We start from the raw sequence: 57671 nt of genomic DNA, 5'->3' as shown, positions 1-57671 counted from the left end.
GGGCAGTTGCACCATCATTTCCCTTCAGTCTGTATGTACCGAATCCAATGACTGGGATGCGGTTGCCATCATTTAATGCAATCTCTGGAATTTCGATATTCATTCTTTATCACTCCTTCTAATTGTATTTTTATGGATATTCAGTGATTATGCTTAGATTGTGGCTTGGGTTATTTAGGAACAGTTATTGACTAAATCGGTTAGCAGCTTAAAAGGGGTAATGAATTATGAGTAAGAAAAATATAGTGATCATGATATCTGTACTAATATCGGTTTTACTGTCTTCTTATTTTATCTTTCATTCAAAAAAGTTATATGGAAATGATAAGGTTTCAATCGTTCAGGTGATTAAGTCAATTGATGGCTATAACGATAAAGAAATTTAAATATTGGAAATCAATGATTTTGATGATGCTAGGCTCGTAGGCTTTCTATCTGGTAATAACCCCTCATATATAGAGTTCAACAAAAACGAAAAAGGGAATTATGTATGGAAGCATATTGAAACACACCAAGATGAATCATTTAGTATATTCTTAACCATTATGAGGAATTCAAAGTTAATGTTCGTGACCAATTCAGATAACGAAATCGCAAAAATGCAGGTAGATATAAATGGGACAACAATTGAGCAGAGTTTTACACCTTATCAAGCAACTGTTAGTTATGTTGATCTGCCTCAAACCAAAAGTAATAGTTACGATTATCGGAATTACAAATTTTTCGATATTAATGGCGAACTAATAAGAGACGAGTAGGGTCAAGGGGGAAATGATTCATGAAAAATCTGCTGACAATTGTAATTATAAGTTTTACGATGGTAGCTTGTTCGAACCAAACTAATTATGAGTTACCTCTTGATGAATATCCGCAGAACTTTTTTAACCAGGTAAGTGAGTTGCCTCAGGAAATTCAGGAAAAAATGATAGTTCCTACCGCGTTTCCTTTCGAAATAGAGGAACCAAGCTATCATAAGGATGAAACTTCAGATGGAGAGATAATCCTTACAGCCATAGATTTTGTATCTGCCGCTGAAGAAAAAACTGATAAAATTGTCGTGCATTTTACAACTTCCTATTTGGAAGGTCTTAATAAGATTGATGAGGAAGGAGCAGGAACTCTTAAATTAGATAATGGCATCGAAGCGAAGATAAGGAAAGATAATGAAGAGGACAAAACAATTATTTGGACAAATGATAATGAGACATTCCACACGTTGTCTATATTATCAAGAGGAGAGAAAATTACATTAGAACAACTAGCGATTATTGCTAACTCAATGACTCCTGTATCTTCTTCAAACGATTATTAATGGTTCTTTTTACTTAAGAAAAAGGAGCTTTTAAGGAAGACCTTTATAGCAGGTACCCACATATATTGAAAGACAAAAAGACTCGTCTTTTTCTTTTATATAGTTACCAGTTTGGATGTCATTTTCTAATTGTAAGCAATAAGAAAGGCATAACCCCAGCTCCCTGCAAGGAAAATTAAACTAGAGATAAAATACAAACTCATGCCCGAAGTACTCGCAGCCTTATATTCATGCTTATAAGCGTTGTTGGTGACGAACTTGGCGATAGTTCCCTGTCTGTTGATGCTGGCGTTATTCGTGATATTCGTGACCCATCCCAAACCGAAAAAGCAAAGGCTGGAAATAAAAAACGTATCGATTAGACTCCAGCTTCCCAGAACACTAAACGCATACGACCCGCCTGTCATCAATAGGAGTAGAAGAAAGATGACCGTAACATTCAGATATTTGGGGCTTATTCGTTTTTGAAGATATGTAGAAATGAAGTCGACTGCAAAAGCCGCGGCCGTCAGCCCAATAAGAAGCAGAATGGTAAATAGGATATTTAAGATAAACATGTATGTACCCCCTTTCATTTGTATACGGTTCATTTTGGAAAAAGTTTCAAAAAAAAGCAGCGGGGGACTGTCCCCCACTGCTTTAAAGTGGTAAAGGGGTTTTGGACTTGGCAATCCATGAGTTAGCTATTAATGATGTCTATGATTTTTTGCTGGGCATCTTTTGCTTCGGGGATCGGCATGACGACAAAGACGTGATTCATTTTTGGGTAGACATATGTTTTGTGTTCAATCCCATCTTTGGTCAGTTTTTTTTCAAATTTAATGGCGTCCGGATACAAACCTTCATGGGTTCCTACGAAATGAGTGATTTTAGCAAGGCCTCTCAAGTCTCCATGGATAGGACTGATGATCGGGTCATCCAACTCCTTATCAGCTGCCCATTTTTTCGTGATGACTTCCATTCCCTTAGCAGACAACATGGGGTCTACTTTTTCATAGTTAGGAATTTCCGGGTTATCAAGACGCATATCCACACACGCGGATAATAGAATGATATCTTTTGGTTGATGCAAATCATTCTCCTTCAGCAGCTGGGCAAGCCCCAACGCAATATTGCCTCCTGCGGAATCTCCCATTAATGTGACTTGTTGCGGACGATCTACATAATTAAGGGTTTCCGTGTATAACTTCACAAGTGCTGGATATGTATGCTGGTAGTTGAAGTGAGGGACTTTAGGGTAGATTGGGGCAATGATTTTGGCATTTATTGACTGGGCCATCTTCTCCATGAACTTCCAATGAAAGATTAATGGCTGGTTCACCCATGCACCGCCGTGAATATAGAGAATCACCTTCTGTTTAGAAGATTGATGATCATTTAGTGTGAAGACCTTCATACCTTCAAACATCTCTTCCTTGACTGAGACGGAAAGCTTGATTCGCCCCATACTATAGGGTTTACTGTTTTCGGTTCCAACTTGTTTGACCAGCTTTGTGGTGTTTTCAATCGAGGAAAACCCTTTTTTTATATTACCCATTGCGATATATTTTTCGAAAAGATAGCTTTGGATAGAACGTTTTTTTTCATAAGTCAGCAGACTCATAGTTTAATCTCCTTTCCATCTTTAGGATTATGAAAATATTAGTCTTTTGAATGTACCACTATACAAGGGAGTTTGATTTATAATGGTAGGATTCTTTAGGAAACGTACCACTACATAAAAAAGTTTCGTTTTTAACGGTACGATTCTACAGGAAACGTGCCACTACACAAGAGAGTAGCGTTTATAATGGTACGATTCTTCATGTAACCTACCACTGTTATAAGGGCACGTTTCTCAAGATATCGAGCACTACAAGTATTCTTCAGTACGCGGGACTAGTTGTTTTACCAGTTGGTTAGTAAACGTTTCAATGACACCTGACAACTCTTCATTCTTACGGGTGATTCTCCAAAGGAAGTTGGGGATGCTGCTTATCTCATTGATCGAGATGGTGTGGATTTCATCTTTAATATGGGGTGGCAATGATTCAACGATATATTCTGTTGCGATGGTAATGGCATTTCCTTTGGTCACCATTTGGTAGATGGCCTCAACATTATTTGTGATCAAGGCAACGCGGTTGGATCCGTCTTTTAAAAATAAGTTTTCGGCCACCGTCTTTATTAAGGGGTCATTGTACAGAACGAATGTCTCGTTCTTGATTTCCTCTTTGGTGATATTCTGGTAAAACCGTAAGGACGAATGATGATTGACAATCAGTCTTGCCTCATCCTTCATGACGGTTTTCCAAGTAAGGGAGGAATCCCGGCTGCCGGTTCCTGCAGATAAGAAACCTATATCAGCAAGTCCTTTTTTTACTTGATCAACAACGATACTTGATGGGGCTTCAGCCATCTGAACATTGACGTAGGGGTAATTCTTTTGAAATTCAAGGGTGGTATCAATGATTTTCGGTACCATTCCCGGGATGGTTGCAATGGTTATATTTCCGTGGAGGAGATCTCTCGTTAGAGAAATATCATCTTTCATTTTCTCAACTCTTTTTAATATCGAGACGGCATGTTGGATTACTCTTTTTCCTTCAATCGTAGGGGTGACACCTTTTCTTGAACGGGAAAAAAGCAGAACACCTAATTCGGTTTCCAGGTGGCTGATCGAAATACTGATGGCGGGAACGGTCATATGATTCTTTTTTGCAGCATCGGTAAAAGAGCCGAGCTCTGCGACATCAATCAAATATTGAAACTGGGCAATATTCATATCTGCACACCTTTATAAAATATTTTTTGGGAATGGATATATGATTCCATTTTAACAAAAATTTACTGTTGAGCAGGTAAAAAGTTTGAAAATTTAAACACTTATCATCTTTTATAGAGTTCAAGTTTAAATTTTTTTAAAGGGAGTTAAAAATTTTTAAATATATATTTCAGAATATTCATAATAAAATAAAGAGAAGTACTCGTCCGCTTGTAGATAAAGTAAAAGATTGATTGAAAGCGTTTTCTTTAAAAAAGTCCTATTCGAAGGAAAGGAGAGGGGGAACGTGGACCCTAAAGATAGCCAGAGCGAAGTGTATACAAGAGCAAGAATTGTCATCATCGGTACGGGTTTTGCCGGCATTGCCGCAGCTGTAAGACTGAAGCAGGAAGGGGAACGGGACATCATTCTGCTTGAACGCAAGGGCGATGTCGGAGGTGTATGGCGGGACAACCGTTATCCCGGCTGTGCCTGTGATGTGGAATCCCATCTCTATTCACTTTCATTTGCGCCTAATCCCCATTGGAGCAGGGTCTTTTCACCTCAAGCGGAGATTTACAAATACCTGCAGGATTGTGCAGAGAAGTTTGATTTGATGAAGCATATCCGCTTTCAGCATGAAGTTATAAGGATGGATTGGCTTGATAAGGATGGAGAATGGAAGATTCAAACCAATCAGGGAACCTTCATAGCTCAAATTGTCGTTGGGGCATTCGGTGCACTCAGCAACCCTTCCATCCCCAAACTGAAAGGAATGGAGAATTTCAAAGGCGAGGTATTTCATTCAGCCACATGGCCGGAGGAATTCAATCCAAAAGGAAAGAGGATTGCCGTTGTGGGAACTGGTGCATCGGCCATCCAATTCATCCCTGAAATCCAGCCTGAAGTTGAAACCCTCCATGTTTTTCAACGCACACCGCCATGGGTGGTTCCGCGGCTGGACGGACCAATCAGTGAGGACCAGCAGCTGGCCTACAGCCGTTCGCCTCTTCGTCAAAAAATGGAACGTTTGAAGATCTATGCACAGAGGGAAGCAAGGCTGATTGCTTTCAGGAATCCCAAATGGATGAAAACAATGCAGAGTATAGCCTTACACCACATGCATAAAGCGGTAAAAGACCCTGATTTGAGGGAGAAACTGACTCCGAATTACCGAATCGGATGCAAGCGGATCCTGATTTCGAACAATTATTATCCAGCCATTGCACAGCCGAATGTAGGAGTGAATACCTCCGGAATAGAGGAAGTAACGGAAGAGGCAGTGATTGACTCCACAGGGAGAAAGATACAGGTCGATACCATCATTTTCGGTACAGGCTTCCAGGTGACAGAGTTTCCTTTCGCCAAAGATGTATATGGACGTGAAGGACATACATTGAAGGAAGAATGGAGAGGCAGCCCCAAAGCCTATATGGGTACAACGGTGGCAGGATTTCCAAACTTATTCCTTCTTCAAGGGCCCAACACTGGCCTTGGCCATACCTCAGTCATCATCATGATAGAGGCACAGGTCGAGCACATGCTTAAAACCGTGAAACACATGAGAAAAAATAACTTGAAAACAATTGAACCAAGCGAAGACGCACAGGACCGATTCATTCATGACACTGAAAAGTTAACGGAAGGAACAGTGTGGACGGCTGGGGGCTGTAACAGCTGGTACCTTGATGAAACAGGCAGAAATTCGACACTATGGCCTGGCTATACATTTTCCTTCCGCAGAAAAGCAGCAAAACTAAAACGGAAAGATTATGTTGGCCGCTGGAAAAAAGGGGCCCCGGCTACGAATACAGGATTAGTTAGTACCAAGTAATGATTTAGAAGCTAAAAGAATAATAGATTCAAATCAAATGGAGGGAACGACATGGCTGAATTAAATCCGAAGATGAAATATTTTTTAGAAAACCTGGTACCTGCATATCCAGATGGGTATACACCGACACTGGAAGACATCCGTTCCAGGGCGAGTGTAAGTTTTGGGGAGGTGGAGCTGGTCCACAAAGTCGAAGACCGGACAATCCAGGGACCGGAAAGCCTTCTTCCTATCAGAATCTATACCCCGGAAGGTGATGGGCCATTTCCAGTTCTCGTTTATTTTCATGGAGGGGGCTTTGTGTATGGTGATTTAGAAAGTCATGACGCTGTTTGCAGAGCGATCGTGAATGCGTCACAACAAATCGTCGTAGCGGTCGATTATCGCCTGGCACCTGAGAACCCTTTCCCAGCCGCCGTTCATGATTGTTACGCAGCGGCAAAATGGGTATTTGAAAATGCAGAAGAGCTCAATGGAGATCCAGGAAAGTTCTCAGTAGCAGGGGACAGCGCGGGAGGCAATTTAGCAACGGTCGTTTGTTTACTGGCTAAAGAAAAAGGCGGTTTTTCCATTTCAAAGCAGGTCCTCCTATATCCTGTTACGGATTCATTCAATCCTGAAAAATATGATTCCTACAGGGAAAATGGTAGCGGCTATTTTCTGACACTCGAGAACATTGGGCTGTTCAGTAAACTCTATGTCCAGAATGAAGAATATGCATTTCATCCGCATGCTGCCCCGATGAATGCAGAAGATCTAAGCGGCCTGCCGCCAGCGCTGATCATTACGGCAGAATATGATCCCCTTCGTGACGAAGGTGAATTGTATGCGGAAAAACTTAAAGATGCTGGGGTACCCGTCACCGTTAGAAGAGAAGAGGGGCAAATCCATGGATTCTTTAACTTCTTCAGCATGATGGATTCCAAGGGTGATATAGAAGAAGTATATGAAACGATTGGTTCGTTCCTCAATGAAAAGGAAGTTAGTAAAAGTTGAATAGCAATATGCGCCGGACAAAAGGGACAGGTATTCTGTCTCTTTTTTTTATAAACAAATCGAACAGGAGACATAGTGGAAAAGAGATTAATTAGTATTACAACAAGGGTGTTGGACAGGCAATGCATAAAGGTACATATCCTTCTGTCTATGTGTGCATTCTTTCACTTTTTTCTGCAGTGCTGTGAATAAGAATTGATTAGATGAAGGGAATCTGAAATAATCGTTATAACTTAAAGGAAGTAATAGAGAATATAAAATGCACTAAATCTATAGGAGTTCCAACATGAATAATATTTTGATTGTTGATGATGATATCAATATTTTAAATTTAATAGAAGTACATTTGTCTGAAGCTGGATATAAGGTTTTTCAAGCTGTCGATGGTGTGGCAGCAATGAAGGTTTTAAAGGCCAACCCCTGTGAATTAGCAGTTGTGGATGTAATGATGCCTTATATGGATGGATACTCTTTAACAAAAGAGATACGAAATTCGTACGACATCCCTGTTATTCTTTTAACAGCCAAGAATCAAATAGAAGATAAGGAACTCGGCTTTCAATCCGGGACCGATGATTATCTTGTTAAACCTTTTGAAACCAAGGAATTATTATTCCGGATCAAGGCACTTCTGAGGCGTTATAACAAGCAGCCGGACGATTCAATTATCCGTATGAAAAGTATTATTGTAAACAAAAAAAGCTATGAGATCCAAATCGGAGACCGTACAATCATTCTGCCTTTAAAGGAATTTGAATTATTGAGCTTTCTGATGTCAAATCCTTCACAAGTGTTCACGCGGGATCATCTTATTGAACAAATTTGGGGTGTGGATTATGAAGGGGATGAGCGGACAGTAGATGTTCATGTAAAAAGATTAAGAGAGCGCTTTTCTAAGCTAACAGATGAGATGCAAATCAAGACAGTTCGCGGAGTTGGATATATGTTGGAGGCGAAAAGGGCATGAGGTCGCTTTATGTTAAATTTGTTGTGATGACAATAGCCATCATGATTGTAAGCGGCATTCTCTCTTTCTTACTATCCAATGCCTATTATCAGGAAAAATTAAAACCTTATAACGATGAAAAAATCACTAAAATCGCTCTCGAGGCAGCTGAATTTGCCGAAGAGCATCCTAATCTCGGATTGGAAGATTACCTTGAAAACCTTTCGGCAATCGGATATCAGCTATACATGGTTAATGATACGGGAGAAGAGGCATATTATGGCGCGCCGTTCAGGAATAAAGAGCTTTCGAGTAATATAAAGAATGATGTATTGAACGGTAAGATTTATCATGGAATTCTTCATTTTCCCCAGCAATCATTTGTGACTGGATTTTTTGCAAATGAACTAGTAAACACGGTGGGTGTTCCACTTCAAATTAGTGGCAATGACTATGCTCTATTTATCAGACCCGATATAAATCTTCTCTTTAATGAAATGCATATTTTGTTTGGATGGCTTCTGGCTCTGACGATTTTATTAAGCATTGTATTGGTATTGGTGAGTACGAAGTATCTAGTTAAGCCTATCTCCAAATTATCCGCGGCCACTAAATCATTATCAAAGGGCAACTTCAATGTTGAACTTGATACCCGCAGAAAGGATGAGTTGGGAGAATTGTCAAGCAGCTTCTTGCATATGTCAGGTAAGTTGGAGCAGGTAGATGAAATGAGGAAAGAATTTATATCCAATATATCACATGATATTCAATCGCCGCTTTCCAATATAAAAGGCTACACAAATCTTTTGCAGAATGCATCATTGGGTTCTGAAGAAAAAGCGCAATATATTTCTGTAATAAATGGTGAAATCACCAGGCTTTCAACATTAACAAAACAGCTGCTGCTTCTGGCGTCATTAGACAGGGATGAAGATATAGTAAAGAGAAAAACATTCAATATCTCTCATCAAATGAAAGAACTCGTTCAAAATTATCAATGGATGATAAATGAGAAAAATATCATGCTCAGCTATTCCTTACCGGATCTGGAAATTTCAGGTGACCCTTCTCTTCTCAATACCGTTTGGGATAATCTTCTCTCTAATGCTATTAAGTATAATAAGCCTTTTGGGAGCATTGATATATCGATTGTAAAAGATAAAGAAGCAGTCAACGTCACTTTTGAGGATACAGGGATAGGAATCAAGTCAGACGAATCAGATCGGATTTTTGAGCGATTCTACCGGGCAGATGTGGCACGTTCAAGAACGGTAGAAGGGACAGGACTCGGATTATCAATCGCTGCAAAAATTGTAAAACTTCATGGGGGTCAGATTCAGGTTAATAGTAACGAAAATGAGGGGGCTGTTTTTACAGTAAGATTGCCTTCTCACTAAAGGTGTCAGCTCTGCAGAGGAGCTGGCACTTTTTTTGTAAACTTCTATTCATCTTCCGTTCATAATCCGGATGTATATTGAATTCAACGGAAAATGAACAATGTTATACATCACAGGAGGTAGTATTTATGAATAAAAGCAGCCAACTTTTCTTGCTATGTTTGGCCTGGACGAGTGTAAGTGGAATGTTCAGAGAAAATTACAACTTATCAAAATGGGGGAATTGAAATGAACATTGCTTGGAAAGAAATTAAAAAGAGTAAATCTAGATTTATAATACTAGGCTCGATTGTTTTTCTTGTCAGTTTTTTAACGTTCATCATAACCGGACTGGCCAACGGGTTATCACAAGATAATGCTGGTTTGATTAAGGATTTGCCAAAAGGGAATTTTTATATGAGCGAAGATGCAGAGGAAATGTATAACCTATCGAGAATCGAAACTGATTTGCAGGATCAGCTGCTACGAAAAGAACAAGATGCAGTTGCCCTTTCCATCCAATTGGGTTTTCTGAATGAAGAACAGGGCAAACAGCATAGCGTTGCTTTTGTTGCTTCTACTGATTCAATGTTATTTGAAAGTGTAAATCCAGGGGAAGTGGTATTGGACAGTTCTTTAGAGGAAGAAGGTTTCAAGGTCGGCGATACCCTTACGAATAATCAGTATAGAGGACATTTTATTATTAAAGGATTTGTGAATAATAAGAAATTCAGTCATGCACCTGTTGCTTATATAAATTTGGATGACTACAAAGAAATGAATGGAAGAGAAGAAACGCAGTTGATTTTTATCCCAGGGGAAGGGACGAGCCGCGAACTTGCAGGCTTACAATCCTTTTCTACAAAGGAATTTCTTAAAACCATTCCAAGTTACACCGCAGAGCAAACTTCTTTAAATATGATTGTGTGGTTTTTAGTGGTGATCAGCGGTATGCTTTTTGCGATCTTTTTCTATATGATGAACGTCCAGAAAGTAGGTCTATACGGTATTTTGAAAGCAATTGGTGTAAAAACCAGTACTCTGTTTAGAGTGATGTGGATACAAATGCTGTTAGTGACGTTAACGGCACTTGTTATATCTGTTGCTCTCAGCCAGATTTTTAATATTCTTGCTCCAAATGAGATGCCTTTTACTTTGAACACAACGGCCACATTACAATTATCGGGTGTCTTTCTGGTGATTGGATTTATCGGTGCGACACTTTCAGGCATGCAAATTAGAAGAATTGAGCCGTTAAAAGCGATTCAACAAGGAGAGGTGTAAAGATGGCATTAATGCAGATGAAAGGAATCAGAAAAACATTTACAAATGGTGAAGTGAAGGAAGATATACTAAAAGGGATAAATCTGGTGCTTAGGGAGGGAGAAGTCACTGCTCTAGTAGGAGCATCCGGTTCAGGTAAGAGTACACTTCTTACCATAGCAGCAGGTCTTCAAAGAGCATCATGCGGGCGAGTAGAATTCGAGGGAGAAGATTTGTTGAGTTTGAAAGAAGGGGAAGTCCGAAACATCAGGGCAAGCCATTTCGGCTTTATCTTTCAATCTTCACATCTAGTCCCATTCTTGTCGGTAGAAGAACAATTGCTTCTAATGCTGAAAGTCTCTGAATCCAAACTTACGAAGTCTGTGCAAATAAAAGAAGTTTACAAAATTTTGAAATTAGTAGGCATGGAACATCGGAAAAATGCTTATCCAGCTTCCTTATCCGGCGGTGAAAAACAAAGGGTGGCAATCGCCAGAGCCATTATTCATAAACCTAAAGTTCTCTTTGCAGATGAACCTACAGCAAGCTTGGATTCTAAAAGGTCAAAAGAAGTGATGACATTAATTCAAGAGATCACCAAAACCTTGAATGTGACTACTTTAATGGTGACCCACGATGAAGAAATGCTATCATTTTCCGATCGTGTAATAAAAATGAGCGATGGCCGGGTACTATGATTGGTTTAATCATCCAAACGATGAATATAAAATCAGAAACGCTTGTATTACAGGCGTTTTTTTATTATTTCTAGATAGCACTTCCTTCAATATTTTGGTAATATAATAAGTGGAATTTTCGAAACTTTTAAAATAACTTTAGCCACGGAGTGAAAAACATGAACAGACCGAACCTTTTTGCCTATGCCACGAGCGAACTCTCACAGGATGCCTTTCTATGCTGGCTCCTTGAGTGGGGTGATCCCGCGTATAAGAGTGCTAACATGGAACTGAACAAGGCAGGAACTCAATTCATCGAACACATCTTCAGATTGCACAACCTTCCCATACCAGATATTCATACGATCATCATCAATAGACAAGTGGATGGCCTTGACATATTGGCCATAGTAAATGACGAGTTTGCGATATTAATAGAGGACAAGACCTGGACCGAAGACCACTCAAACCAATTGAAAAGATACCGTGAAAAAATTGAAAAGAAAGGGTACACAAAGCAGCTTCCAATCTTTTATAAAACCGGCAATCAAGGAAATTACCGCAGCATAGAGGCCGCGGGCTACAAGCATTTCAGCCGGAAAAACATGCTGGACCTGATGGAAAAAGGAATTCAAGCCGGCATCGGGGATACGATTTTCACAGATTACTATCATCATCTTCTAAAAATAGAAGCATCTCACAACCGCTATTTGAAGAGTGAAGTGACCAACTGGAAAGGGTTGGCCTGGCATGGATTCTATACCGAATTGCAGGCAAGAGGCATCCAGGGAGACTGGGGCTATGTCGCCAACGCTCGCGGCGGGTTCACAGGTTTCTGGTGGCACTGGAAAAGAGACCATGAATGCCAGCAGTATTTCCAGCTCGAAGAAAACAAACTCTGCTTTAAGATCAGAGTGGAGGATAAGTCCAAGAGAAGGTTTCTCCGCAATAAATGGAATAAAGCCATGGTGGCAGCAGGACAAGAATACGGGCTGGATTTCAAGAGACCCGAGCGGTTTGGCAGCGGTAATTTTATGACAGTGGCAGTATTGGAGGATTACCGGGTAACAGATGTAAATGGGTTGATTGATATGGAAGGAACAGTGGAGAAGCTAAGAAAAGCAGAGGCCGTTTTAGATGCGATTGTCTCTACTGGAGCAGCTTCTGCTTGATCCTGCAATTGTATGAAAAAGGATGAAGGGACTGTTGTTAATTTTGCTTTATAGGGAATGAAGTCCCTCCTGTCATCGAGCCATTATCAAGTACTAAATCCCAGCTGGATGAATATGATTAAAACAAACTCGAAACAGGAGAAGGGATCCCAATGAGATATAGCTTGTTTGGCGGTTTCATCAAGATTCCAATTGGTCCGGCATCAAAACGAAAGATTTTGAAAGCTGTCGTTGAAGTCCATATGGAAGCCTTCCTGGACCATGGAATCTTTCCAAGCTGGGAGAACTACGAAGCATTTCCGAAACATCGTGAAAACATAGAAAAATTCTCTTTGACAAAAAAGGATATTGAAATGTTGAAAGGGTATTGGATTGACCGCCAGATCAATGAGATGGAGAAAGCCAGCAGGTGGCTGCATTCGTTTGAACGGTCATCAGATGAAAATGATGATGTCCACAAATTGATCGAGCTCTGGGTGGAAGATCAAGGGAGAGGGGAATTCCTTAAGAGGGCCCATGATTTGTATAAGCACTATTATAAAGGTTAGACATGTTGAAGGGACAGGGGTCTGTCTCTTTTTTTGGTTTCAGGACTCTATGCCGACATCAAAAGAGAAGTGGGTGAAAATGATGCCCTCAAAGCGGGTCTATGACGTCATCAAAAGTGAAGCGAGTGGAAAATGATGCCCTCAAAGCGGGTCTATGCCGTCATCCAAACAGGAGTGGGTGGAAAATGATGTCCTCAAAGAGGGTCTATGCCGTCATCAAAAGAGGAGCGGGAGGAAAATGATGCCCTCAAAGAGGGTCTATGCCGACATCAAAACAGAAGTGGGAGGAAAATGATGCCCTCAAAGAGGGTCTATGCCGACATCAAAAGAGAAGCGGGAGGAAAATGATGTCCTCAAAGAGGGTCTATGCCATCATCAAAAGTGAGGTGGCTGGAAAATGATGCCCTCAAAGAGGGTCTATGCCGTCATCAAAAGAGAAGCGGGTGAAAATGATGCTAGTTTCAACATTTTTTCTTCCATTTTTTCACCTCCCGCTTAAGTATACAAAATTTTTTGACAAGTGAGGAAAGAAAGAGATTGTAAAAAATTGGTTGAAAGAGGGAGACCTCCGGGAGACACGATTCCATCCCAATGAATGTTCAATGGGCGGTAAGGCGTTTCAAGTTATTGAAGTAAGGGAAAACTTAGTCTAATACTTCAATCAGGAGGAAAGCTCATGAATATCAACGGAATGGTCAGAAGCTATATGATCCAGATCATGGAAGATGAAGACTTCCTAAAGCATGTAGCGGAATTAATTGAAAGACAGCTTCATGAGTGGTATTTGAACTATGAAATTTTCATTATGAAGTTCAAGGATTATGAATTGGTTGTCAAGAATGGCGACCAATATTATGAAGTTACACTGACCCAGCAGGAGCTTGAAATCATGCGCTTTAAGGGATTATACGAACTGGATCACAGATTATGGACAGCTTTAATGGACCAGGGGCTTGTCGTTATGAAAGGTGACGGAAACTACTTGGAGACCGTTTTACCAGAGATATATAAGTCATAAGCAGATGAGGATATTTTCTTAAAGGATATTTATTGCTTTTTGAAAAAAAGCTTTAGCAGACCTATGTATTGGCATAGGTCTGTTTCTTTTGATATTAAGGAATTTATTGCAGTAAATATACAGCTCGTTTTTAAACAAAAATATTTTTGTTGTTGATTAAAAAACCCTGCTTAACTTAAGTCATATTCATTATTGAAGATACGTCTTATCACAGACATTGTAAATCTAACTAACAAGAATGAAAAGGACAGAGAAAAAAATGTAGCTGTCCAATTCCATCCATTTTTATATTTAACAAGCCGTGTATTTTTTTCCAACCATAATTCAATAAGAGTCATCGGAATACTGAAGTACAGAACTTTTAAAAGGCACTGAATGAAACGAGAATCTTTGGATATTTGATTATAAAAGACACAAGAAATAGGGAAAAGTATGTAATCAAACAACAAGCTTGTATTCATTTGTTTTGGTAATCGAGTGGGATATTGAACATATCCTCGATTTACAACCAGTTGATCGACCAGTGATGCATAATAACTTTTTATAAAGAAAACAAGGAGCCAGTCCTTGGCGAGTGGTTTTTTAATTAAGTATACGAAAGAACTAATACCAAAAAAATATAGAAATTTTATAAGGTTTTTTTCGAATTTTTTACCCAATGTTTTGCACCTCCTAAAAGATAGGGTATCTCTGATGCAGGAGTTTATACAAAGTACAACCCCCATAAGTAAGAAGTGAATTTACAAGGCTCTATTTCGTAAAAGTAAATTTCTGGAACGATCCCTTCATAGGTGAATACCCTGATTTATGGGAGGTGGTTCATGTGAAGGATGAAATCAGGAGAATCGCTCAACAGTTTATCGCTGCACACTATCCCGGATCGGATATCGCCTGGATAGGCGGGAGTGCTGTCCAAGGAAATCTCACAAAAGAATCGGATATTGACTTAGTCATCATCGATGAAGCAGAAACACCAAGACTTCAGTGTTACCAATTTCATGGCTGGAAAATTGAAGCCTTCATTTATACAGCATCATCTTTGGAGTTTCAGTTTCAGACAGCGAGATATAGAGGGATACCGACCATCATCAAAATGTGCGCGGAAGGTATGCTGATAAAAGATAAGCAAGGTGCGGGAAAAGAATTTCAACAAGCGGCAAAATCACTTTATGAACAGGGTCCTGAGCGGTGGGATGAAGAGAGTGTAAAGGAAGCACGGTATCAAATAACCGATTTCCTGTCGGATTTTAGAAGTTCAGAAGACTTTGCAGAAAGTTTATTTATTTTAAATAAGGTAATCGATAAGCTGGCAGAACTATCCCTAAGGGCAGAGGGCAAATGGATTGGAGAAGGTAAATGGTTTGCCAGAAACCTGAAAGCACACAATAAAGAGTTATGTGAGAATCTGGCCGGCTGCACAAAAGAATACATGAAATCAGAGGATAAAACGGACATCACTTCTTTCATAGAATCCATACTTAACCAATATGGCGGGGAATTGTTTGCTGGGTATAAAGGATACTTGTTGTAAAAAAATGACCGCTGCATCCCAAGCATAAGTAGTTTACTTCATACGTACAAAACGTAAAAAGCCAATTAGCATACGAATCCGTACCATTATTCGTATGCTATTTTTTATTGGGAATACAGCAAATCATCTACTTCAAGTGTCATTTCGCGTTTGATTCCGCACACGTATCCATAACACTAAAAATATAGGCGAAACGGTAAAAAAGTTTGTTCAATAAATGGTCTCACCCAGCCTTCAGAGAGCGGGATTAATTGGACACAAGAGAATCAACAGCATGAGCTTATGAAAATAAGGGGAGAAACTTCCCTTATTTAGAAAAAATCCCTAAAAATAGTATAAATAAGGGTAATATTTCCCTCTATTCCTATAAAAATCATGAAAAATAGGGGCTGGACCAGGAATAAGGGGAAAAACTTCCCTTATTTATCGCTCAATCAGCCGGTTTTGCAGTTTAAGGGGAAAATCTCCCCTTATCTTACGGATCTGTGCCCCCTCACTTTAGGATAGTATTTCCTAGCTTGTTTTTACATTCAAAACTGAACTATTTAACTTCTGCTTTCGCCGGAAGTCTTATTGCCCGGTGCGAACCAACCGAGCAAGGCAATCCCAACGAGGACCCCATAAAAGATCAAAGTCCACAACGTACTATGAGGGAAGTGGTGATCCAATACACCGATATCCTCATGGGCAAGGGTGATGACGGCCAGTTTGACACCGACCCATGCGACGATGGCATAAGCGGTCGTTTCCAAGGCAGGCCGCTTTTCAAGCAGCTGCACAAACCAGGTGGCTGCATACTTGATGAGGATAAGTCCGGCAATTCCACCAAGCACAACGACGATGAATTGTCCGCCATCCATGCCTCCGAAATCTCCTAAAGGGGAATCAGGAAGGCCGAGTGCCAGGGCAACCGCGGCAAGGATGGAATCGATGGCAAACGCAAGGTCGGCCAGGGCGATTTTACCGACTGTCGGCCAAAATCCTTTTCCTTTCGCATCTTCCTCCGTATCCTTATGGATGTTTTCATTCTTCTTGCCGAATTTGGCCTTGATGACGTGCTTCAATCCGAGGTAAAGCAGATAGGCAGCACCGACCGCCTGTATCTGCCAGACGTTGGCGATGAAAGAAATGGCAAAGAGGGCAACAAATCTGAAACCAAACGCCATAAAGATTCCGTATTTAATCGCCTTATTCTTCTCATCTTCAGGCAAGTGTTTGGCTATGACGGCAAGTACGAGTGCATTATCAGCGGATAATAATCCTTCAAGCCCGATTAAGATCAATAAAGTCCATCCGTATTCCAGCCAAATGGATTCCAAGAATCATTCTCCTTTCTTACACAAGATTGTTTCGTTCCTCGAGAAATTCTGCATCCATTCCTATAAATATGTGTACCTTCCTCTAACTGACAAAACTTTGGTGTAATGCCTATTATCTTATGTTTCCTCCTTTAGAAAAAATCATTCTTTATTTCTAAGGAGGGAAAGGTGAATAACTCAACATGACAAGGAATCAATCGACAATGACTAATTCCAAAAGTGCAGCGAATTGGATAGCCTGGTTGGTGGATACTTTACAGCCCTTCAAGTCGGAAATGGAAACAGAAAGGGAATCAAAGGAAGACGTACTTATGTCGACTCCTTTTAGCGAAGTACTTTCAAAGCTCGCATGATTGAGATTGCAGCGGATGAATGCCGCTTTTTTGAATTTGCAATCATAAAAGTCTGCATTCTCCAACGAACTGTCCTGCAGCATCACTTTCTCAAGTTTTGAATTTCCGAATGAGGCCAAGTTCAGCAAGCATTCTTCAAATAGGACATTCCCGAAGCGGGACTCGGTGAAATCCACACCAAGGAACTTGCAATTCCTGAAGCTTGTCCGGTGGATGGAAGCTCCGTTCAAGTTGGCATTGGAAAAATCGCAGTTCTCAAACAGAACATCCGTCAGGTCGATGGATGAAAAATCCGTATTATTAAACCTGCAATTGCGCAAGGTCATGCGATACAGACGCACTTTTGGCAATGTTTCATTCTCAAAAACAGAATCATGGATTTGGCATAATTCCAGTTCTGGATCCTCTTCATAAAAAATGTCATTAAAATTTCTCTCAGGTAAAGTATTTGGTATATTTGGTGATTCAATCTTCATATTAAGACCCCGCTAACGATAGTTTTTCCATTACTATAAGAAAAATCAGGTTCCAATACCAGTCTTTCATTTTGCCGGAAAATATGTACACGGAAATCTATTGAGAAGAAAAATGATGTCAATTATATGGTATAGTTAGAGTTATATGTCAATTTCTGCTCGTCAGTCAACTAAATCCTATTTTACATAGCCCCATTTATCTATAGAAATGAACGTCCCAGTATATATACAGTCCTTCAGGAAGGGAGAGGTGAAGGTTGGAGTTTGTCCTGGTGTTAGCCGTTGCATTGATTCCGTTAATTATTTCAGTTTCACTCTTAATCTATTATAAAACCGCCGTTTCCAGAGCGTTGTCGTTGTTTTTGCTTTTGCTTTGCTGCTGGCAGATCGACATTTCGGTGCTTTACGCTCATAAGCTGTTTCAACTCAGCACGATTGATTTCCTTTTTAGGGTATTCAGGACCGGTTCGATTTTGATGACGCCGCTTATCTACTTTTTTTGCTATAACATTGTCAGGGAGAATCCTGCCATGCATGCCTTCAAGCGGATCTTTAACAAGGCGGGTGTAGTCCTGGTCATTGCTTTTAGTACGGGAGTTTACCTCGTGAATTTCACCAGCATGGGAATCAGGGAATACAGGCTCGTCCCTGAAGAGATGTGGGCACCGTCTCATCTGATGCCTGTTTATGGCCCTCTGCATTTTACCTATATCATCAATATTGTCATTGTATGTTTGTTTGCAGCGGCCCTTCTCCTTCTCTCGCTTAAGATGGAGGACCAGTTCTATCGCTCCTTCTACAAAAAGCTGGCTGTTGGAGAAGCATTTGTGTTGATTAATGGCATCATCAGCGGTTTCGGTGTGCTGCCTCTTTACTTTTCAAGCTTGAACTCGATTATTGTTGCGATTGCCTTATTTCTTGGCTTCTTTCAAATGCAGGCCCGAAGGTTGAATACGGCCAATCAAAACCTGGCCAGGCAGAGCAGCTTAATGGAAGAAATCATGAATATCAACCCGAATTTCATTACGGTTTTGAATCGGAATAATCAAATCATCAAGATGAATGAGGCGATGGAATCCCTGGTGTCCGTTCCCGCAGATGACTTACTTGGAAAAGATGTTACCGTACTGCAGAGGTCCCCGAATCAACTGGATATGACGTCAGACAAACTTCAGCGCATCAATAGAAGGACTGGCGAAACCTTATATGTGCAGTGGGGGTACAAGACCCTCAAACATCGGGAGAAAGAGACCTATACCTTGGTGTTCGGGATCGATTATACCAATCAAAAAAGAAACGAACAGCTGCTGCTTTCTTCAGAAAAATCGAAGGTCATCGGGGAGCTGGCGGCGAGTATCGCCCATGAAATCCGGAATCCTTTAACGACCATACGCGGTTTCATTCAGCTTCTGAAGGAAAAGGATCCGGAAAGCCAGTATGAAGACATCATATTGGAGGAGATCGTGCGTATCGACGAAGTTCTAAGCGAGATGCTGTTATTGGCAAAACCGGAGGCACGAGACGAGGAAGAGAAGAAGAATGTCCAGATCGATGTCATAAAAGAATTGGCCAATATCAAAATGCTCTTTGATGCAGTAGCACTTGAACAGAATAAACAGTTGACGCTTGAAGACAAACTCGGAGATTCACCAGATGCTTACTTCAATCCTTCCCATTTTAAACAAGTCATCCTGAATATCCTGAAAAACAGCTTCGAAGCGACCAAGGAAAAGGATGAAGTCAAACTGAAAGTGGATGAAAAAGAGGGATGCATCCGTATCAGGATCATCGATAATGGGAAGGGGATATCGAAGGAAAGACTCTCCAGGATCGGCGAGCCCTATTTTACAAACAAAGAAAAAGGAACCGGGATCGGCCTGACCATCTGCTTTAAACTCATCAAAGATTACTCCGGGGAAATGAAAGTACTGAGCAAGGTCGGGTGGGGGACGGTAACGACCATCCTTTTGGCCCCGGATGTTTCTAGAGAATGCACTGTACAAGTGGTATAAAGATAACGACGCTGAGACTTTGTCTTGGCGTTTTTTTCGTGGAATAACTGAATTCTCGAAAATAAATGCATTTTATTCTTTTGAGAATAGTCCGTTAATATTCTGTAAAGTCTGTTTACTTTTACATTGAACTTACTTAGGATAGGAAGCGGTGTTAATCTATCTGTAAAAAACAGAATAATAGAAGAGGAGAGAATAAGATGAAACATACTTTTAAAAAAATGTTGAGTGTCTTTACCGTTTTCGTGTTCTTTTTTGTAGCTGCAGTCTCTTTCCAGTCAGACAAAACCGGTGCGGCTGGAATTGGTGATTGGAATTCCCCCTTTACAGTGAATCAGGCAATATCCACACAAAATGGTTCCACCTATACTGTTGAAGGCTATGTCGTGGGACAGCCGACATCCCAAACGACTGTCATCACATCCTCTTTTCCAAATGACTATGCCCTGGCGCTAGCGGATTCTCCGTCAGAAACTAACACATCCAACATGATCTATGTGCAGATACCGTCTTCATTCCGGTCAATTTACGGTCTTCAAAGCAACCCTCAATTAATGGGAGAAAAGTTGAAAGTAACAGGCTCTCTGACTGCTTATTTCTCTCACGCTGGAGTAAAGTCAGCTTCATCCATGCAAGTCACACAGGACAGCGGTACGAATCCAACTCCTGGTACATACGGTGACTACTATAAGTCCGCAGAAGGAAAAACCGGATCTGCCTTAAAATATGAACTTCATAATATAATAGATGATCATACAACTCTTTCTTACAGCGAGGTATGGGATGCCCTGCGCTACACAGACGAAGACCCTGCTAATCCTAATAATGTTCTGCTGCTTTATTCAGGACGCTCGCAGTCAAAATACACAAATGGCGGCGGAGTCGATGATTGGAACCGTGAGCATGTATGGGCAAAATCTCACGGAGATTTCGGTACGGTTCAAGGGCCGGGAACAGACCTGCATCATTTACGTCCCACAGACGTGACAGTGAATTCTACAAGGGGAAATCTGGATTTTGATAACGGAGGAACTCAACATTCAGAAGCACTTGGAAATTATTATGACAGTGATTCATGGGAGCCAAGAGATGAAGTGAAAGGCGACGTAGCCCGGATGCTGTTCTATATGGCAGTCCGGTATGAAGGAGACAGCGGTGAACTGGATTTGGAACTCAACAATTATTTGAACAACGGAAGTGCGCCAACCCATGGTAAGCTCTCTGTGCTATTAGACTGGAATCAGCAGGACCCGGTTGATTCCATAGAAAGACATAGAAACGATGTAATCTTTGAAAAGTATCAAGGGAACAGAAATCCATTTATAGATCATCCTGAGTGGGCGGAGATGATCTGGTAATAGTAATATTGGAAGCTGAAGGTCAGGCAACTGATCTTCAGCTTTTTTTTAGTTCTATCAAGATTATATTCCGTCCACCGATACTTCCTTCACCTTCCTGCCCTTGATTTTCCAATAAAATATGAAACCAAGAAAATAATTGTAAGAAAGCCTGTTATATAAATGATGAATTGCGAGTTCGAGATTTGAAAATACCCTGCCAGAGTCACAGAATAGGCTAAAGCAAAGGAAGTGAATAGCTTTGAAAGGCCCGCAATGAGTATAAATTTCTTAATGGAAATTCGACTTAGCCCGGCACCAACACAAATAATTTCGTCGGGTAAAACAGGGACGATGAATAGAAGTCCCATAATCAACGTTTCGTTTCTTCGAACATCATTCTGATATTGTTCCAATTGGCTATTCTTAATGAATCTAGTAACAATCTTTGTACCTCCGTATCTGGCAAGGAAATACAAAACAAGGATTCCTGAAAAAGTACCTGCAAATGCCAAAGAGGCTGCTTGAAAAGGGCCGAACACCGTACTTCCCGCTCCGACTGTAATGGCTTCAGGAATAGGCAGGATAATGGGCTGGGCAAAACAAATAACCAAGAATAGCAGCTTAGCCGCCGTCCCATATTTTATAAACAGCTTCTCCATACCGTAAGTATCTGTCAATATCATAAACGCAGAAACATAGTAAACAATGAAAACGATTAGTATCGAGATGAAAAAATAGATGGAAACTAACCTTGTCAGCTTCAAAAAATTTGTTTTCTTCATCATCATAAGAAAATTTGCGATTATCATGATGCTTCCAAAACCTATCAACGAATAGCGATAAGTTGGAAGTAGTGTCGGCAAGAGGTAAACGGTTATTAATATACCCATTAAAAGGAGTAAACTTTGAAGAGAGAACTCCCTGAAAATTCTGGTCTTAATCAACTGATTTCATCCTTTCTTGGCTGCCTGCTCCGATAAAAATGATTCTACCTAATCCACTAAGTCTCTGCCATAAGCTCAAGGCCTATTCTTTTATACGACTTGGGGCTGAGGGAAGTTATTCATCAGACATACTTTTCTTCAACTTAATAACAGGGATTTTATGGTAAAATTAAAACAAACCTTAACAATCGTCAAATTGCACCTAAGTCCGCTTGCGAAAAACTGAATAATGTGAAACAAAATCACTATACCTTTAGTCTAATGACTGAAGGAGGCTGTAAAGATGAAAGGGGATCTCGAAGAAAGGGTGAGCAAGCTCAAAATGGCTTATAACCAGGTAAGCAGTTTAGTAAATTTAAAGTATCTCAGGAAAAAGTTAAAAAGGATCAAGAAATGGGATTAAGGTTTTAAAAAAATTGAAGAAGGTGTGAGTGGATGCTCGGAAATATAAAAGAAAACGTATCTAAAGTGATGATTGACAAAGAAAAAGAAATCGAGTTAATGATTATTGCATTGCTAAGCGACGGCCATGTGCTTTTGGAGGATGTCCCCGGTACAGGAAAAACAACGATGGCAAAATGTTTTTCCAAAAGTATTGATGGTACGTTCAACCGTTTGCAGTTCACTCCCGATACACTTCCATCTGACATTGTTGGGCAGGAGTATTTTGATGTGAAAACGAGTGACTTCAAGGTCAGAAAAGGTCCGGTATTCAATAACGTGCTGCTTATTGATGAGATTAACAGGGCGGTTCCTCGAACTCAATCCGCTCTCCTGGAGTTAATGGAAGAAAAAAACGTAACGTTAGGTGGTACGACTTATCCGCTGCCAAAACCATTCATCGTCATTGCCACCCAAAATCCTTTTGACTCCATCGGAACCTTTCCATTGCCTGATGCACAGCTCGACCGTTTCCTCTTAACGATCAAACAAGGCTACCCCGCGCCAGATAAGGAAAAGCAGATGTTGAGGAGGTTCAGGCAGTCGAATCCGATTGAAAGTATCACAAGTGTCATTTCAATAGAAGAAATCATCGAGTTAAAGGAAAAAGTAAAGGAAGTTACAGTCTCGGAAGATATTGAGGATTATTTGATGGATATCATCCAAGGAACCCGGAAGCATAATTATGTAGAAATCGGCGTCAGCCCGCGGGGATCCTTAGCGTACATGAGGGCAATCCAATCGAGAGCCTATTTATATGGAAGGAATTTTTGTGCGCCGGACGATGTGAAGCAATTGGCTCATCCTCTTCTGGCACATAGACTGACCTTGAATGTGGAGGGGGAAGTAAAGACTTCAAAGGAAAATATTATAGAAGAGATTTTGGATAGCGTCGCTGTCCCTGTTGAAGCCAGATGATAGTTCACCAGGATAAGACTTTTCTTGTACAGCCAAGTGGGATGATTTTAATGATTATTTTATTTATCATCAGCAGTTTTGCAGGGTTTACCCTGCTGGCCTTTGCATGTGCTCTTATCATTTCGGTTGCTGTCCTTTCTCATTATTACCTGAGATTCTACCGAAATAAGTTAAGTTGGAGTTTTAAGAAATACCTTGAACTTTCAAGTGTTGATGAAGCCTTTTCCGGTGTCCTTGAGATTAAGAATGAGTCGGCATTACCCATCTATAATTTACAGGTAGCGATTGAAACCAGGAGTGAAAATGAACTGGTTTTCGTCGAGAACGACCAGGAGACGAGTATGTTTTCACAAAAAATCGACCTGCCGGCAAATTCAAGCCGAAAAGTTGATGTGATTTTAAGAGGGAAGGAAAGGGGCAATCATCAATGGAGCGGCTTTGATCTTTTAATTAGGGCGCCTCTTGGTTTCCAAACACTCAGGCTGGACTATTCCCGTTCATCCCTTCCCCGCTTTAAAGTCGTGCCAAGAGTGCTGAAAATGAATGACTTGAAGCTGAAGTCACTCATTCAAGGATATAAGAATACAAGCCATTCTTTATTTAGTGATGAGACCAGTATCATCGGGACGAAAGATTACGAGAATGAAAGTTTCCGGCATATCCACTGGCTAGCCACAGCCAAAGAAAACAAGCTGCTGGCTAAGAAGTATCAAAAGGTGCAGGGAGACCTTTACTCCATTTTTCTTAACCCTGTGGGGGAAGGCCATTTTCATTTGCGAAAAGATATGGAAGATTTAATTGAGTATACCGTTTCAGTCTGCATCAACTTGATCAAGGAGGGGTGCAAGGTTGAATTATGGGTGAACTATTCCGCAGGATACAAAGGATTAATGAGAATTGAGAATGGTATGGATCGGACTCAATTGAAAAAGATCATTGAATCCCTTGCTTTGCTGGATTCAAATGGGGTGTATCTACCAACATCCAGGTTCTATGATTATGCCTTATCAAGAAAAGCTGAAAACTCTCTGGCGTTAGTCATTGGCAGCCCTCCTGAGTTTTCTGAAAGGTCCCAGTGGCTGCATATCAAAAGGTAAGAAGGAGGCAGTTTAATGAAAAAAATATTGATATTGTTTCTTTTTGTCCTCACTGCCTCAGGAGCTGCGTATTTCTTGACGACAATAGGAGATATTACATCAACTATCATCACCGAACGCTTTCAATATGACCAGGAACTTGGATTGCAAAAAGACTTTGACCCTCCTGATGGAAGGATACTTTGGGAAGGGGAGCGGGAAGAGACTTCTGGGAAATCCAGTAGCATTTTTATAAAATTAATTAAAAAATATGGTCCAGTTTTATTTATACCAATATTGCTAATTGCCATCGTTTGGTATTTCAGGAGCAGGAAGAAAGCTAAACCAAACGAGCACAATGAGAAAGAGGCATTACCATTAAAACAGGTTGAGAAAGAGGAAATTTCTTTAGAACAGGTTGGGAATGAGGAACCCCAAAGCATACACGAAACAAAAGTAGTTCAAAAACAACACCTCCACAAAATTCGAGGCCTTTTGAAAAATTGGGAGAGTTCATTGAATTCCATTGAGAAAAAGAGAGAAAATGAAACCATTCGTGAGTGGTTTCAAAGGATAAACGGTCCCGAGGAGATCATACCAATCTATGAAAAGGTCAGATATGGGGAAGAGGAGTGCACGGAAGCAGAATATAACTCAGTCCTCAAGAAGCTGAACTAGAATGATGTTTTAGCGGGGTAACGCTTTAAAGCACGAAAAGGGACAGTCCCTCTTCGTGCTTTAAAGTGGTAAAGCGGAATTCATTTCATATAGTGGGCAACCAGTTCGTAGGCTCTTTCTTTGGTCAGGGTGGCTTGGGTGGCTACGTATTCCAAAGATTCCATAGAACCGCCTTCATATTTGAGGGAAGCTTCCTTAGCCTTTTCATCTCTTTCTTTCACCCATTCCCGCTGCTCTTCCCGTAACTTGTCCATCTCTTCTTTACTAAGCTGTTCCTGCAGGACACCGTAGATTTCATTCAATTTGTCATCCCACTTTTTGAACCTTTCCTGTTCTTGTTCTTCCATTCCAGCAGTGGTGTCCTTAGGCTCTGCATTTCGATCTTCTTCTTCCATTTCATTCAGTTTATCAAGATATTCTTCCTTCGTACCTACAGTCGATTCAGAATCGGTCTCATCAGACGTCGACGAAGCGTTTGATTCACCATTATCCTCAGTCTGCTCATTTTGGTCCTTGTTTGCAGCAGAAGATGCCGTTTCTTCATCGCTCTCCGGATCAGTTTCATTTTGAGAGGAAGTGGAATTTGAGCCTTGAGTGTCTGAAGAAACCTCTGAGTTTTGAGCCGAGTTGCTGCACGCAGACATGGCCATCAACACGATCAATGTCATGATGAGAACCATTTTACGATTGTTCATTTATATTCCCCCTATGTACTACTTTGAAAATTTATACCAAAAAATAAAGAATATTCCTAACCATGTGTTATCTTAACATACAATGTTGCGGCTTGCTTAGATACTCATCGGGACCCTTCCGCTGAGGGGTTTTCCAGGTATGAATGATTTGTGACAGATCTAAATATTCACAGGTGATTCCCAACACATTGTAGAAAAAGTATATATTAGAATCCGCTAAAAGGGGTGTTACTATAGATCAAGCAAGCTTCTCTCTAAAAAAGAATACATATTTATTACTATTTGGATTGGGTATTTCAACATTGGGAGATTTTATTTATCTTGTTGCCATCAATGTTTTAGTATTAAAGCTAACGGGCTCTGCTGCTGCAGTGGCCGGTTTATGGATTATAGGACCTATCGCTTCAATGTTCACGAAATTTTGGTCTGGGAGTATCATTGACCGTTTGAATATCCGGCGAATAATGATTGGAACGGACCTCATTCGCGCCGTCCTGGTAGCGGTTATTCCTTTCATCAGCTCCATTTGGCTTATATATGTATGTCTATTCTTTCTCTCTGTTTCAAAAGCTTTCTTTGAACCAGCAGCACTAACTTATATTACCAATGTTGTTCCAGAGAAAGGACGAAAACAATTTAACTCTTTCAGGAGTTTGATTACATCCAGTGCCTTTTTAATCGGTCCTGCTATTTCTGGAGCACTCCTGCTTTTTACCTCGGTTGATATGGCCATATGGATAAATGCTTTTTCTTTCATTGCATCGGCTATTATGGTGTACTTACTACCTAATATCAATACGGAAGTGGAGGCGGGAGTACGCAGGATTAGTTTGGAGATATTGAAAAGTGATTGGAAAGAAGTGTTTAAATTTAGTCAAAGCAGCCTTTTTATCGTAAAGGTATACTTCTTAGCTCAATTTTTTATGATAGTGGCGCTTGGGATGGATGCCCAGGAGGTCGTCTTTACTCAAAAGGTATTAAATCTATCTGAAACAGAATATGGGCTTCTTATCAGTTTAACTGGTGTGGGCTCTATTTTAGGAGCAGCGACTGTTTCAATGATTGCTAAAAAGTTGTCAATAAGAGTCCTGATATCCCTTGGTTATTTTATGGTTTCAGTGGGCTATCTGGTCTATGCTTTCTCATTTTCCTTTTGGTCAGTAGCTATTGGATTTATGGTGTTAGGTTTCTTTAACTCATTTTCAGGCACTGGATTCATGACTTTTTACCAAAATAATGTCCCAATTAATATGATGGGAAGGATTTCAAGCATATATGGGATCTTTCAAAGTTTTCTTCAGGTCATCTTCATATTACTGATTGGTTTTACTGGTGATATCATTCCAGTCAGGTACAGTATTATTGCTGCCTCTACATTAATGGTTGTGATAAGTATTTGGCAAATAAGGTTGGTTCTTATGCCAAGCAAATATGAGTATTTTGCCGATGAGACGGAACTCAAAAGTACTTCTTAATACGTTTCTTGAACAATTGAATCTATTGAAGGGGACATTAATAGGGAAACCCATTATAAAACAGAGGCACTGCAGTATAGCTTGCAGTGCCTTAGATGATACCAAATCTACTTATTTTTTATTAACAGAAGCATCATAAATCGTCTCGATGGCACTTCTCATCGCGTCGTCAAATTCATCGGATGATTGACTGAACCTTAATTCTTCAGCTAGTGCCCGGGAGAAGCTTGCGATCATCCCATCATTTTCTTTCAATCTCTCGTTGGCTTCATCACGGGAATAGCCGCCGGAGAGGGCTACCACACGGACCACGCGGGGATGCTCGATCAATTCCTTGTAGGCATTGGCCTTTGTCGGAAGGGAGAGTTTCAGCATCACATTTTCATTTTCAGACAAACCATTTAGATGCCTGATGATCTCCTCGCGCAGGATTTCTTCGGATTTTTCCTTATCCTCACTGTGGATATTCACTTCCGGTTCAATGATAGGCATTAAATCGGACGCTATGATTCTTTTGCCGATTTCGAATTGCTGATCCACGACAGCCTTGATGCCGGATTCATTTGGCTCATGGATGACCGAGCGCATTTTGGTGCCGAAGATATTTCGGTCAACGGCACGGCGAAGGGTTTCATCCAGATCGGGATTTGGCTTCATGAGCTGGACGCCGTCTTTTTTTTCAGCTAATCCTTTATCCACTTTCAAGAAGGGGACAATGTTACGGTCAGCGAGGTAGTCCGCTGTGTATTTGCCCTCTACTTTACTGTCCATCGTTTGCTCGAATAAGATTACTCCGAGGATATAATCCGAACTGAAAGCAGGGGATGTCATGATTCTCGTGCGCATCTTGTGCACCTGTTCAAACATCTCATCCTCATTCGAATAGGAATCTTCTTTAACTCCATACGCTTCCAATGCTTTAGGGGTGCTGCCGCCGCTCTGATCCAATGCGGCGATAAATCCTTTTCCATTCTTGATTCGCTCTAATTGACTTTGATTCATAGATTCCACTCCTTTTTCATTAACTATTCTATTAAATCTTCCTCTATTCTAGTTCCCTATTTACCCAGGAGATAAAACCATAAGGGGAAAGGAGATTAATGCATCATCATTTCATGTGCGATGTCCCGGCCGCTAAGATCAGAAGGGTAATAGGTTGGCCAGTTAGTGACTTCATTCAGCAGCGCTTCCCGGTCATCTCCCCAATACAAGTGATAGTGATGGGAAACGGTCGGGGCAATACTGTGATCACTGAACTGGAAATAGCGCGGCATCTTTCCATTCTGCTCGTCATCCAGTTTGAAGATATAGCGCACTCCACGGTTCCCGGCTTCATAGTTTACTATTTCATACCCGTCATAGACATAGCTTCCAGACGATTTTTGTCCATCTTCAAAAAAGGTGAACGTATCTCCATCAATAATAATACGCTCGACGCCTGTTTTGTATCCTATTGTATAGTAATCTTTATATTCTTCCGCAGTCTTATCTCCGTCTTCGGCTTTGTGAGCAAATACTTCATCGAGGGTGCCATCCAGTAAATAAGGGTAAACGGACTGCCAGTCGCCTTCCCAGTCAGATAACCCGCGGTCTTTAATTTGATCATCTTCAAAGTAACCATCATAAATCTTTTGCGTTTCCTCATCCGACTCATGGCTGTGATCATGGTCGTGTTCTTCATGCTCTATGGCAGGTGCCTGTTCCAATGCGGTAAGCAGCTGGACCAGGTTATGTCTCATCAGTGAAAAATAATCTTCATTTTTCTCAATGTCTTCATCTGTCAGGACAGACAGGTTATGCAGTCTGAGTGTATCTGCACCTATTTCTTGCCTCACGGTTTCAGCTATTTTCGTCGTGATGTTCTGTTCAAAAAAGACATGTTTCAATCCGTATTCTTTCGCTGTCTCCACAAGTGTCTGAAGTTCCTTCTGAGACGGCTCCTGCGTCGGGCTCAAACCGCTGACTGCAATCTGATGGATCCCGTAGGCTTCTTCCCAATAGCCATAAGCGGCATGAGAGACGATAAAGTGATTGCCTGAAGCTGAGTGCAGATCAGTTTCAAACTCATGATGAAGGGCTTCAAGATCAGTTTTGAGAGTTTCAAAGTTTTCATTGAAAAGTGTCTCTTCCTCAGGTTTCATTTCTACTAATAAATCTTTTATGTTCTCTGCCAGTTCAATCGAGCGGATTGGATCCAGCCATACGTGGGGGTCATAATCTCCGTGGCCGTGTTCATGATCATGATCGTGGTCATGGGCTCCTTCACTGAGCTCAATCCCTTGGGATGCTTCAAGGACTTTCACGTTTTCAACTTCTACAGCCTCAGCGATTTTTTCAGCATAAGCTTCCAGCCCCGCGCCATTCATGATAAACGCATCCGCTTCAGCAATAGCCATGACGTCTTTAGAAGTGGGTTCATATGTATGTGAGTCCGATCCAGGCGGCAGGATGGATTCAACATCAACTTCATTACCTGCAATTCTTTCTGCAAAAAACTGAAGGGGATAGACCGTCGTGAAAATTTTCACCGGTTCACTTGAAGAAGGTTCCTGTTCTTCGCCATTCATCTCCTTTTTTTCTCCACACGCAGCAAGGGTGAAGACTGCTAATAAACTAACGAAAGCCAACCATTTTTTTCTCATATGTATCCTCCTTTTGTTTAACATAAAATAATATATCGAAACAATTACGATTTGTAAATAGGAATGATTTTGATTTAATGTGTTATAGTAAAAGAAAAAGGGATTGTCAGCTCGGAATTAATTTGAAATAATTGGTAGTAAGTGGGGGGATTAACTATTTATTTTTATTTAACTGATTATTAATGAGGCTAATTGATTCTTAAAGGAAGTAGGGGGGATTAAATAAAAAATGAAATATTTAATAGGTTTGTACATTATTATGACAGTAATGGTATTTGTTAATTTAACAAGTGTATATATTTTTAAGGATGAGTATTCAGCTATTGCAAGCTCGGTTATTGTCCTTTTATTGCTCACAGGTACGATATTTTTTATTAATGCAAGATTTTATTTAACCAAGAAATAATTAGCTTGGTTTTCTGGACAAGTAGCACAATGCTTAACTTGTATTCAAAAACCATGAAATTTAATCAGACTTCTCTAAAAGTCGATTTCCTAACAAAAAGGAAATCGACTTTTTTTATGTAATTTTGTTGACTATTCAGTTGAACTGTATTATCCTAATTGTTAAGTTCAACTATATAGTTAAACTGAATAGAGGGTGAGATCATGAAACATAAATTACTGCCGTTGTCTGAAACCATGCATTATATTTTATTGGCCTTACGTGAGCCGCTACACGGTTATGCTGTCATGCAGAGGATAGAAGAAATAAGCAATGGTACCGTCATTTTAGCGGCGGGGACGTTATACGGTGCGATTGAAAACTTGAGTAAACATGGATGGATTGAATCTGTTGGAAGTTCAGGTCGAAGAAAGATTTATAAGATAACTACAGAAGGAAGTACCATTTTGAAAATAGAGCAAGAAAGGTTGCTGCATATTTTATCTTTGTATGAAGGAAGTGAAGCAAATGAAGAAGTTTAAAGTTTTCATTAGTATTGAAAAAGAAGAGCAATGGCTGAACGAGCAATTACAAAAAGGCTATCGCTGCACAAATATTAGTGGAATGGGGATATACACTTTCGAAAAAACGGACAAAAAATATGTTATGCGGCTGGACTATCAAGATTATTTATCGAAGGAAAAGCTTGAAGAATACAAAGGGATTTATGAGGATTTTGGCTGGAATTATTTGAAGGGTGCCTGGCTTAGCGGAATACGATATTGGCAAAAAGAACACGATGATCATAGTGAAATCTTTTCCGATCGCCAATCAAAGGTGAATTATTATAAAAGATTAATGAATTATTCAATTTCGTTAGGTACCATGTTTTTGGTTTATTGCTTTCTGCTCTACGGGGATGCAAGCTTATACCATGAAGGGCTTTGGAGTTTGAACGGTTCATTATTCTGGAAAGCGTTCTTATTTGAAACGCCGTTTGTCCTCTTAAAGTTGCTGCCCGCAATCATGGTTGCATGTTTGAGTGTGAGTTTCTATAAATCTTATAGAAGATATTCAACACTTAAGGAAAAATAATAGAAATCTTTATAAAAAGCAAAAAGACTCGTCATTAGATGAGTCTTTTTGCTTCTATCGGCTGCAAAGTGTAAGCACCGCCTTAATATTTGGTTAAAGCACCTTAAAACGAACCCTTTTAATTAAAAAGAAAATAAACCAAGACCGCAATTCCCAGATTAGGCAGCCCAATCAACGCAGACTTAAAGGTGATACCGTTCCGTGCGCGCCTGTCTTCTGCGGATTCCGTTGCAAAATTCGCCCTCATCCGGTCTCCGCTTACCATTGCCCCTGAGGAGATGATGGAAATTCCTAAGAATATAACAGCAATACCAGCACTAATGTAATAAGCGTTTTCCAATCCCCAGATGATCATCGAGAGTAAAACGCCAAGAATGGATGATATGAGTCCAATGAATAGCAATTTCATGCAAAACCCTCCTTACAGTTATATACGTTTTAGAAGGGGAAAGGTTTCGCACTATTCCCTGCAGAGGCGTCATTCTGCATCGAACAACGAATATAATAGAAGAATGACTCTTTTTTAACCACGCCGCTTTTTAAAAACAACACGAATAGGTGGTCCATGTCCATTTGTCTTGCACTTTGCTTAAAAACGTACAAGGAATCAGTCCATCCATCCTGGTATAATAAAAAGTAAAAAGAATAAGGGGAAACATATGAGATATTACGGTAAGGTATTGGCTGGATTCATTATTCTGGATCTGTATTTAAATTTTGGCATCGCTAAATCAGGTCAATTTTGGCTGCAGGTACTATTAGTTCTTTTGTTTTTCCCATTACTAAAAGGAATCCTACTACTTACTAAACTTAAAGAATATAAGAATATCGGAATTAGCTTTCATCCAAAATGGAGAAGAAACTTACTAATGGGGTTCAGTATCGGTTTTTCCTTTTGGCTTATCAAGTACATACTTGTTTTTCTTTTTGGGGGATTTGAAATAATGGGGGTTAAGCCATTATTAGATATGTTGATATCTCTTTTGATGGTAATGCTCACATTTTTGATCGGCTCCTTTTTAAACGATATCATCGTACGGGGATATGTTTTTGGGCATTTGAAAGAAAGGATTCCGGTGAAATGGGTGTTTATCATATCCCTTTTCCTCTATGCCTTGGACGATGTCTGGAATGAAGGATTCAATATCACCAACACGTTGTTTTCCCTTCTTCTCGGCCTATCCTTGACGTACACGATTTATAAAACCAATTCGATTTGGGCGGACACTGGCCTTCATTGGGGGCTGAACGTCTGCTACGGAATTTTCAACGGATCTCTCGGAAATTCAGGTGGAGGAATCATCATCACGAAATACGAAACGCAATCCGTGCTTCTGGAAGCAATCAGCTACGTCATTCCTTTGCTTATGTTTCTATTTGTATATTTAGTTAGAAAGAAATTTTCAGTGGATCAAAGGGCCAGGTGAACCGTTACACACCCTTCACTTTTAACAATCATTTAAAATTAGCAAAAGACTCGTCATTTGACGAGTCTTATTGGTATGCCGGATAAGGCATTAATTAAGTAAGACAGCCCTTTTTATAGGCTTGTGACGGGACCTGTACCTACTGCTTGAAGGTAAATGAATCCTTCGATACAACTGTCGATGGCTGCGACGCCTGTTCCTGTTTTTTTGTTCTTCCCAGTGGAATTTCATTTTCAATCAGCACTTTCCTTAATGAAGCACTGATTGAATTCACACATAGTATGGCGACAGCGAATAAAGTCAATGGTACCAGCACGAGGGAAGGTGTGGTGAAAATCTGGTTGATGTTCATACTGATCGTTGCAGCCCATTCATTCGTATTGGAAAAATAAACAGGGTTATATGGGTCCAATTCTCCAAAAGCGAAATCCGCAATTTTTAATCCACCTAGTGCCATGAGTAATATCCCAAGCTGAATCAGCAAAGAAAGCGCCAGTGAAACCTGTTCAGAGAACAACACAATTGAGTGCCTTCTCAGTTGGGGGAGGAGGTGGCGCCTGAAAATATGGAAACGGCCTGCCCCCATAGAACGGGATACTTCGACAAATTCATTCTGCATAAAAAGTTTCAGTTCTTCCCCTACATAGACTGCAAAAGAGGGGATGGTCACCAACGCGATCGCAATCACTTGGATGATGAAATACTGATTGGATGGCAGGATGCTCTCTTGAAATGGATTTTCCAAGGGAGCCAGCATGGCAAACACAATGATGACAAGCGGTATGTATTGAAAGGCTTCCCCAAGGTTTTTAATGAACCTGCCCAGTGAAGAAGGAAGAAACGCATAGATAACCCCGGCAATGAATCCAGCGAGGATCCTTATTAGTGCGATGGCCAAAGCCGCAATGAGCGTGAATTTAGCTCCGGCAAGAAGTAGAAGCAGTAAGTTTCTGCCCAGCCTGTCACTGCCGGCGGGAGGCATCTCACCCGCTGTAAAAGGGGGAGCCGCTATGATCTTTCCGTTTTCATCAGTCAAGTAGTTGATGATTTCATCATAGTGGGGGTAAACAACGGGCACAAGAAAGCTGACCACAAGCAAGCCTGATAATATAAGAATCGGCAGGGCAATTTTCTTTGCGATCATTCTATACATGCTGTTCCCCTCCATTCAGCCACCTTCCAAGAAGTGCAGAGCTTATTGTGAATACCACGAAAAACGGTACGAATATAAGAAGCATGCCAATGAAGAATGCAGCAGGTGCCTCAGTGGCGGTTCGCAATACCGCTGTCATGAATCCGCTGATATTGAACAGGATCTCAATGATTAATAGATTGGAAAGCATGAACAAGAAAATCGGTTTCAAATGCAAGAAGAAATGGATCCATACATTGCGGAACAAGTGCACCCATAATGTATAGGATTTTTTAAACCCTTTTGCATAAGAGAATTCTACATAAGGCTTGATCTCTTCTTCCCTTAATTGGAAAACAAACTGTTTTACCAAAAACACGACTGGCAAAATGGACAAACATACTATGGGCAGCACGTATGTTCTTTCGTCACCAGTAGTATAAATATTAAACAGCAAAATATCCGTTTTCTTGAAAATCCAGATGATCAACAGCTGGAACAAAACGACAATGAACACATCAGGCAATGCATCCAGTGTGTTGACAACTTTCATCGACAACCTGTATACCCTGCGCGGCAGCATCATAATCAGATAACTTAATAGAATGGATATCGTAACGGCGAAGAGAAAGGAAAGAAAGATAAGTGAAAATGAATACCAATATGTATCGGCATACACCGTGGTGATAGGGAGCTGCCTTTGGCCTTCACCCCAGTAAACATAGAGGGAGGAAGGATCTACTAAATCGGTAAGAGTCTGCTTCATTTGTTCAGCGTAAATCCCCAGCGTGATCACCAGTTCTGTATCATAATTCAAAAGCGAATTGATTCCGCTCAGCAAGAAAAGCCCTAATACGACCGTGAAAAAATGAAAGGAAGTTCTGAATATCCTTTTCATAGAGTCCTCCTATTATACTTCCAATTTCAAACATTTTTTTCACGTAGTATGTTACAATAGGAGGGCTTAAAAGTAAACAAAATTCTGAAAAAGGTGTAAGGTGATTCTTTAAAAATGATAAAAAGAAAACCGCTTTACCTATGTTTTCTATTGCTGATATTGCTTGCACTGCTGACCGCATGCCGGATCGACTTTTCTGGAAAAGAAGAATTTGCCATGAAAGCCTTCCAGGCGAAAAATGAACAAAAACGAAAGAATGCGGCCCCTGAAACCGCCCAAAAGGAATCGAATGAAGAAACGGATGAGAAAACGGAGGCACCAGATAAATCAGAACCTGTGCCATCCATGGAAAACGCGGCCTATACATTAAATGGTACCGTCACTGTGGAAGGGGACAACCTTCATATTCAAGGGACAACTTCCCTGCCTCCCGGTGCTATCGTAGGCGTGAGGCTGAGAAGGTATCCAAATGGAACGGAGTTAGAAGCAATCAAGGAATACCGTATCGAACCTTCCAGTATAGTGGATGAGCGGGATGCCATGGAGGTCAGCGGCGATGGAACCTTTGAAAGAAGCGTGAAGCGGCCTGATAATCCCTTCCGGTACAGAATTGAGTTATATTTTATTCCCAATGAAGCAGAAAAAAATGTACAGGATAAACTAGCATCAGAATATGGAGATATAGAATTGCTGCCGGGAATGATACCAATCGACACCTTAACCACGAATCCTCACAAAGAGAGAATACTTCCAGGTTTTATGAAATACGGCAATTTATTAAAAGAGGATGATGAGGGCGGGGATCATACAGTAGTTGAATTGGTTCCTGTGAAAAATATTCCCTAACGTTACTTAACAACGAAAAAGGCTTAGAAGTTCACCTTCTAAGCCTTTTTAATGGTACTGAAACCGCCTACTATTACAACCATTCCGGCGCTTCGAGATCTTCTCTAGCGTGAAGGGCGTATTGAAACGTTCTGAAGTTGTTCATGGTATAAAATAAGGACAGTAAATAAACTGTCCCGCTAATTTGTTCATTTATTAACAGTATAATGAAGCTCTACAAACTGATTGAACGTTCTTGTTCCTTCTAATCGTAAATCCAGTTGGTAGTCACCCTCTTTAAACAAAGGTATTCCATTGCCGATAACGGAGGGGGCAATCGTTAAAATGATTTCATCGACTAAGTTATCTCTGAAAAAAGCCTCCAGTATCTCACCGCCGCCAACCATCCAAATCTTTTTACCATCTTCGCTTTTAAGGCGGTTTGTGAAATCCACTAGATCTTCATTTATAAATCGGACATCTTCTGTATCCTCTACAAGAGACCGTGTGAAAACATAGCAATCTTTGTTTTTATAGGGAAATTCTCCAGTTTCGTGTTTCATGATCCAGTCATATGTTCTTTTCCCCATTAAAACAGCATCGACTGTGTCATAAAACTCAGAGTATCCGTTATCGCCTTCACCTTCGACCTTAAATAACCAATCCAACGAATCGTCTTTAGTGGCTATGTATCCATCCAGGCTCGAAGCGATAAATACGACCAGGCTTCTTTTTTTAGTCATCATTTCATCCACCTAACATTAAGAATGTATGTTCGAATACATCATAGCAAACTCCAACCGCGAGTAAAAGACTATGACTCAATTATCCTCGACGCTTTTTAAAAACAGCAGTCCCGTTGGTTGTGAGGGTGTGCAATAATGCCAGCCAAACACTATGACCGGGTTTAGGAGGTTTTCCCTTTCCCATTCGTGCCAGCTGCTGCTCGTACCAGATAATCTCTAACATGGACGCCGCTTTATCGAGCGGTTTCAATCCTGTTTTCATCGGTTTTAACTGTATGGTTTCATAGGTTCCTTGAAAAATTCGATTTGGCAGGTCAGGGATCAAAGCAAGGGGCTTGGCGATTCCCACCATATCAATTTCACCCTGTACAATCGCGTCCGTCATAGCCTTTTCAGAACGAAAGCCTCCGGTGACGACCAATGGTGTAGAAACGATTTCCCTTACCTTTGCGGCGAATTCCAAGAAATAGGCTTCCCGTTTCTTTGTGCTTTCTTTGACATTCGCCCCCTGCATCATCGGATTCTCATAATTTCCGCCTGAGACTTCGATAAGATCTATGCCCGCATCAGCCAGCCTGCGGATGACCTCCAATGATTCCTCTTCCGTAAAACCGCCCCGCTGAAAATCAGCAGAATTCAACTTGATTCCAATTGGGAAGTCCTCGCCGGTCTGTTTCCGAATCTCATGATAGACTTCCAGTAAAAATCTCATTCGATTCTCCAAAGAGCCGCCCCATTCATCAGTGCGCTTGTTATGATAGGGAGATAAAAACTGACTGATAAGATAACCGTGGGCACCATGGATCTGCACACCGGTAAATCCAGCTTTCTGTGCGACCTTGGCGGTGTTTCCAAACCGGGTAATCAATTCCTGAATTTCCTCTCCGGTAAGAGCCCTCGGTTCATTGAAAAATTTTTTTAGATTGCCGGAAAGCGGTATGGCGCTTGGAGCCACAGGTTTGGTAGACAGTGTTCTCGGCGACTGCTTTCCGGGATGATTTAATTGCATCCATAGGTGTGTACCATTCTTCGTTCCAGCCTTAGCCCACTCACTGAGCATCTCCATATCTCTTTCATCCTCAATGACGATGTTCCCGGACTCACCAAGGGCATTTCTGTCGATCATGACATTTCCTGTCACAACAAGCCCTGTACCTCCGTCTGCCCAGGTGTTGTATAGGGTGGCGAGAGCAGGAGACGAGTCATTATCCTTTGTTCCAAGAGCTTCACTCATCGCTGATTTGAAAAAACGGTTCTTTATGATTGTTCCATTAGGAAGAGTTATCGGTTTTGATAGGGGATGTATGTTGTTTTCCAAATATAATCACCTCTGTCATTTTTTCATCCTTCCTTTATAATCAAGGTTGATGGAAGGTTTAGAATTTTTGATATAGCAGAACAAGCTGCAGGTGTTATAATAAGTATAGACTATATGGGAAGGAGGAAGCTGTGATGGAAGATCTTCTAAAACAAATTTTGACCGAAGTGAAAGGCTTAAAAGCAGACGTAGGTGGTTTAAAGACAGATGTTGGCGATTTAAAAACAGACGTAGGTGGATTAAAAACACATGTCGGCGAGCTAAAAACAGATATCGGAGAGTTAAAACTAGACGTTGGCGTATTAAAATCTGGTGTAGGAGAATTAAAAGCTGGACAAGCAAGACTTGAAGCCGGGCAACAAAAGTTACAGAAAAACTTTATTGAAAGCCTTGGTACTTTCACAGATAGAATCACTGGACATGTAGATGATAAAACTGAAGCATTAAATAAAAGAGTTTACAGAATTGAATCAGAAATTGAACGATTAAGCAGACAGTAAGGAGTATATCCAAAATGGCTCCCAATATTTTCTAACTTAACTTTATGTGTATTTTCCCCTGTAATACCCCACTCGATAACATACTTACTCAAATCCTTTTAATTAACATTCTGCAGTTAGTTGTCTATGCTCAGATAAACACCGATAACTGATCCTGAGCAATCCCCATTGAAAATGTACTTGTTTTGTTTGCCATTCCCGCTTTCTTTTAAGCTCAAAAAAAATCTTCCATACCGGAAGATTTTTTATTTTAAATGAGGATAACCCTGCTGGCGCAGCGCCTCATACACCAATATAGCGGCCGTATTTGAAAGGTTCAGTGAACGAACATGATCATTCATCGGGATTCTCAAAAAGTGGCCTGGATATCTTTCCGGTAAATCTTCCGGTAAACCTGTAGTTTCTTTTCCAAACATAAAATAATGTTCCTTGGAATCATCACTGAAATCAAAGGATGAGTGGGTTTTCTCACCATATGTCTCTATATAGTAAAACTCTCCATTATTCTTTGAAAAGAAGTCATCCAATGAATCATAATACGTAATGTTTGTAGAGTTCCAATGATCAAGTCCTGCACGTTTGATCATTTTTTCATCTGTTGAAAATCCGATTGGACGGATTAAATGCAAAGCGGTATCCGTTGCGGCACAGGTAAGTGCGATATTGCCGGTATTAGCCGGTATTTCAGGTTGATATAGTACTACATGAATGGCCAAGAATGTCACCTCTATCTTTATTTTCCACTTCGCATTATACCATATATGCTGGTATGCCTGCGTGCGGACTGGCCCATTTCCTCGCCAATGCTTTCATCAATTGGGAAGGAATTGAAGGAAAATCACGTTAGTAACCGGAATAAGGTACAATACACAAAAAAATGACAGAAGGGAATGGGTTGTATGGAAGTGAACGAGGTTATACACGGACACAGGTCGATCAGGAAATATGAAGACAGGGATGTAAGCCAGGAATTGCTGGACCGGATACTGGAAGCAGGCATTCGTGCTTCTTCAAGCGGAAATATGCAGTCTTATTCCATTGTCGTTACCAGGGACAAAGAGCTTCGGAAAAAATTATATTCTGCGCATATGGAACAGTCCATGGTTGTAGATGCACCGGTGCTGATTACATTTTGTGCAGATTTTAATAGAATGAGGAAATGGCTTTCACTCAACGACGCACCTGTCCATTTTGATAATTATATGAGCTTTTTGATTGGTGCCATTGATGCAACCTTGGCATCACAGAATTGTGCATTAGCGGCAGAAAATGAGGGTTTGGGCATTTGTTATATGGGTTCGACACTTGCAAACTGTGATCAAATTGGTGAATTATTGAACTTACCTGAGAATGTCGTACCTGTGGTTGGTTTTTCATTAGGATATTCAGCAGAAGACCCTGCTCCGCGGGACAGGCTGCCACAGCATGGAATTGTTCATCATGAGCAGTACCAGGATTATTCTGATGAAGAGATCAAGGAGATCTATAACGAAAGAAATGAAAAGGGCTGGGAACGCTACATGGCCAACCCGAAGCTGAAGGAAATGACGGAAAGGTTAGGGCTCAAGAATTTAGCCCAAATATACACCATTGCCAAATACACGAAAGAATCTCATCATGAGTTTTCTCAGACTGTATTAAACTATTTGGAAAGACAGAATTTCATGAACAACGGACAGTAATTTACTTTTCAAGTGTCTTATTCAATCAGTGAGGTACGAAGGAGGAGTGAGATGAAGAAAGCATTGCTGTGTTTGGTTTTATTCCTCAGTGCATGCGGCACAGTGAGTCAACCGAGGAATGGTGATACAGAGTCGCTCACCCATACTTTTGAAAAGAATGGTCTTTCCTTAAAGGCAGAAATTCATATAGGGAAAAAAATCAAAGTGGATGCAGCCATCACCAATATAAGTGGAGAAAATATAATTTATAACGGCAGATGTGGAGTACCCTTTGGTATCAATGTGAAAAAGGGGGATGCCGATTCCTACCTCGTTTCAGATAACGACTCTAATAATGCCGCATGTGATGATATGTTCGATCCCGCTGATTTAAGAGAGCTGGATCCGGATGAGACCTTGAAAAAAGAGGTGGCTTTCAAGCGGAAGGTGAAGGTATCGGATAATCAAACAGCAGAGGCATTCAGCGGCAAATATGAGGTAACCTTCTCTTTTGAATTGCATGAAAGAGAATCATTTGAAACTTCAATACCTATCAAACTGTCGAATGCTGAAAAACCTGATATTTTGACTATGGAGCAGGCGCGTGAGACGGCTAAAGTGAATAGCGAAGTGAAAGAATGGTTTGCTCATTATGAACAAGAAGGCATAACCGTCAAGCCTGAAGAAGCCATGCTCAGCTCGGGAATGTGGACTGTTGCTTTTTATGCTGTAGAACAATCTGAAGCGGTCAAGCGAATCGTCATCAATTTGGATGCCGAGTCAGGGAAATTAAAGGGCATCCACCAACAAAATCTAGGCAAAGGTCCAGATGCAAAGTACTTCCTTAAAGAACAAGAAGAGTAAGGTGACCGACCATCTACAGAGACTTTTTAAATAATAAATGAATTGTTGAAGAAGAGGATCCAAGAGTGAAAACGCAAGAGCCAGTACTTTTACTAAACAGATCCATAATGGGGTAAAAGGAGCTTGTCCATATGCGGATAAGCTTCTTTTTTGGTTACTAATCTGAACTAGGCTGCAGGTTCTATCATTGTAACTACTGACTTGAATTCTCGTATATAGCTATAGGATGGTCATTACATGGCAGTTCACTGTTTCTTTTTCATTTTAAAATCCGGATATTCTTAATTATGTTAAAATATAGAAAAAGGACACGGGGGACACTATGGATAAACAAAGAACGTTATTTTATGGATTCATTGTCGGTTTTGCAATGCTGGTGCTGCCTATTCCTAACTTTTTCTTCTTTAACGGGGTTATAGAGGACATTGGTATACTATTTGATTACATAGGATTTGCCCTATTTGTCGTTTGCGGAATTTCCTTGATTATTAAAGTAGCACAGAGTTTCCTGACATGAATAAAAGCCCTCAGCAAAAGCTTCATGACATATTCAGCAGCATAGTGATTTACCCGGAATATGCCCCAAGACCAATAATCATCACCAGGTACAATTGGAATGGAAGCATGGAAGACTTCATTGTGGAATACTACATAAACCAGCAAAAGGTTATTTTTCATTATAGTAATGAACTAGCAGAAGGAACAGGGGAAGACTTACAGAACCTGGACCCGTTTGAACAATTAGAAATAGAAGTTAAGTATGTTAAAAGGATGTATGAGAGAGGGATAGGTGCGAAGGAGTATTACCCTTTTACAGAGGCCGTCGATTGATAAAAGAAAAACAGAGCATTATATCTGTTATAAATAACTTGGAGGGACCCATATGCCCATATACAACAAACTAGTCCGTGATAAAATCCCGGAAATCATTGAATCAAACGGAAAGAAATTCACCACCAGAATCCTTTCTAACGAAGAATACATAACAGAATTGAAGAATAAAAGTTTTGAAGAATTAGAGGAGTATAGAAATGCTATAACAAGGGAAGAAGCCCTGGAAGAGCTGGCTGACCTGATGGAGATTGTTCATGCATTTGCCAGGTCCCATGGAACCAACCTTGAGGAAGTGGAAGAAATCCGCCGGAATAGAGCAGAAGACCATGGCGGATTTAATGAGAAGATTTTTTTGATTGATGTAGAGGATTAAACGGGGAATTCCTAACACTTTAATTGTTAATAGAAACCGGTTTTTCTCAGGGGGAAGATGGTATTCACTCTGAGTTTTTTATTTTAAATACTACTTTTCCAAGCAAAGAAACCTAGTATAAATGTGATATAATAATTCTAATTATTGTAAAAAGAGGGTAAATTCTATGATTAACGAAAATCTTGATGCAAAATACCCAATAATGCCAGAGAATATTAAGCTTAGAGACTATCAAAAGCAAGCTATCCAAGCTTGGTTTTTTAATAACGGTCAAGGCTTATATGAAATGGCTACAGGGACAGGGAAGACGCTCACCGCTTTAAGTACTGCTGCAAAGCTTGCTGAACACCTCTCTTCATTGGCTATTATTATTGTCTGTCCTTATACACATTTAGTTGATCAGTGGGTTAAAGATATTAAAAAGTATAATATGGATCCTATAGTTGCATATAAATCAAAAAAATTATGGAATAAGAGACTTAGTGAGGAAATTACAGCTTTTAATACAGGGTTAATAAATCACTATTGCTGTATTACTACAAATGCTACTTTTTCTTCTGATGCAATGCAGAGTGAAATTAGAAGAATAAGGGGAAATGTCTTGATAATTGCAGATGAAGCGCACCATTTGGGCTCTAAGCAAACTATAGAGATTCTACCTGTAAATATTAAATTCCGACTTGCATTATCGGCCACTCCTAATCGCTGGTATGATGATTCAGGTACTCAAAAACTTCTAAAATATTTTGGTGGAAAAGTTGTTTTTGAATATGGATTGGAAAAAGCAATCGGGACACATCTTACTAACTATTATTACTTTCCACACCTGGTCTATCTTGATTCAGATGAAGCTGAACAGTATTTTGAAATAACCAATAAGTTAGTTAAGTTTATGTTTGGTGATGAAGGACTAGATTTTGATGATTCTGGAGTAAGCAACTTATTAATTAAGCGTGCTCGTATTTTAAGTATGGCCAGGAATAAAATACAAAAATTAGCAAACTTAATGAAAGATCGAACTGATTCTTTATACAATATAGTTTATTGCGGAGATAGTAAGGTAGATGGGGAAAAGCAGCTTGATGTTGTGGTTGACCTCCTACGTAAGCAATTTAAGATGAATGTACATACTTTCACATCTAGAGAAGATAAAAATTTAAGATCAATTTTATTAGACGAATTTGAATTAGGTAAGTTGCAGGCTTTAGTCGCCATCAAATGTCTGGATGAAGGGGTGGATGTTCCTGCTACTCAAACAGCCTACATTTTGGCTAGCAGCACTAACCCTAGAGAGTTCATTCAGCGAAGAGGAAGAGTTTTGAGAAAACATCCATTAAAAGAGTTTTCTTATATTCATGATTTTATTGTGCTTCCAAGAAGAATTGAAGATCTACCCCAGGTAGAGCCTAATGTATTTAACATTGAGAGGAATCTGCTAAAGAGGGAAATGGCTCGTTTTACAGAATTTGCACAGCTGGCAATGAACGGACCTGAAGCACATGAGAAGTTAAATGAGATTAAACATGCATATAACCTGCTGGATATTTAGGAGGAAAAGAAATGACGAATGAACAAAATGAAATGAATAAACTACTAGAACAATTAAATGAGAAGGAAATTTTAATTTTCAAGGAAATTCTCCAAACTGAAAAAGAATTCTTACATAGAAAAAGCCTGCAGGGTACTTCGGTTATCAGTGATATTGTTGAAATTGTTAAAGAAAGGATTGCTGAGTAGTGCTTTTAGAATCTATAACTTTGAAAAACTTTAGGCAGTATTACGGTGAGCAGACAATTACCTTTTCTACGTCTAAGGAACAAAACATTACCGTTATTCATGGAGAAAATGGTTCAGGAAAAACAGCTCTATTAAATGCTTTCAGCTGGTGTCTATATGGCTACCTAAATTTACCTCAACCACAGAGCATTGTTAATGAACATGCTGTGAATGAAGCTGTTACAGGTGACACTGTCTCAGCAGAAGTCACAATCGAGTTTTGGGATAGAGATTTAAAATACATACTTTCAAGAACTTTTAAAGGGAAAAAAGGGAGAGAGGGCAATGTTGAAGTTCCTGATGTAGACGTAAAGCTGGTTTACATACGGAACGGCATTTCTCAAAAAGTTAATAATCCAAGCGTTGAAATTAATCGAATTCTCCCTGAAAACTTAAGAAGTTATTTCTTCTTTGACGGAGAACGAATTGATAATCTTTCTAAAGAAGAGGGTTCAAGCGATGTGAAGGATGCTATCAAAACAATGATGGGGCTTGAAATCCTTGAACGTTCAATGAAACATACCGAAACTGCAAGGAAACGCTTTTTAGAAGAAATGAAACACTATTCAGATTCTGATACCATTGCTTTAATAGAAAAGGAAGAAGCTTTAGAGAAAGAAATCGAGAATTTTAATACTATCCAAGATCAATATGAGAAAAATATATCTCTTAATAATAAACAGATAAAAGAAAAAGAAGAAAGATTGAAAGAGATTGAAGGGTCAAAACAACTGCAAGAAAAGCGGGATAACAAGCAGAGAGAGCTCAAAACAATTAAAGAAGAATTAGAGAAATACAGCAAACAAATAGTAGACCATATTAGTAAGAGAGGCTACTTAGCTTTTACTGGAGCAGTGGTAGAAAAGTCGAGAAAAGAATTAGAAGGAACTGGAGAAGGAGAAGGGGTTATTACAGGAGTTTCCTCTGACTTCATTAGAGAACGGTTAGATAAGAAAGAGTGTATATGTGGTGAAGTCTTAGCTCCTGAAAGCCGAGGATATAAGAATGTAGAAACAATGCTGGAATATCTTGCTCCAAAGAGTTTAGATTCAGCTATTGCGAGCTTTAAAGGGGATCTAAAAGTAGTCGATATTGAAAGAAAAAATTTATTCCATCAATTAAAAAGCTTGAAACAATCAAGGCTACAGTTAAAGCAGAGAATGAGAGAGTTACAGGAACAAATTGAAGAAATAAGTAAACAACTTTCAAGTAAAGACTCAGAAGAAATTGCAGACTTGGAAAAGAGTCGAAATAAACTGGTTGAGCAAAATGCAGAAATGAACCAGAAGATAGGACGTATTCGCTTTGAAAGAGAAAATAAAGCAGAAGAGTTAAAAGAACTGCAAAAAACGAGGAAAAAGACTGAGAGTAAGCTGGAAAAAGCAACTTTAACTCAAAAGAGGATGGATACTTGCGAGAAGCTGGTTAAAGTTATGGGTATCCTCTTTGATATAAGAGAAAAAGCTGTAAAAGAAAATCTTCAGAAAAGAATATCTGAAGTATATGCTAAGTTCCTGCGAAAAGGCTACACGATACAACTAACCGATGAGTATGAGCTCAAAGTAATAAACCAAAATGATAAACAAGTTGGCATGTCACAAGGTGAACGACAAATAACGAGTTTATCTTTTATTGGAGCCATAGTTGATATTGCCAGGGAGCACTATAATCGTGAGCAGAAACAAACTTTTGAAGAAGGCGGGATCTACCCTCTGGTTATGGATTCACCTTTTGGGGCTTTAGATTCTGATCATAGAGAGAGAATTGCTCAGGGAATTAATAAACTGGCAGATCAGGTAATCGTAATAGTATCAACCTCTCAGTGGAGAGGGGAAGTTGAAGGGCAAATGAAGGAGCTTATTGGGAAGGAATACGTCTTGAATTATAATGATCCTCGTCTCGATCCATCCCAGCCATCTGAGTTTACAGAAGTAAGAGAGGTGTATTAAATGGCTTACAGAAGAATTCGTAGACCTAAGAATCAAGAGCATATCTATAAGGAGTTAACCGATACTGATGAGTTTGGTATATTCCAATCTTACAAAGATCTTTTTATGATGGCAGGCATAGTCGGGTTTGTTGAGAAAAAGAGAAAAAGCTTTGAAGGCAGCTTAGAAGGGATTAATTGGAATATTTTTAACCTGGATACCGATGAAGCTATTATCAATGCGGTTGCCCTAAACGAGACAGGTGATCAAAGCATAATAAATACAATTGATGGTGACAGTTTTGATAGAAAGATCACTATATTCGAAGAATATGCAGCAGGTGGAGCTGAAGTCCTATACAGTAAACTCAAGGATCATCCAAGAAATGCTGTAGATATTCTCTATGAGTATATGTTAAGTATGGAGAAAGTTAAAAGTGAATCAGACCGGGATGTAGAAGATATTAGAAAGATCATCTTGTCTTTCGACTAAACAAAAAAGAGCCTATTTTGGCTCTTTTGTTTTTTCTTCTATCCAGCTTTTAATTATATCAGAAATGGTCTGATTTTCATCTGTACTAAATTTTATAAGGTTCCGAAAAGTATCTTTATCTAGAAATATTGGAACTTCAACTTTTGAATTTGAATCTGCTTTTCTTTCTAAAATAAGCGATTTAATAATCAAAAGTTCGTCTACAGAAAAGTACGATTCAATTTGTTTGCTCATAGAGGAAGGGTTTACTTTTTCCTGTTGTAATGGCAACTCTTCAGAGGGGCTATTGTTTTCCCTGGAGGAGGAAACTTGATAATCGTTACTCTCGTCTTCTGAAAGGTTGAGTTTTTTCTGAAGTGTTTCATAATTTATTCTGTGTTTTCTCGCATATTCATATAAAGAGATTTCAGAATCTTTCAGGTTCTTTTTAAGAACCTTTAATAAAGTTAACTCTGATAAGTTTGTCCAGACATTGAATAAGTGATTATAATTGTAGCCGTTATTTCTTAGAAGTACTCTTATTGCAGTCTTATTCATTTTAAATTTTTTTTCAACTTGTGAAAAAGTTTCTCCATTATTTAGTCGGTCAACAATAGCTTTAACTATTAGTTTGGTCTCTAAGTTAGGTGTTTCGGAAGAATTAAGCTTATTTTCTGTGCTATTTTCTTGCCCCTGTGTTAATTCGTTTGATTTAATTTCAGGTTCATCTTGAGTTGTGCCTTTCTGTATTTTCTTTTCATATACTTCTTCAACTAACTTTAAGATGTCCATCAAATTAAATCTCCTTTTATAATGTTTTGAAAACCAACAAATCTTCCTCAGTAATTAGATGGGAAAGAGAAAATCGAATTGTATTTCTGATTTCTTCTAAAGTTAAACCGATTGATGACAGAACATGGCTCGGTTTACTTGAACTGCATGCAGAGCCAGTAGAAACAGCTATGACAGGAGCCAATTTTTTAACTAGGATTTCATTGTTTACACCCTTGAATTGAACATTCAGAATACCAGGAATTTTATTTATTGTATCATTATTAAATATGATATTTCCACTGAATTTTTCAGTTAGGAGGAAGGTTAGCTGACCTTCCAAACTATTTAATTTAGAGATGTTCTCATTTAGATGATCATTTGCTAATTCTGCTGCTTTTCCCATCCCAACAATGTTATGAACTGCGAGAGTGCCACTTCTAATCCCAGCCTCTTGTCCTCCGCCATGGAGAAGGGGTGTAAAAGGAACAGGAACTCCATATTCATCTCTTTGAATAAAGGATACCCCTGTACCCTTAGGACCATGAAATTTATGGGCAGAACAAGATAAGAAAGAGATACCTGGGAAGTCTTCTAAACTAAATTCTATCTTTCCAACAACTTGGGTTGCGTCAGTATGAAATAACACTCCCTTTTCTTTACAGAGAGCGGATATTTCCTTAATAGGATTCAAGGAACCTAGTTCATTATTTCCCCACATAAGAGAGACTAAAATAGTGTCTGCTTTAAGAGCATTTTCTATCATTCCTAGGGGTACGCGTCCATATTTATCAACATCTAAATATGTTATCTGGAACCCTTTTGTTTCTAAATATTCACACGTGTCTAAGATAGAAGGGTGTTCAGCTTTAGAGGTAATGATATGTTTTCCTTTGGTTTGGTAATAATCTGCAACACCTTTAAGGATCATATTATTCGTTTCTGTTGATCCACTGGTAAATGTTATTTCCTCTGGCTTGCATCCGAGAAGACTTGAAACATTTTGACGAGCTTGTTCAACAGCTTGGTTTGCATTGATTGCTTTTGAATAATACTTACTCGAGGGATTACCAAATTCCTCAAGTAAGTAAGGTAGCATAGCATCTCGTACTTCTGGCAGCAGGGGAGTGGTAGCACTATTATCTAGATATAACAATTTTATCACCCTTATGCATCGATTTTGAGTAGATTGTTCAGTAGTTTATCATAGTTCCCAGCATGACGATACTCGTTTTCAAGTAACTTAATACCTCTATCTAAATGAGCATTAAAGTAGTCAGGGAAATATTCTTCATCTGAGAGGTTTTTCTTTGTATGCTGTCTGATTAAAGCTTTATAAATATAGTCATGCTCACCCGTCATAGCATTCCTGTGAATGTCTACACCGCTTTTGTCTTCAATCAGATCAGGAATTTCTTTTATTCGCAGAGATAAACCAACAGCCAACCGTGAGAGAATATTCCAAGTTAATCCTGTAGAAGCTTGAAGGCTTTTTAATTTTTCTCCGGTATCTTTTGATGTTTTGATTCTAAAATTCATCTCTTAAACCTCCAAGCTCTTAAACGTGAAGTAATTCGGTAAAACTGTAGTTTCTTTTTTATTTACATCAAAGTTTAGAGTGAACTCTCTAGCGGTATAAGAGTGTAATAACTCGTAAGTTTTTTCATCAATTTCTGAATCAGTTGACAGGATGATTACCTGTTTTCCGCTGTTAGGAATATAGTGAGTCAATATACTGCTTTTGTGAGTTCTATCCAATCTTCCTAATAATGTATCGAAAATGAACGGAACGTTTCTTCCTGAGCATTTAAATATTGCCCAGATAATAGAAAGAAGTAAGATCTCTTTTTCACCAGCTGAAAGTGTAGACTTTTCGATTGCTTCTTTATTTTGGTCAAAGAGTGAAACTTCAAAAGTAGATGAATCAATTTTCAGCGACGCAATATAGTGTTGTTTTCTCATCAACTTGTTTAACATGCGCAAAGCTTCCATTTGCACTTCCTGCAACTTCTTCTTTAATTGAATCTCACGGAATTTCCGGCTCAATGAAATAATTTTTTGGGACTCTACAAAAGAGTTTCTGCTCTTTTCTTGGTCTCTAAACATTGTTTCAATATTTTCGATAGAGGAATTAATCTGCAACAAGGAAGTCCGCAGTTCATCTTCTTTCATTTTCTGATCATCTATCTCTTTTGACACGTTTGAAAGCTCTTCATTGAACTTTTCCATTTTCTCCAACATATCGCTGAATTCGGATGAGGAGTCATTCACTTTGAGCTTTTCTCTCAATCCCTGCGCTTCTATTAATTTATCTTTGTTTTCTTGTATCCGCTGCTGATAGAATTCCAGTTTTTGGCCTTGAACCTCTTGATAAACGTTTTCAACTTGCCTGCTTTCTGAAAAGGAAGCCCCATGGATAATTCCTGTCTCATCAGATGGTTTAACAGTGGAAAGGATTTCATCTTTCAAAAGCTGATTTTTTGTTTCATCATTTTTAAGTTGCAGCTTCTCTAAGATCGCTGAAATCTTATCTCCTGTAAGCTGTTCGTTTAGTGATGAATATAGTTGGAATTTCTCTTCGTCAACTAATTGCTCACGAGTCTCATTAACGAGCTCTTTTGCCAGGAAGAAGGGAAGAGAGTTTGCAACAAATAGCCTTATTGCTTCATGGTTTTGCTTTCTCTCGTTTTCAATATTATTGATCTCCTGATTTAGATGCTCTCTCTCATCACGTACCAGCCCGCCATGCACTTCAAAATCAGACTTCACATTACTGTAATCTTCCTCTATCTGTTCTTGCTTTTGGAAGAGAGAGTGTAAGTGAGTCTCGACATTGGTTAATTGGTTATTTAATTCAAGTCTCTGTTGTTTTAAGTTCAGCAATTCTTGTTCTTGTTTGTTAAGTGAAGAGAGCTGTGAGTCCTGCTGGCTGTAAGATTCTAAGTCAGTTTCCAAAACTTCAAATAAGTCTAGGTTAAACAACACATTTGTGAGGTTTTCTATATAGCTGGATAACAAATTATTGTTTATAATTCTTGAAATCTCTTCACCATCAAATAAACACAAATCTAAAAGGTGAGGCGGCATTATTTCTTTAAGTCTTGAATTGAAAATATCTTTCTCATATTCGTTTAGATGCTTCCCATCTTTTAATACGTCAAATGCTTCTTTGATGTTTCCATTTTGGAATTTCCAGCTGCGATATAGTGAATATTCAGCTTTAGAAAGTTCGTCCGTAATATCAAAATCTAATCTTAAACGAAAGTTATTTTCACCAATGGCTTTGGCTGAATGGTTCAAGAGTGACTCCACTTTCTTGAAGTATTCCTTGTTTTCTGTCTTGTAACCATATGCAAAAGAACCAAAAAGCCCCATCTTGATTGAATTTAAGAAGGTTGTTTTTCCCGCACCGTTTTCTCCGCCTATTAAGATAGTGTTGTTTTCTTTTGTTGTACTCAGGTCGATAGAATGCATTCCCCGGTATGGCCCTATATTAGTAAGCTGAATTTTTTTGATATACATTGTAAAACCTCACAATAATTAAAGATGTAGGTAATCCTGTTTAAGCGCCTTCGAGATTTCATCCATTAATCCACGGCGAACCTTAAATCCTGAAAAATCTTTTTCTATAGATAGCAGTTTCTTAACTACTTTAATGTCAACCTTATACTCATCACATAGAAGTTCTAAATCTGAGACTTGATCCTTTTTGAATAGGGGACGATCATCCACTTCCCAATCAAGGTCATAGCCCATAACTTTATTGAAGATTTGAGGGACATGATCATCCCAATCACCTTTTTTATACCAAACTTTCCTAATGGCCTTTAGTTCGTCTTCTTGAATTAATTCATAATTTGGATCATCAGGGTGCTGCAACTGCTTTTGAACTCTTAAAAGGTTTTCTAAAATTTCTCTTCTTGTTTCCATTGTGAATGGTCCGAGACCAAGCTGGGCCAGTTTTTCTTCATTAGTATCATCGTCGAAATAGCTAACTAGAATCATATGATCACCATTTGCACTCAGGTCAATCTTATTATCATCTAAATACTCTTTAAGCTTATCTTTTTCTACAATAGTATATTGGTCCAAAGGAATAAGTTGCTTAGGTCTGCTGCCTTTTTTGGCGATCAAATGATGTGGAACCCCATCAATATCTTCAACTTTAATGTCCTTAAAATAGATTTGACCATTCATTCTATATTTCATTCGTCTGCTGCGGTCATCTCTAATAGATGAAAGCCAGTTACGGAAATTCAGTAAAGGTTTCATCCAGTCATGTCCGCTCTGGATAAATCCTGAGAGAGCCTTATCTTCGTTCACAACCGTACAAACCCAGCATCCGAATCTGCTGTTACCGCATGAGCCTGCAGACTCTTTTACAGTCTTATCTACTACTAGAGGACATTCTCCGCTACTTGAATCTTGATACAGTCGATGGAGTTCAAAGTTATCGTCACCCCAAGGAGAAGGGTTACTAAGTAAGTAATCCCAAACATCATCTAAAGAGAAACGCTTGATAGGCGCATAAACATAAGCATTTGATAAAGTTGAATGACGCATAAGAACTTTACCTTCAACGGTGTGAGAACGAATAACATTAGCTCTTGTAGCGCTTTCGTCTTCTCTAACACCCAATACCATAATTACTTCTCCAAATGAGCTGACCTTGTCTGTGATGAACTGATTAGCAGGGTCTATTTTTAACCGGTCTGTACACCATCTGAACTGTTGGTTAGGGGAAGGGTAACCCTTGCCGATAATATTCAACCAGAATGACTGTTCTACAACAGGTTTTACTTTATGTGTTTCTATAGGCAGCCCTAATTCCAGTGCTTTTTCCTGGATCTTTCTTAATGTTTGGTTAATCGATTGGATAATCAATGGTGTTTCCACAAGTGTATCGGAAGAAATAACATATATTTTCTTTGTTAACTCTTCAGCAGGCAGCTCTTTAAGTGCTTCAAAAACAAGCTGCACTACAACAGTGGAGTCTTTTCCGCCGCTATAACCGACAACCCAAGGACGTTCATCAGATAAATATACTTTTTTAATCTCGTCTTTAGATTCCTCTAATACCGTTTTTTCCTCATTAAAAAGACTTGAAATGATTCCTTCACTCATATTACATTTCTCCCTGTTTAAATTTATTCTCAGTAGTCTGTTCATTTTCTAAAAGAGGCAATTTTAGTAAGTTCTTAATCTTATTCGTTGTCAGTTGAATTGTAAGGTTTGTTTTTTGAATACGGCCGTTTGAATTAAAAGCTCTGCCCAGCCAGGATTCTGTGTTTTCTCTGTTCCAATCTATATCTGATAGTTTATGAATATATTTTTTCCAGTCTTCCTGATGATACTCTCTTAAATATCTCCCTAAAACACCGATCGCTTCTATGAAAACTCCATGTCCAACAATAAAGTTAGCTCTAAGTTCTCTAGGGGATAATTCTTTATTTAAGACTTGGTTCCATTCCTTGATAGAGTCAGTTAGAGCTTCCCAGAATTCAAAAAGGAACTTCTGGTCATCATTTGAAATTTGATCTCCTTTGCTCTTTCCTAATAACTTAAGATTAGTGTTAAAAATATGATTCAAAGCTAATATTTTTGGAGAGTTCTTCGACAATGAAACTCTTTCTCTATCTGTATAGCGTTTAAGCAATGGAATTTCAGTAACCAATTCTTTAGTCACAAGTGATAGTTTATCACGATGGTCATATAAGATACCAATAGAAGATGTTGTATTTACCGCATGACGGTTAAGGTCTGAAAAGATTTGTTGTGACTTGGTCAGACCTTCATCATGATAAAAAACAACTGATATAGTTTCTGACCCAATTTCTGGAGATACTTTCAAAGCTTCTTCAATTGCAGCCCGGCGATGCTGGCCATCATTAATTAGAAACCTTGAATCCAGCGAAATTCTCAGCTGGCCTAAATCCTTTGATGATGGTTCCTCACTAAAAGAAACAAATTCTATTTCCCCATCTATCGAAGCAGTAAGGGATGAAAAGACATAATCATGGTTATTCTCAACTATGTAGTTGGTGATTTCAGGAATCCTTGATTTGTTTAAAATTCTTTGAGCTCTGTGTTCTGGCGGGATTTCATCTTCATCGAACAAGAAAATCTTAGGGATAATTCTCAATGGGCACATCGCAACATAGTACTCTTTATTTGCTTGTACTCCCCGGATGGCAGGAAAACTATAACTAAATGCTGCATCCATATATAACACCTCCGAATTACGTACGTAATTTCATGACTTGATTATATACTTTTAAGTTGATTTATACAATGAAAAAGGCGAACTTTTATTCGGTTTTATACAAAATTGGATATAATTTTACAATCTAAGGGACCTTCGCTAAAAATCAGGCAGGTTATGTGATAAAATCAGGATATTAGAATAGCATTCGGAGTGATGAATATGGTAAATCAAACTATACACTTTTTAAGTTTTCTCGAAGACATAAATCCAGTAGCAGCAAAAAATGCAAAGAAGATGGAAGAGCTGTTATATGAGGATCCAGGCAGTTCTATAGTGAAGGCACGATTGTTTGCTGAAGCTATCCTAAATGAAGTGTTTAAATTGGAAAACATAGATGCGCCGTATGTGTCTACTCTTTTTGAAAAAATCTCCTATCTTACAAGAGAAGGATATATAAAAAGGCAAGTACAGCAATCTTTTGATACTATTCGTCTGTCTGGAAATAAAGCAGCACATGATGGGAATTTTAGTGACATTAGTGAAGCCTTTAAGTTACATAAGGAAATGTATAATGTGGGTGTTTGGTTCTATGAGGTGTATTCTTCACAAGAATTGAAAATTCCAGTTTACGATACTCCCAAGCCACCTAGGAAGGAAGAAAACATTGAGGAGTTGGTGAGAAAGCAAGTTCTTGATCTGTTGGGTTCCAATTATATTGGAGGGAAACAGGATAATAAGGATGAAGAGGCGGTACCTACCAAAAATCCTGTTGAGCCTGCGAAACTAGAAAATACAGGAGAAGTCTCCCTTCTAAAAAAAGATCTACCTAGAGGAGAAAGCTATTTATTACGTGAATTAAAAAGGTTGAAGGATTCTTCTCAGGAAGCAATTGAAAATGCAAGTCAATTCAGTGCTTTCAAGGACTACCTTCATGTCGATCGCAGAATTCAGTTGGACCTAGAGCGTATTTTGGAAGAACAATCCGCGAAGGATACAGGTAATCTAATTTTACTCTGCGGGAGCGTGGGAGATGGTAAGTCGCATTTACTAGCTTATCTTAAAAAGAAAAAGCCTCATTTAATTGATGAATATACAATATTTAATGATGCAACAGAGAGTTTTTCTCCAAACAAAAATGCAATGGAAACTCTCGCGGAAGTATTGAACAGTTTTTCTGATCAAAACATTAATGATTCTAATGAGAAAGTTATTTTAGCAATAAACATGGGAGTCCTACACAACTTTATCAATACGAAGCATGAAAAGTACTCTTATGAGCAGTTAAGAGAATTTGTGGAAAAGAGTGATCTGTTTTCACAAAATATAACAACATTTTTCAGTGAAGGGTCTTTTGATTTGTTAAGTTTTGGTGATTATCATTCATACGAACTTACTGAAAATGGTCCCACATCCACATTCTTTTCAACCTTAATGGAAAAAGTCTTTTCTGAAAGTAAGGACAATCCATTTTATGAAGCTATGAGAGTAGATGAGGCAAATAGTGTAAGAACTATTGTTCATGAAAACTTCCAGTTAATGCAGAATGAATTTGTACAGCAGCAAATTGTTCAATTAGTTATTCAAACAATAGTAAAAAGCAAGTTGGTAATCTCGGCGCGGGCTTTCTTGAACTTCATTGCTGACATCATAATACCAGATGAAGTGAAAAACATTAAATTAGTTACAGAATTCGAAGCATTGAAGGATTCAACGCCGACCCTTCTATTTAATAGAAGAGAACGATCTGTTTTACTAAACGCATTAAATGGAGTGGACCCCATTCACAACAGATCCATCTATATTGACCAGGTAGTTATTGACCTTAATACCCTAAGTGACTGGGAGGGGTTAATAAAAGAGAATATTAAAGATAATACTCCAATCAAGTGGCTTAATCCATTTATAACTAATGAAAACTTAAGTGACTATTCATTTAATCTATTTTTTGAATCTTTTATTAGATTAGCTTACTTGACCAATAAGGAGTTCGCATCGAATCTTACTGATTCAAGTTACAGTGAGTTCACTAAAAACCTGTTTTATTTTAATGTAGGGGAAAAAAGAAAAATCAAAGGTTTTTATGATGAGATTAAAAAGGCAATTTTCAATTGGAAAGGGAGTCCCAAGAGGGGATATATCTATCTAAATAAACCAGATGAAAAGTTCCGTTTAGCACAAAAACTTAACTTAAGACCTACAATTGAACATTTAAGCACTAGGACTGAGGAGCAGCTAGATTCTTTTAAGTCAACTATTCTCTTAGCATATCATGGGGGTAATGCTGAAGATAAAATTTATTTAGAAATAGACTTCCAGTTGTATCAATTACTTGTAAAGGTACAGCAAGGTTATCGTCCCAATAAAAAAGATGAAGAAGATGCAATTAAGTTTGTGGAATTTATTGAAAAGGTAATGGCTTTCGGAGAGAAAAGAAATGAAATGCTTATCCATTATCCAAATGACAAAAAGTACTATGCGATCAAAAAGGACGACTTTGGAAGTTTCGTATTTGAAAGGGAGTAATAGACGGTGATAGAGACTTTGGATAGAGATTATCTTAGAAATCATTTACAAGATAAAAATAAACATGATGTGGGAAACGTTCGGGATGTCCTGCCTTTTTTGTCAAAGAGAACCAGGGCAATCAGAGGTAACTTTAATAAAGTACTGGGAGAGTATATCCGCTTTTTATGTCAAATGGAAATAGACAAAAAGTCTATCAAAAAGAAGGATTTCTATTCATCAGCCGATGAAAATGACCTAAGTGAACATATTGCTTCCAAAGTGGACTTTATGGATGATGAGGAGGCTTCAGATGATTTTATAAGGTTTCTGGATCAGTACTTATTCAGTAAAGAGGAAATTAAGCCAATTCATCCCTACCTATTTAATTATATTACTTATGAAGATAAACAAAAAAATGAATTTAAAAAGTATGCTCATTTTATGGGGGATACTTTAGCGGCCGATAATAAGAAGCTTAGAGAAATATTTAAGAATAAAAATGCAGAAGACATCCTTACTGAGCTTATTCTGAGCCAGCTTGATGCTTTGAAAGAGACTAAACCATCAGATAGACAGTATCAGCAGCTTTTAAATCCTTTAATTGAATGCTACCAGGATGACCTTTTATATTTGAGTAAGTATAAAGATTATTTCTTGGCCTCTTTTCCAGTACTGACTCACTTCTATACTCTAATGTATTCCTGTCAATTATTATTAAAGTTTGAACAATTCACTAAAGCAAACTTTGATGAAGTGCAGCCATTGTATTTTGCGTTGGAATGGGAAGCGATCAGTAAGAGAAGAAAAGCAGCAGATGACTTAGAAGGGTTTAAGTTCATAAAGGAAAAAGCAAAGAATTTATTTCCTCATATTCATACAATTTCACACTTGAGCCATAATTCCTTAAACAAAGAAACATCTGACGATAAATATGAATTTATTCCCTACAGTATTCTTTATAAGAAAATCCAAGACAGGGGAGAAGCATTTGAAAAGGATTTTCTTAAGGAGTTAAAAGGTTGGATAAATGATTATAAAAGCCTGTCATTTACAGGAGTTTCTATTCCTGACAATTCACAATCAATCCCTGAGGCTTTTGAAGTCTTATTTGATTGCTTGAAGGATGGAATGAGCACGGGGGTTTGTGAAAAATATGGCGGAAATATTGAAGATTTGGCGTCTAACCAATTCCTCAAAAGCAGGGGAAGCTTAGGGCAAGTGCTAAACCTTAAACATGACTTTCTGCTTCTGATAACAGCGGTTTCTGTTAAAGATAAAAGGATTCCATTGAACGATTTATTTAAGGAATTTGAAAAACGCGGTATCGCGTTAGACCGTTATTCTAAAAAGGAAGTAGTAAAGTTATTTGACAACTTAAATATTATCGACAAAAAAAGTGATAGTGGTGATGCTCAGTATGTCAAACCAATTTTATAATTATATAGCTTCAATACTTAAAGATTTCTTTAAAGAAACCGGGATAAACAATGGAGACAGATATTACCTGCAATTAGATAGTCATTCAGATGTGGAAGCTCTGGTTGAATCATTAAAAAATATTGAGAGTGCTAAAAAGTTTGAGTACAAACATGAACTGGGTGAGAAGTATGTTACTTTTTCCATTCCATTTCATGATAAACAATTAGTAGTTGCTCATACATCTGCTGATGTTAAACCTGACTTCTTAGTAACCTTAAGGAACTTAGTCGGGGAGCAAAATGGAGTTTGGAAAGACACCGCCTTACTAAGTATAGTTTCTGAACAATTAGATTCCATTCAAGGAGGAAGCAGTGACCTGCAGAAGGAAGGCATGCCTCTACATCCATCTTCGATCTTTAAGAATTTGAAGTATGAAATTGAACATAGCGTTCTCGAAAAGGTAGATCGCATCATTCTCTTAGATAACTTGGAGAATCTTATGAAAGAGCAATCCTTCCAGCAAATCACAATTTTTGAATTCGAAGATATTTTTTCTACATTGGAAAAAGGATCAATCAATGATAATGAATACTATAAGTATGGTATTTTTAAGGACCCCGACCTGGATTCATTTAAAGGTAAAGAGCAGCAAGCAAGAATCAATGAAAATAGAGAGCTATATGATTTTGTCCGGAAGGTTCATGATTTTGGCTTGGGAGAAGAGGAATTGGAAAAGAGATTCTCTCCTCAGGG

60 protein-coding genes (2 of these 60 running past the window's edge) are annotated in these 57671 nt (G+C 39.1%); 37 read left to right on the top strand and 23 right to left on the bottom strand.

Annotated features, from left to right (window positions below):
- A protein-coding gene (locus ACOJQI_RS12110; protein ID WP_421378092.1) for an aldo/keto reductase crosses the window boundary here: on the bottom strand, positions 1 to 103 show its start. Its footprint begins 740 nt before the window's first position; 103 of the gene's 843 nt are visible here — the first part of the coding sequence; it begins with the start codon at positions 101 to 103; its stop codon lies beyond the left edge, outside the window.
- Between the two features lie 286 nt (positions 104 to 389).
- Here ACOJQI_RS12110 and ACOJQI_RS12105 point away from each other — a divergent pair, with 286 nt between their 5' ends.
- Positions 390 to 758, top strand: coding sequence for a hypothetical protein (locus tag ACOJQI_RS12105; RefSeq protein WP_421378090.1), 369 nt, complete (start codon positions 390 to 392; stop codon positions 756 to 758).
- 20 nt (positions 759 to 778) lie between these two features.
- Positions 779 to 1312, top strand: coding sequence for a hypothetical protein (locus tag ACOJQI_RS12100; RefSeq protein ID WP_421378088.1), 534 nt, complete (start codon positions 779 to 781; stop codon positions 1310 to 1312).
- Positions 1313 to 1437: 125 nt separating this feature from the next.
- Here the strand turns inward: ACOJQI_RS12100 and ACOJQI_RS12095 are convergent, their stop codons facing one another.
- The 3 genes from ACOJQI_RS12095 to ACOJQI_RS12085 form a co-directional block, all read right to left on the bottom strand.
- Positions 1438 to 1869: a hypothetical protein gene (locus ACOJQI_RS12095; protein WP_421378086.1), complete on the bottom strand. Its 432-nt coding sequence runs from the start codon at positions 1867 to 1869 to the stop codon at positions 1438 to 1440.
- A gap of 122 nt (positions 1870 to 1991) precedes the next feature.
- Complete coding sequence (locus ACOJQI_RS12090; protein WP_421378084.1) at positions 1992 to 2915, bottom strand: alpha/beta hydrolase fold domain-containing protein; 924 nt, start codon at positions 2913 to 2915, stop codon at positions 1992 to 1994.
- Between the two features lie 249 nt (positions 2916 to 3164).
- Positions 3165 to 4076 (bottom strand): LysR family transcriptional regulator, encoded by a 912-nt coding sequence (locus ACOJQI_RS12085; RefSeq protein WP_421378082.1) that lies wholly within the window; start codon positions 4074 to 4076, stop codon positions 3165 to 3167.
- A 286-nt stretch (positions 4077 to 4362) separates the two neighbouring features.
- Between ACOJQI_RS12085 and ACOJQI_RS12080 the strand changes: the two genes are divergently transcribed.
- The 11 genes from ACOJQI_RS12080 (at position 4363) to ACOJQI_RS12030 (ending at position 13885) form a co-directional block, all read left to right on the top strand.
- Positions 4363 to 5889, top strand: a complete 1527-nt coding sequence (locus ACOJQI_RS12080; RefSeq protein WP_421378080.1) for a flavin-containing monooxygenase — start codon at positions 4363 to 4365, stop codon at positions 5887 to 5889.
- Between the two features lie 51 nt (positions 5890 to 5940).
- Positions 5941 to 6885: an alpha/beta hydrolase gene (locus tag ACOJQI_RS12075; protein WP_421378078.1), complete on the top strand. Its 945-nt coding sequence runs from the start codon at positions 5941 to 5943 to the stop codon at positions 6883 to 6885.
- Between the two features lie 286 nt (positions 6886 to 7171).
- Positions 7172 to 7852, top strand: a complete 681-nt coding sequence (locus ACOJQI_RS12070) for a response regulator transcription factor (protein ID WP_421378076.1) — start codon at positions 7172 to 7174, stop codon at positions 7850 to 7852.
- Positions 7849 to 9228 (top strand): sensor histidine kinase, encoded by a 1380-nt coding sequence (locus ACOJQI_RS12065; RefSeq protein WP_421378074.1) that lies wholly within the window; start codon positions 7849 to 7851, stop codon positions 9226 to 9228. Before ACOJQI_RS12070 ends, ACOJQI_RS12065 begins: the two co-directional genes overlap by 4 nt.
- 228 nt (positions 9229 to 9456) lie before the next feature.
- Positions 9457 to 10491, top strand: coding sequence for an ABC transporter permease (locus tag ACOJQI_RS12060; protein ID WP_421378071.1), 1035 nt, complete (start codon positions 9457 to 9459; stop codon positions 10489 to 10491).
- A gap of 2 nt (positions 10492 to 10493) precedes the next feature.
- A complete protein-coding gene (locus ACOJQI_RS12055; protein WP_421378069.1) occupies positions 10494 to 11168 on the top strand; it encodes an ABC transporter ATP-binding protein in 675 nt (224 codons plus the stop codon).
- Between the two features lie 158 nt (positions 11169 to 11326).
- Positions 11327 to 12319 (top strand): PD-(D/E)XK nuclease family protein, encoded by a 993-nt coding sequence (locus tag ACOJQI_RS12050; protein ID WP_421378067.1) that lies wholly within the window; start codon positions 11327 to 11329, stop codon positions 12317 to 12319.
- 152 nt (positions 12320 to 12471) lie between these two features.
- On the top strand, positions 12472 to 12867 hold the full coding sequence (locus tag ACOJQI_RS12045; protein ID WP_421378065.1) for a hypothetical protein: 396 nt from the start codon (positions 12472 to 12474) through the stop codon (positions 12865 to 12867).
- 101 nt (positions 12868 to 12968) lie between these two features.
- A complete protein-coding gene (locus ACOJQI_RS12040; RefSeq protein WP_421378063.1) occupies positions 12969 to 13109 on the top strand; it encodes a hypothetical protein in 141 nt (46 codons plus the stop codon).
- An 18-nt stretch (positions 13110 to 13127) separates the two neighbouring features.
- Entirely contained in the window at positions 13128 to 13268 is a 141-nt protein-coding gene (locus ACOJQI_RS12035) for a hypothetical protein (RefSeq protein ID WP_421378061.1), read from the top strand.
- A gap of 275 nt (positions 13269 to 13543) precedes the next feature.
- Positions 13544 to 13885: a hypothetical protein gene (locus tag ACOJQI_RS12030; protein ID WP_421378059.1), complete on the top strand. Its 342-nt coding sequence runs from the start codon at positions 13544 to 13546 to the stop codon at positions 13883 to 13885.
- 170 nt (positions 13886 to 14055) lie between these two features.
- On the opposite strand, the gene ACOJQI_RS12025 is transcribed toward ACOJQI_RS12030, so the two are convergent.
- The gene (locus tag ACOJQI_RS12025; RefSeq protein ID WP_421378057.1) at positions 14056 to 14610 is read right to left on the bottom strand and encodes a CBO0543 family protein; all 555 of its coding nucleotides are present in this window, start codon (positions 14608 to 14610) and stop codon (positions 14056 to 14058) included.
- Positions 14611 to 14708: 98 nt separating this feature from the next.
- On the opposite strand from ACOJQI_RS12025, the gene ACOJQI_RS12020 reads away from it, so the two are divergent.
- The gene (locus ACOJQI_RS12020) at positions 14709 to 15416 is read left to right on the top strand and encodes a nucleotidyltransferase domain-containing protein (protein ID WP_421378055.1); all 708 of its coding nucleotides are present in this window, start codon (positions 14709 to 14711) and stop codon (positions 15414 to 15416) included.
- Between the two features lie 545 nt (positions 15417 to 15961).
- On the opposite strand, the gene ACOJQI_RS12015 is transcribed toward ACOJQI_RS12020, so the two are convergent.
- Both ACOJQI_RS12015 and ACOJQI_RS12010 read right to left on the bottom strand, forming a co-directional pair.
- Positions 15962 to 16735: a TerC family protein gene (locus ACOJQI_RS12015; RefSeq protein ID WP_421378053.1), complete on the bottom strand. Its 774-nt coding sequence runs from the start codon at positions 16733 to 16735 to the stop codon at positions 15962 to 15964.
- Positions 16736 to 16928: 193 nt separating this feature from the next.
- On the bottom strand, positions 16929 to 17564 hold the full coding sequence (locus ACOJQI_RS12010) for a pentapeptide repeat-containing protein (protein WP_421378051.1): 636 nt from the start codon (positions 17562 to 17564) through the stop codon (positions 16929 to 16931).
- 257 nt (positions 17565 to 17821) lie between these two features.
- Between ACOJQI_RS12010 and ACOJQI_RS12005 the strand changes: the two genes are divergently transcribed.
- Positions 17822 to 19576: an ATP-binding protein gene (locus ACOJQI_RS12005; RefSeq protein WP_421378049.1), complete on the top strand. Its 1755-nt coding sequence runs from the start codon at positions 17822 to 17824 to the stop codon at positions 19574 to 19576.
- Between the two features lie 200 nt (positions 19577 to 19776).
- The gene (locus ACOJQI_RS12000) at positions 19777 to 20934 is read left to right on the top strand and encodes an endonuclease (protein WP_421378046.1); all 1158 of its coding nucleotides are present in this window, start codon (positions 19777 to 19779) and stop codon (positions 20932 to 20934) included.
- A gap of 89 nt (positions 20935 to 21023) precedes the next feature.
- Here ACOJQI_RS12000 and ACOJQI_RS11995 read toward each other — a convergent pair whose 3' ends face one another.
- Positions 21024 to 21860: a TVP38/TMEM64 family protein gene (locus ACOJQI_RS11995; protein ID WP_421378044.1), complete on the bottom strand. Its 837-nt coding sequence runs from the start codon at positions 21858 to 21860 to the stop codon at positions 21024 to 21026.
- A gap of 435 nt (positions 21861 to 22295) precedes the next feature.
- Between ACOJQI_RS11995 and ACOJQI_RS11990 the strand changes: the two genes are divergently transcribed.
- From ACOJQI_RS11990 to ACOJQI_RS11980, 3 genes are read left to right on the top strand one after another with little or no spacing between them, the layout of a single operon-like run.
- Complete coding sequence (locus tag ACOJQI_RS11990) at positions 22296 to 23219, top strand: AAA family ATPase (RefSeq protein ID WP_421378042.1); 924 nt, start codon at positions 22296 to 22298, stop codon at positions 23217 to 23219.
- A gap of 50 nt (positions 23220 to 23269) precedes the next feature.
- Positions 23270 to 24316: a DUF58 domain-containing protein gene (locus tag ACOJQI_RS11985; protein WP_421378040.1), complete on the top strand. Its 1047-nt coding sequence runs from the start codon at positions 23270 to 23272 to the stop codon at positions 24314 to 24316.
- A 15-nt stretch (positions 24317 to 24331) separates the two neighbouring features.
- Entirely contained in the window at positions 24332 to 24973 is a 642-nt protein-coding gene (locus ACOJQI_RS11980; RefSeq protein WP_421378038.1) for a hypothetical protein, read from the top strand.
- A gap of 80 nt (positions 24974 to 25053) precedes the next feature.
- On the opposite strand, the gene ACOJQI_RS11975 is transcribed toward ACOJQI_RS11980, so the two are convergent.
- Positions 25054 to 25668: a lysozyme inhibitor LprI family protein gene (locus tag ACOJQI_RS11975; RefSeq protein ID WP_421378036.1), complete on the bottom strand. Its 615-nt coding sequence runs from the start codon at positions 25666 to 25668 to the stop codon at positions 25054 to 25056.
- 287 nt (positions 25669 to 25955) lie between these two features.
- Between ACOJQI_RS11975 and ACOJQI_RS11970 the strand changes: the two genes are divergently transcribed.
- Positions 25956 to 27143 (top strand): MFS transporter, encoded by a 1188-nt coding sequence (locus tag ACOJQI_RS11970; protein ID WP_421378034.1) that lies wholly within the window; start codon positions 25956 to 25958, stop codon positions 27141 to 27143.
- A 111-nt stretch (positions 27144 to 27254) separates the two neighbouring features.
- On the opposite strand, the gene ACOJQI_RS11965 is transcribed toward ACOJQI_RS11970, so the two are convergent.
- Both ACOJQI_RS11965 and ACOJQI_RS11960 read right to left on the bottom strand, forming a co-directional pair.
- Positions 27255 to 28145 (bottom strand): fructose bisphosphate aldolase, encoded by an 891-nt coding sequence (locus tag ACOJQI_RS11965; protein WP_421378032.1) that lies wholly within the window; start codon positions 28143 to 28145, stop codon positions 27255 to 27257.
- A gap of 95 nt (positions 28146 to 28240) precedes the next feature.
- Positions 28241 to 29785, bottom strand: coding sequence for a metal ABC transporter solute-binding protein, Zn/Mn family (locus ACOJQI_RS11960; protein ID WP_421378030.1), 1545 nt, complete (start codon positions 29783 to 29785; stop codon positions 28241 to 28243).
- A 609-nt stretch (positions 29786 to 30394) separates the two neighbouring features.
- On the opposite strand from ACOJQI_RS11960, the gene ACOJQI_RS11955 reads away from it, so the two are divergent.
- Both ACOJQI_RS11955 and ACOJQI_RS11950 read left to right on the top strand, forming a co-directional pair.
- On the top strand, positions 30395 to 30712 hold the full coding sequence (locus ACOJQI_RS11955) for a PadR family transcriptional regulator (protein ID WP_421378028.1): 318 nt from the start codon (positions 30395 to 30397) through the stop codon (positions 30710 to 30712).
- Positions 30699 to 31265 carry a DUF2812 domain-containing protein gene (locus ACOJQI_RS11950; RefSeq protein WP_421378025.1) on the top strand — a complete coding sequence of 189 codons (567 nt, stop codon included), beginning with the start codon at positions 30699 to 30701 and terminating at the stop codon, positions 31263 to 31265. Before ACOJQI_RS11955 ends, ACOJQI_RS11950 begins: the two co-directional genes overlap by 14 nt.
- Before the next feature lie 118 nt (positions 31266 to 31383).
- Here ACOJQI_RS11950 and ACOJQI_RS11945 read toward each other — a convergent pair whose 3' ends face one another.
- The gene (locus ACOJQI_RS11945) at positions 31384 to 31674 is read right to left on the bottom strand and encodes a DUF5316 domain-containing protein (RefSeq protein WP_421378023.1); all 291 of its coding nucleotides are present in this window, start codon (positions 31672 to 31674) and stop codon (positions 31384 to 31386) included.
- A 250-nt stretch (positions 31675 to 31924) separates the two neighbouring features.
- On the opposite strand from ACOJQI_RS11945, the gene ACOJQI_RS11940 reads away from it, so the two are divergent.
- Entirely contained in the window at positions 31925 to 32692 is a 768-nt protein-coding gene (locus ACOJQI_RS11940; protein ID WP_421378021.1) for a type II CAAX prenyl endopeptidase Rce1 family protein, read from the top strand.
- Positions 32693 to 32831: 139 nt separating this feature from the next.
- Here the strand turns inward: ACOJQI_RS11940 and ACOJQI_RS11935 are convergent, their stop codons facing one another.
- Positions 32832 to 33845 (bottom strand): ABC transporter permease subunit, encoded by a 1014-nt coding sequence (locus tag ACOJQI_RS11935; protein WP_421378019.1) that lies wholly within the window; start codon positions 33843 to 33845, stop codon positions 32832 to 32834.
- Positions 33838 to 34722, bottom strand: a complete 885-nt coding sequence (locus ACOJQI_RS11930; RefSeq protein ID WP_421378017.1) for an ABC transporter permease subunit — start codon at positions 34720 to 34722, stop codon at positions 33838 to 33840. Before ACOJQI_RS11930 ends, ACOJQI_RS11935 begins: the two co-directional genes overlap by 8 nt.
- A gap of 114 nt (positions 34723 to 34836) precedes the next feature.
- Between ACOJQI_RS11930 and ACOJQI_RS11925 the strand changes: the two genes are divergently transcribed.
- Positions 34837 to 35568, top strand: coding sequence for a hypothetical protein (locus ACOJQI_RS11925; protein WP_421378015.1), 732 nt, complete (start codon positions 34837 to 34839; stop codon positions 35566 to 35568).
- A gap of 188 nt (positions 35569 to 35756) precedes the next feature.
- Here ACOJQI_RS11925 and ACOJQI_RS11920 read toward each other — a convergent pair whose 3' ends face one another.
- Together ACOJQI_RS11920 and ACOJQI_RS11915 are read right to left on the bottom strand one after the other, a co-directional pair.
- A complete protein-coding gene (locus ACOJQI_RS11920) occupies positions 35757 to 36290 on the bottom strand; it encodes a dihydrofolate reductase family protein (RefSeq protein WP_421385465.1) in 534 nt (177 codons plus the stop codon).
- Between the two features lie 82 nt (positions 36291 to 36372).
- Positions 36373 to 37611, bottom strand: a complete 1239-nt coding sequence (locus ACOJQI_RS11915; RefSeq protein ID WP_421378013.1) for an NADH:flavin oxidoreductase/NADH oxidase family protein — start codon at positions 37609 to 37611, stop codon at positions 36373 to 36375.
- A gap of 134 nt (positions 37612 to 37745) precedes the next feature.
- Between ACOJQI_RS11915 and ACOJQI_RS11910 the strand changes: the two genes are divergently transcribed.
- Complete coding sequence (locus ACOJQI_RS11910; protein WP_421378011.1) at positions 37746 to 38111, top strand: hypothetical protein; 366 nt, start codon at positions 37746 to 37748, stop codon at positions 38109 to 38111.
- A 245-nt stretch (positions 38112 to 38356) separates the two neighbouring features.
- On the opposite strand, the gene ACOJQI_RS11905 is transcribed toward ACOJQI_RS11910, so the two are convergent.
- Positions 38357 to 38827 carry a tRNA (cytidine(34)-2'-O)-methyltransferase gene (locus ACOJQI_RS11905; RefSeq protein WP_421378009.1) on the bottom strand — a complete coding sequence of 157 codons (471 nt, stop codon included), beginning with the start codon at positions 38825 to 38827 and terminating at the stop codon, positions 38357 to 38359.
- Between the two features lie 183 nt (positions 38828 to 39010).
- Between ACOJQI_RS11905 and ACOJQI_RS11900 the strand changes: the two genes are divergently transcribed.
- The 9 genes from ACOJQI_RS11900 (at position 39011) to ACOJQI_RS11860 (ending at position 46039) form a co-directional block, all read left to right on the top strand.
- Positions 39011 to 39793 carry a nitroreductase family protein gene (locus ACOJQI_RS11900; protein WP_421378007.1) on the top strand — a complete coding sequence of 261 codons (783 nt, stop codon included), beginning with the start codon at positions 39011 to 39013 and terminating at the stop codon, positions 39791 to 39793.
- A gap of 51 nt (positions 39794 to 39844) precedes the next feature.
- Positions 39845 to 40636: a hypothetical protein gene (locus ACOJQI_RS11895; RefSeq protein ID WP_421378005.1), complete on the top strand. Its 792-nt coding sequence runs from the start codon at positions 39845 to 39847 to the stop codon at positions 40634 to 40636.
- Positions 40637 to 40958: 322 nt separating this feature from the next.
- On the top strand, positions 40959 to 41153 hold the full coding sequence (locus ACOJQI_RS11890; protein ID WP_421378003.1) for a hypothetical protein: 195 nt from the start codon (positions 40959 to 40961) through the stop codon (positions 41151 to 41153).
- Complete coding sequence (locus tag ACOJQI_RS11885) at positions 41150 to 41467, top strand: hypothetical protein (RefSeq protein WP_421378001.1); 318 nt, start codon at positions 41150 to 41152, stop codon at positions 41465 to 41467. Before ACOJQI_RS11890 ends, ACOJQI_RS11885 begins: the two co-directional genes overlap by 4 nt.
- A gap of 52 nt (positions 41468 to 41519) precedes the next feature.
- The gene (locus tag ACOJQI_RS11880; RefSeq protein WP_421377998.1) at positions 41520 to 41843 is read left to right on the top strand and encodes a phosphoribosyl-ATP pyrophosphohydrolase; all 324 of its coding nucleotides are present in this window, start codon (positions 41520 to 41522) and stop codon (positions 41841 to 41843) included.
- A 166-nt stretch (positions 41844 to 42009) separates the two neighbouring features.
- On the top strand, positions 42010 to 43392 hold the full coding sequence (locus ACOJQI_RS11875) for a DEAD/DEAH box helicase family protein (protein ID WP_421377996.1): 1383 nt from the start codon (positions 42010 to 42012) through the stop codon (positions 43390 to 43392).
- 11 nt (positions 43393 to 43403) lie between these two features.
- On the top strand, positions 43404 to 43580 hold the full coding sequence (locus ACOJQI_RS11870) for a hypothetical protein (RefSeq protein ID WP_421377994.1): 177 nt from the start codon (positions 43404 to 43406) through the stop codon (positions 43578 to 43580).
- Positions 43580 to 45568, top strand: coding sequence for an AAA family ATPase (locus tag ACOJQI_RS11865; RefSeq protein WP_421377992.1), 1989 nt, complete (start codon positions 43580 to 43582; stop codon positions 45566 to 45568). Before ACOJQI_RS11870 ends, ACOJQI_RS11865 begins: the two co-directional genes overlap by 1 nt.
- Entirely contained in the window at positions 45569 to 46039 is a 471-nt protein-coding gene (locus tag ACOJQI_RS11860) for a DNA phosphorothioation-associated protein 4 (RefSeq protein WP_421377990.1), read from the top strand.
- A 12-nt stretch (positions 46040 to 46051) separates the two neighbouring features.
- On the opposite strand, the gene ACOJQI_RS11855 is transcribed toward ACOJQI_RS11860, so the two are convergent.
- The 6 genes from ACOJQI_RS11855 to dndB are packed head-to-tail and all read right to left on the bottom strand — an operon-like array spanning position 46052 to position 53012.
- Positions 46052 to 46810: a hypothetical protein gene (locus ACOJQI_RS11855; protein WP_421377988.1), complete on the bottom strand. Its 759-nt coding sequence runs from the start codon at positions 46808 to 46810 to the stop codon at positions 46052 to 46054.
- A gap of 16 nt (positions 46811 to 46826) precedes the next feature.
- Positions 46827 to 47945 (bottom strand): cysteine desulfurase family protein, encoded by a 1119-nt coding sequence (locus tag ACOJQI_RS11850; protein ID WP_421377986.1) that lies wholly within the window; start codon positions 47943 to 47945, stop codon positions 46827 to 46829.
- Between the two features lie 11 nt (positions 47946 to 47956).
- Positions 47957 to 48328, bottom strand: coding sequence for a DNA sulfur modification protein DndE (gene dndE / locus ACOJQI_RS11845; RefSeq protein ID WP_421377984.1), 372 nt, complete (start codon positions 48326 to 48328; stop codon positions 47957 to 47959).
- Positions 48329 to 48331: 3 nt separating this feature from the next.
- A complete protein-coding gene (dndD, locus tag ACOJQI_RS11840; protein WP_421377982.1) occupies positions 48332 to 50311 on the bottom strand; it encodes a DNA sulfur modification protein DndD in 1980 nt (659 codons plus the stop codon).
- Positions 50312 to 50329: 18 nt separating this feature from the next.
- Positions 50330 to 51913 (bottom strand): DNA phosphorothioation system sulfurtransferase DndC, encoded by a 1584-nt coding sequence (gene dndC, locus ACOJQI_RS11835; protein WP_421377980.1) that lies wholly within the window; start codon positions 51911 to 51913, stop codon positions 50330 to 50332.
- 1 nt (position 51914) lies between these two features.
- Positions 51915 to 53012: a DNA sulfur modification protein DndB gene (dndB, locus tag ACOJQI_RS11830; RefSeq protein WP_421377978.1), complete on the bottom strand. Its 1098-nt coding sequence runs from the start codon at positions 53010 to 53012 to the stop codon at positions 51915 to 51917.
- A gap of 201 nt (positions 53013 to 53213) precedes the next feature.
- On the opposite strand from dndB, the gene dptF reads away from it, so the two are divergent.
- The 3 genes in view from dptF to dptH are tightly spaced (at most 6 nt apart) and all read left to right on the top strand, a layout consistent with a single transcriptional unit that may run on beyond the window.
- Entirely contained in the window at positions 53214 to 55517 is a 2304-nt protein-coding gene (gene dptF, locus ACOJQI_RS11825) for a DNA phosphorothioation-dependent restriction protein DptF (protein WP_421377976.1), read from the top strand.
- Positions 55518 to 55523: 6 nt separating this feature from the next.
- Positions 55524 to 56936, top strand: a complete 1413-nt coding sequence (dptG, locus tag ACOJQI_RS11820) for a DNA phosphorothioation-dependent restriction protein DptG (RefSeq protein WP_421377974.1) — start codon at positions 55524 to 55526, stop codon at positions 56934 to 56936.
- Positions 56917 to 57671, top strand: the start of a protein-coding gene (dptH, locus tag ACOJQI_RS11815; protein ID WP_421377972.1) for a DNA phosphorothioation-dependent restriction protein DptH. It continues 4579 nt past the right edge of the window; the window shows 755 of its 5334 coding nt (coding positions 1-755); the start codon lies at positions 56917 to 56919; the stop codon falls past the right edge of the window. Before dptG ends, dptH begins: the two co-directional genes overlap by 20 nt.

The sequence above is a fragment of the Bacillus salacetis genome (assembly GCF_049177075.1).
Lineage (GTDB): Bacteria > Bacillota > Bacilli > Bacillales > Bacillaceae_B > Rossellomorea > Rossellomorea salacetis_A.
Note: the sequence above shows the minus strand (reverse complement) of the source record. Positions and strands in the feature narration are given on the sequence as shown.

What these genes read in the sequence shown, in the direction of transcription:
- ACOJQI_RS12100 (WP_421378088.1), top strand. Translation starts at nt 779, where the DNA reads ATGAAAAATCTGCTGACAATTGTAATTATAAGTTTTACGATGGTAGCT.
- ACOJQI_RS12095 (WP_421378086.1), bottom strand. Translation starts at nt 1,869, where the DNA reads ATGTTTATCTTAAATATCCTATTTACCATTCTGCTTCTTATTGGGCTG.
- ACOJQI_RS12090 (WP_421378084.1), bottom strand. Translation starts at nt 2,915, where the DNA reads ATGAGTCTGCTGACTTATGAAAAAAAACGTTCTATCCAAAGCTATCTT.
- ACOJQI_RS12085 (WP_421378082.1), bottom strand. Translation starts at nt 4,076, where the DNA reads ATGAATATTGCCCAGTTTCAATATTTGATTGATGTCGCAGAGCTCGGC.
- ACOJQI_RS12075 (WP_421378078.1), top strand. Translation starts at nt 5,941, where the DNA reads ATGGCTGAATTAAATCCGAAGATGAAATATTTTTTAGAAAACCTGGTA.
- ACOJQI_RS12070 (WP_421378076.1), top strand. Translation starts at nt 7,172, where the DNA reads ATGAATAATATTTTGATTGTTGATGATGATATCAATATTTTAAATTTA.
- ACOJQI_RS12065 (WP_421378074.1), top strand. Translation starts at nt 7,849, where the DNA reads ATGAGGTCGCTTTATGTTAAATTTGTTGTGATGACAATAGCCATCATG.
- ACOJQI_RS12060 (WP_421378071.1), top strand. Translation starts at nt 9,457, where the DNA reads ATGAACATTGCTTGGAAAGAAATTAAAAAGAGTAAATCTAGATTTATA.
- ACOJQI_RS12055 (WP_421378069.1), top strand. Translation starts at nt 10,494, where the DNA reads ATGGCATTAATGCAGATGAAAGGAATCAGAAAAACATTTACAAATGGT.
- ACOJQI_RS12050 (WP_421378067.1), top strand. Translation starts at nt 11,327, where the DNA reads ATGAACAGACCGAACCTTTTTGCCTATGCCACGAGCGAACTCTCACAG.
- ACOJQI_RS12045 (WP_421378065.1), top strand. Translation starts at nt 12,472, where the DNA reads ATGAGATATAGCTTGTTTGGCGGTTTCATCAAGATTCCAATTGGTCCG.
- ACOJQI_RS12040 (WP_421378063.1), top strand. Translation starts at nt 12,969, where the DNA reads ATGACGTCATCAAAAGTGAAGCGAGTGGAAAATGATGCCCTCAAAGCG.
- ACOJQI_RS12035 (WP_421378061.1), top strand. Translation starts at nt 13,128, where the DNA reads ATGCCGACATCAAAACAGAAGTGGGAGGAAAATGATGCCCTCAAAGAG.
- ACOJQI_RS12030 (WP_421378059.1), top strand. Translation starts at nt 13,544, where the DNA reads ATGAATATCAACGGAATGGTCAGAAGCTATATGATCCAGATCATGGAA.
- ACOJQI_RS12025 (WP_421378057.1), bottom strand. Translation starts at nt 14,610, where the DNA reads ATGGGGGTTGTACTTTGTATAAACTCCTGCATCAGAGATACCCTATCT.
- ACOJQI_RS12010 (WP_421378051.1), bottom strand. Translation starts at nt 17,564, where the DNA reads ATGAAGATTGAATCACCAAATATACCAAATACTTTACCTGAGAGAAAT.
- ACOJQI_RS12000 (WP_421378046.1), top strand. Translation starts at nt 19,777, where the DNA reads ATGAAACATACTTTTAAAAAAATGTTGAGTGTCTTTACCGTTTTCGTG.
- ACOJQI_RS11990 (WP_421378042.1), top strand. Translation starts at nt 22,296, where the DNA reads ATGCTCGGAAATATAAAAGAAAACGTATCTAAAGTGATGATTGACAAA.
- ACOJQI_RS11985 (WP_421378040.1), top strand. Translation starts at nt 23,270, where the DNA reads ATGATTATTTTATTTATCATCAGCAGTTTTGCAGGGTTTACCCTGCTG.
- ACOJQI_RS11980 (WP_421378038.1), top strand. Translation starts at nt 24,332, where the DNA reads ATGAAAAAAATATTGATATTGTTTCTTTTTGTCCTCACTGCCTCAGGA.
- ACOJQI_RS11975 (WP_421378036.1), bottom strand. Translation starts at nt 25,668, where the DNA reads ATGAACAATCGTAAAATGGTTCTCATCATGACATTGATCGTGTTGATG.
- ACOJQI_RS11965 (WP_421378032.1), bottom strand. Translation starts at nt 28,145, where the DNA reads ATGAATCAAAGTCAATTAGAGCGAATCAAGAATGGAAAAGGATTTATC.
- ACOJQI_RS11960 (WP_421378030.1), bottom strand. Translation starts at nt 29,785, where the DNA reads ATGAGAAAAAAATGGTTGGCTTTCGTTAGTTTATTAGCAGTCTTCACC.
- ACOJQI_RS11955 (WP_421378028.1), top strand. Translation starts at nt 30,395, where the DNA reads ATGAAACATAAATTACTGCCGTTGTCTGAAACCATGCATTATATTTTA.
- ACOJQI_RS11950 (WP_421378025.1), top strand. Translation starts at nt 30,699, where the DNA reads ATGAAGAAGTTTAAAGTTTTCATTAGTATTGAAAAAGAAGAGCAATGG.
- ACOJQI_RS11945 (WP_421378023.1), bottom strand. Translation starts at nt 31,674, where the DNA reads ATGAAATTGCTATTCATTGGACTCATATCATCCATTCTTGGCGTTTTA.
- ACOJQI_RS11940 (WP_421378021.1), top strand. Translation starts at nt 31,925, where the DNA reads ATGAGATATTACGGTAAGGTATTGGCTGGATTCATTATTCTGGATCTG.
- ACOJQI_RS11935 (WP_421378019.1), bottom strand. Translation starts at nt 33,845, where the DNA reads ATGTATAGAATGATCGCAAAGAAAATTGCCCTGCCGATTCTTATATTA.
- ACOJQI_RS11930 (WP_421378017.1), bottom strand. Translation starts at nt 34,722, where the DNA reads ATGAAAAGGATATTCAGAACTTCCTTTCATTTTTTCACGGTCGTATTA.
- ACOJQI_RS11925 (WP_421378015.1), top strand. Translation starts at nt 34,837, where the DNA reads ATGATAAAAAGAAAACCGCTTTACCTATGTTTTCTATTGCTGATATTG.
- ACOJQI_RS11920 (WP_421385465.1), bottom strand. Translation starts at nt 36,290, where the DNA reads ATGACTAAAAAAAGAAGCCTGGTCGTATTTATCGCTTCGAGCCTGGAT.
- ACOJQI_RS11910 (WP_421378011.1), top strand. Translation starts at nt 37,746, where the DNA reads ATGGAAGATCTTCTAAAACAAATTTTGACCGAAGTGAAAGGCTTAAAA.
- ACOJQI_RS11900 (WP_421378007.1), top strand. Translation starts at nt 39,011, where the DNA reads ATGGAAGTGAACGAGGTTATACACGGACACAGGTCGATCAGGAAATAT.
- ACOJQI_RS11895 (WP_421378005.1), top strand. Translation starts at nt 39,845, where the DNA reads ATGAAGAAAGCATTGCTGTGTTTGGTTTTATTCCTCAGTGCATGCGGC.
- ACOJQI_RS11890 (WP_421378003.1), top strand. Translation starts at nt 40,959, where the DNA reads ATGGATAAACAAAGAACGTTATTTTATGGATTCATTGTCGGTTTTGCA.
- ACOJQI_RS11885 (WP_421378001.1), top strand. Translation starts at nt 41,150, where the DNA reads ATGAATAAAAGCCCTCAGCAAAAGCTTCATGACATATTCAGCAGCATA.
- ACOJQI_RS11880 (WP_421377998.1), top strand. Translation starts at nt 41,520, where the DNA reads ATGCCCATATACAACAAACTAGTCCGTGATAAAATCCCGGAAATCATT.
- ACOJQI_RS11875 (WP_421377996.1), top strand. Translation starts at nt 42,010, where the DNA reads ATGATTAACGAAAATCTTGATGCAAAATACCCAATAATGCCAGAGAAT.
- ACOJQI_RS11870 (WP_421377994.1), top strand. Translation starts at nt 43,404, where the DNA reads ATGACGAATGAACAAAATGAAATGAATAAACTACTAGAACAATTAAAT.
- ACOJQI_RS11860 (WP_421377990.1), top strand. Translation starts at nt 45,569, where the DNA reads ATGGCTTACAGAAGAATTCGTAGACCTAAGAATCAAGAGCATATCTAT.
- ACOJQI_RS11855 (WP_421377988.1), bottom strand. Translation starts at nt 46,810, where the DNA reads ATGGACATCTTAAAGTTAGTTGAAGAAGTATATGAAAAGAAAATACAG.
- dndE (WP_421377984.1), bottom strand. Translation starts at nt 48,328, where the DNA reads ATGAATTTTAGAATCAAAACATCAAAAGATACCGGAGAAAAATTAAAA.
- dndD (WP_421377982.1), bottom strand. Translation starts at nt 50,311, where the DNA reads ATGTATATCAAAAAAATTCAGCTTACTAATATAGGGCCATACCGGGGA.
- dndC (WP_421377980.1), bottom strand. Translation starts at nt 51,913, where the DNA reads ATGAGTGAAGGAATCATTTCAAGTCTTTTTAATGAGGAAAAAACGGTA.
- dndB (WP_421377978.1), bottom strand. Translation starts at nt 53,012, where the DNA reads ATGGATGCAGCATTTAGTTATAGTTTTCCTGCCATCCGGGGAGTACAA.
- dptF (WP_421377976.1), top strand. Translation starts at nt 53,214, where the DNA reads ATGGTAAATCAAACTATACACTTTTTAAGTTTTCTCGAAGACATAAAT.